The following is a 55,771-nucleotide window of genomic DNA, read 5'->3' as shown; positions in this document are numbered from 1 at the left end:
TATGGCTTATTTCGGCGACACCCTGTCCCATGCGGCCTTGCTCGGCGTGGCATTGGGCTTTGTGCTGGATATCAGCCCGGCGCTGGCGGTTACCGTCGGTTGCCTCCTGCTGGCGATCCTGTTGGTGACGCTGCAACAGCGCCAGGCGCTGGCATCGGACACGCTGCTGGGGATTCTCGCGCCCAGTACGTTGTCACTGGGGCTGGTAGTCCTCAGCTTCATGCACAACGTTCGTATTGACCTGATGGGTTATCTGTTTGGTGACCTGCTGGCGATCAGCCCCACCGATCTGGCCTGGATTATGGGCGGCAGCGCGGCGGTACTGACGCTGATCGTCGCCCTGTGGCGACCATTGCTGGCCATTACGGTGCATGAAGAACTGGCGACCGTCGAAGGCTTACCCGTCGCGGCCTTGCGCATGACATTGATGTTGCTGATCGCGATTGTGATTGCGGTGGCCATGAAAATCGTTGGTGTCCTGCTGATCACCTCGCTGCTGATCATTCCTGCAGCCGCCGCGCAACGCCACTCACGTTCCCCCGAGCAAATGGCTTTGGGCGCCAGTGCGCTTGGCGTGGTTGCAGTCTGTGGCGGGCTGGCCTTATCGTGGTTCAAAGACACCCCGGCTGGACCGTCTATAGTGGTATGCGCCGCCGCGTTGTTCTTGTTGAGTTTTGTCCTCCCCCGGCGAGCGGTGTAGACTTGCTCGTTTTTTGCGCAATTAGAGAATCGCAGGAATGAAGCTGTTCGCCTCCCGTTATCTGCTCCTTGCCGCATTTTCCATCCTGTTGGGCGCCTGCCAAAGTGCGCCGACAGTCGAAACGCCCGCGCCTGCCGCCGCGCCCACGGGCTTTGAGCAGCTTGAGCAAAGTATCGCCAGCAGCGAACTGGCCACCGCTGAAGACCAGTTGCAGGCTCTGCAAACGCAGATGCCAGACGACCCGCGCATCGAGCAGTACCAACACCAGTTGGCAGAGGCGTACTTGAAGCGCAGTCAAATCGTCCTGCAAAAGGGCGATGTGAACGCTGCGGCCACCGCATTGAGCCGCGCCCGAGCACTCATGCCCAAGGCCCCGGCGCTCACTAGCGGCGTGAATGGTGCAATTACCCAGGCACGCAAAGCCGAACTGGAAAAAGCCGAAGCCGAGCTGAAAGCTGCGGAAGCCAAACGTATCGCGAAGGTAATCGACCCCACCGTCGAAAGCACCACCATCGCACTTAAAATCGGCGATATGACGCAGTTACGTCGCCAGTTTGACGCGATTGCCGCAGATGTCACAGCTTTCGATTGCCAGGTGATCCTGCAAGTGCCACGCACTGATGATTACCCGTGGTTGGCAACCTTGTTGACCAAACGGGTCATCAAAATCAATCCTGACTTTGAATTACAGCTGGAGCGGCAGATCGATCGCAGCCAACCTGCGCATATCGTTCTCAAACCCGCGAAGCTGTAGCGTCCTCCACAGACTTATGTGCGACGAAAATCAACTGTAGGAGCGTGCTTGCCCGCGAAGCGGTCCCAAAAACGCTGACGGTTTATGCGATTTTGCAAGCGCGCTCCTGGAGTTACAGTCGACCGTGTGTCATCACGCCGGAACAGCCTTGGTTTTAGGCTCACGCGCCCACACCCGATGCTGGGCCATCGCCGCGAAAAACGCCTTGAACGCCTTGCTGTCATTACCGCCAACCAGCAAGCCTTCATCAGCTGACAGATGCAGCACGTCCAGCAATTGTTTGGCTTCCCCATTCAACGCAATAGCCTTGAGGTGCTTGTAGGCCTCGAGCACGAAATGCAATGCCACGCCATTGGCGCTCAGTGCTTTCACCGACTCGGCCCCGCCCGCCACAAACACCGCGTCGAAAGCGATCGACGGCATGCCTTCCATAGAAGCGTCCACCGCGAGGTGCTTGCCATCCGCCGTGGTGACTGGCGCCGAGGTAGGGCCTAGCAGCCTGGCGTGCGCACCTTCGACTTCCAGGGCCTTCTTCAGCGCAGCGATGGCAGCACCATCGACGCCGTTGGCTGCAAGGATGGCCACTTTGCGCGAAACAATAGTGCCAGACAGCAAGTTGACCTGGCTCAGCGCAGGGGATTGAGTCACCGCCGCCGCCTTTCCGGGCACGGTACCGGCAGTCGGCGCAGGCAAACCGAGGTTTTGCGCCACGCGCGCGGCCAGCTCCAGGTCGATATTGGCCAGAATCTCATTCACCTGACGCTCACGAATCCAAGTGCGCTCCACCTTGCCCAACTCAAAGCTGTAGGCCGCGATGATGTGTTCTTTCTCATGGTCACTCATGCTTTGGAAGAACAGGGTCGCTTGTGAAAAATGGTCGGCGAACGATTCACTACGACGACGAACCTTGTGCGCTTCGAGGCGCTCTGGATAGGTCTCGAAACCGCCATCCTGAGCCCCGGGCGGCGTCTCTTTCGGCCAGCCACCATCAATGGAGTTAGGCTCGTAAGAGGCGCGCCCCTTGTCGAGGGTAGTGCGATGTTGCGCGTCACGTTGCCCGTTGTGGTTGGGTGCGACAGGACGGTTGATCGGAATCTCGTGGAAGTTCGGTCCCCCCAGACGGCTGATCTGCGTGTCGGTGTAGGAAAACAGTCGACCTTGCAGCAGCGGATCATTGGAAAAGTCGATGCCCGGCACGATATGCCCAGGGCAGAACGCAACCTGCTCGGTCTCGGCGAAGAAGTTGTCCGGATTGCGGTTAAGCACCATTTTGCCCAACGGCGTCACCGGCACTAACTCCTCGGGGATGATCTTGGTTGGGTCGAGCAGGTCGAAATCGAATGTATGCTCATCCTCTTCCGCGACAATCTGCACACCGAATTCCCACTCGGGGTAATCGCCGGTTTCAATCGACTCCCACAAATCGCGACGATGAAAGTCGGTGTCCTTGCCTGCGAGTTTCTGCGCCTCATCCCAGAGCAGCGAACACACGCCAAACTTGGGCTTCCAGTGAAACTTGACGAAGCTCGATTTACCGTCGGCGTTGATCAAGCGAAAGGTGTGAATGCCAAACCCCTGCATGGTCCGCAGGCTTTTCGGGATGGCCCGGTCGGACATCGTCCACAGCACCATATGCGCCGATTCCGGCACCAGCGAAACGAAATCCCAGAACGTATCGTGAGCGGAACCGCCCGTGGGTATTTCATTATGAGGCTCGGGCTTTACCGCGTGAACGAAGTCCGGGAACTTGATCGCGTCCTGAATGAAGAACACCGGCATGTTGTTGCCGACCAGATCGAAGTTGCCTTCATCGGTGTAAAACTTCACCGCAAATCCGCGTACGTCACGCACGGTATCGCCCGAGCCACGCGGCCCTTGGACGGTGGAAAAGCGCACGAACACCGGGGTCTTTTTCCCCGGGTCCTGGAGGAAACCGGCCTTGGTCAGGGCTGCATGGTTTTCATAGGTCTGGAAGTAACCGTGCGCCGCAGTGCCCCGCGCATGAACGATGCGCTCGGGAATGCGTTCATGGTCAAAGTGGGTGATTTTTTCACGCATGATGAAATCTTCAAGCAAGGACGGACCGCGATCACCGACCTTGAGCGTGTTCTGGTTATTGGAAATTTTTACGCCCTGATTGGTGCGTAGCGCCTGCTCGGTGGCATCGGAACGGAACTGCTCCAGGCTGTCTAGCTTGGCGTTGGTATTGCCACGGTCCAGGGTGTCAGTGCCTGCCAGCTGGCTGTGGCTGACATTGGAACTGGCGCGGGTCGTGGCAGTGGTTGTGGTCTTCTTGGTAGCCATCAGACTAAAACTCCTCGGTTGCGGGTGGCCCTGGCGCGGGTTGAATCGCGGGGCCTGATCGGCAAAACCTCTCCTGGTACGGCACTCAGGAAAATCGAGACGCTTAATTACTGACTGAGACTTAAAACAGCCGTTCCGTGTTTTTCATGACCTTTGGTCTAACCAACAGGCAAACCACTCCGATCTGCCGCCACCGACCCCGTTATTGCCGTTTCGCAGGTTTGCCATCAAATAAATGCTAAGAACCTCTGGCCGGACAGGCTAAAATGCGCGCCCGGCTTATCCAGCCGGTGTCCGCTGGTAGTAAGAACGCCTGAGCATCCGGCCACTTCCACCACCCTTTCTTACCGCGCCCCCACAAGGTTCGCTACGTGATCGAGTTTCATAACGTCCATAAAACCTATCGGGTCGCAGATCGGGAAATTCCCGCCCTGCACCCCACCAGCCTGCGTGTCGAAGACGGTCAGGTCTTCGGTCTGATTGGTCATTCTGGCGCGGGCAAAAGCACGTTGCTGCGCCTGATCAATCGCCTGGAAACCCCGAGTGGTGGGCAGATCATCGTCGACGGTGAAGATGTCACCGCGTTCGATGCCAACGCTCTGCGAGGCTTCCGGCAACAGGTCGGGATGATATTCCAGCACTTCAATCTGCTGTCCTCCAAGACCGTTGCCGATAACGTTGCCATGCCGCTGACCCTGGCCGGTGATATGTCACGCAGCCAGATCGATCAGCGCGTGGCCGAACTGCTTGAACGCGTCGGCCTGTCCGATCAGGCGAAGAAATACCCGACCCAGTTATCTGGCGGCCAAAAGCAGCGGGTGGGCATTGCCCGTGCGCTGGCGACCAAACCGAAAATCCTGCTGTGCGATGAAGCCACCAGCGCCCTTGACCCGCAAACCACGGCATCGGTCCTGCAATTGCTGGCCGAGATCAATCGCGAGCTTAATCTGACCATTGTCCTGATCACCCACGAGATGGACGTGATCCGCCGCGTCTGCGACCACGTTGCCGTCATGGACGCCGGGAGGATCGTCGAGCAGGGCAGCGTGACGGATGTGTTCCTGCATCCCAAGCACCCGACCACCAAGCGTTTCGTGCAAGAAGACGAGCAAATCGACGAAGGTGAACTGCGCGATGATTTCGCCCATGTGCAAGGCCGCATCGTGCGCCTGACGTTCCAGGGTGATGCCACCTACGCACCGCTACTGGGCACTGTCGCCCGGGAGACCGGGGTTGATTACAGCATCCTCGCCGGGCGCATCGACCGGATCAAAGACACCCCCTATGGGCAGTTGACCCTGGCCATTACCGGTGGCGACATGGACGCGGCCTTCGCCCGCTTCACCGCTGCGGATGTTCACATGGAGGTGCTGCGTTGATGGATGCCCTGACCCACCTGTTTTCCAACGTCGACTGGTACGAAATCTGGATCGCCACGGGCGACACCCTGGTGATGCTCGGCGTGTCCCTGGCCTTTACTGTGCTCCTTGGGCTGCCGCTGGGCGTGTTGATGTTCCTGACCTCGCCGCGCCAGTTACTGGAGAACGACCGTCTGTATTCCGGCGTGGCATTGATCGTCAACCTGCTGCGGGCGTTGCCGTTCATCATTTTGCTGATCGTGATGATGCCACTGACCGAAATTATCACCGGCACATCGCTCGGGGTCCTCGGCACCTTGCCGCCACTGGTGGCGGGCGCCACGCCCTTCTTCGCTCGCCTGGTCGAGACCGCATTGAGGGAAGTGGATCGCGGCATCATCGAAGCGACCCAGGCCATGGGTGCCACCACTCGGCAAATCATCATCAAGGCACTGTTGCCAGAAGCGCGGCCCGGCATTCTGGCGGCCATAACCGTCACGGCTATCGCACTGGTGTCGTTCACCGCGATGGCCGGTGCAGTCGGTGCCGGAGGTCTGGGCGACCTGGCTATTCGCTATGGTTATCAACGCTTCCAGAACGATGTGATGTTTGTCACGGTCGTATTGTTATTGGTGCTGGTACAGATCCTGCAAACCATCGGCGACAAGCTGGTGACGCACTTCACCCACCGATAACAGCAATCGCTAAACACAATGGCGGGTCGCCGATCCGCCAAGGCCCGACCGGCCAGAGCCGCCCCGTCAGCAGGCGGCCGTTTCAACGGAGTTAGTGCATGAAAAAGCTACTCGCCGCATTGGCTGCAGTTGTTGCTCTGGGCGCGCACGCCGATGAAACTTTGACCGTCGGCGCCTCGGCTGTGCCCCATGCGGAGGTTCTTGAGTTCATCAAGCCGATGCTGGCCAAGGAAGGGATCGACCTGCAAATCAAGGTATTCAGCGACTACATCCAGCCCAATGCGCTGCTCGCGGATAAAAGCCTCGACGCGAACTTCTTCCAGCATCAGCCGGCCCTGAATGAGTTCAACAAAAGCAACGGCACCGACCTGATTGCCGTGACCAAGGTTCACGTCGAGCCCATGGGCGCTTACTCGAACGGCCTACTAAAAAAGATCGACGACCTGCCCGATGGCGCCAACATCGCCTTGCCCAACGAACCCGCCAACGAAGGTCGAGCCTTGCTGTTACTGACCAAAGCCGGGCTGATCACGCTTAAAGATCCGGGCAACATCTTGTCAAAGCCTCAAGACATCGCCGAGAACCCGAAAAACCTGAAATTCCGCGAGCTGGAAGCGGCCACACTGCCGCGCGTGGTTACCCAGGTTGACCTGACACTGCTCAACACCAACTACGCGATGAGCGTCAAACTGGACCCTGCCAAAGACGCGTTGCTCATCGAAGGCAGCGACTCGCCTTACGTGAACATCCTCGTAGCACGTCCGGAAAACAGAGACTCGATTGCCATGCAAAAACTGGTCGTCGCCTTGCACAGCCCGGAACTGAAGCAATTCATGCTGGAAAAATATCAGGGTGCAATCGTTCCGGCATTCTGATCAAACACCCTCACGCGCCATTAGCCTAGACTCAGGACACTTTCACTCCCTGAACGAGGATGCTTGTCATGGCGCTGCCCCCCTTCCACTTGGCGGTACCGGTCTATGACCTGGCGGCTGCCCGGCATTTCTACGGCGATGTATTCGGTTGCAGCGAAGGCCGCAGCAGCGAGCATTGGGTCGACTTCAATTTCTTCGGCCACCAGTTGGTGATTCACCACCAAGCAAAAAGCACGTCGCAGGAGCAAGCCCTGAGCAATCCGGTGGACGGCCATGATGTGCCCGTGCCGCATTTCGGCGTGGTGCTGGAATGGGATCAATGGGAAGCGCTGGCCGATCGACTCCAATCCCGGGAAACCGCATTCGTTATCGAGCCATACATTCGCTTCAAGGGCCAGATGGGCGAGCAGGCGACCATGTTCCTGCTCGACCCGTGTGGCAATGCGCTGGAGTTCAAAGCCTTCAAAGACATTGGCCAGTTGTTTGCCAAGTGATGTCGCCTTCATTCGCGAAACGGCCATCAGCGTCCGGTTACTCCCGGACCAACAACCCCGGCAATTGCGCGATCATTTTCTGGTTATTCAGCGGCGACCGGATAAACCCGCGCTGGGTGCCGTCCGGACCAAGCAGGGCGAGGTTGCCGCTGTGGTCGACGGTGTAGTTGGGCTTACTGGTGTCGGCAGGGATGAATGGAATGCTCACGGCGTTGGCGAGTTTCTGGATGTCGTCGACGGGCGCGGTCACGCCCTGGAACTCGGGGTCGAAGTAGCCCAGGTATTGCTTGAGCTGCTGCGGTGTATCGCGATTGGGGTCGACGCTGACCAATACGATTTGCAGCTTGCCCACAACGTCCTTGGGTAATTCGCTTTTGATCTGGCGCAGCTGGGCGAGCGTGGTTGGGCAGATATCCGGGCAAAAGGTATAGCCGAAAAACAGCATCGTCCATTTACCCTTCAACTCATTCATGACGACCGGCTTGCCATCCTGATTGGTCATCTTCACGTCAGGCAGACTGCGGCTGGTAGGTAGCAGGATGATGCCTGCATCAATCAGCGCCGTCGGATCGCCCTGTCCTCTGCCAGACAGCACCTTGTTGACGGTAAGGCCCAGGACCAACGCCACCAGGGCGACCAGAATAAAAACGGTTTTCTGAACTCGAGTCATAGATTCAACAATAAGTAGTGGTCGACAAGCAGCGCGATAAACAGCAGGAACAAGTAGTAAATAGAGTACTTGAAGGTGTTGATCGCCGCGTGCGGCTTACTGCCACGGTACAGCACCCAGGCCCATTGCAGAAAGCGCGCACCCAGCCCCAGGGCACACAGCAGGTACAGCATGCCGCTCATGTGAATCACGTAGGGCATGAGGCTGACCGCGAGCAGGACGAAGGTGTACAGCAGAATATGCACCTTGGTGTAATGCTCGCCGTGGGTGACGGGCAGCATCGGGATGTCTGCCTTGGCATATTCCTCTTTGCGATGGATCGCCAGCGCCCAGAAGTGCGGCGGGGTCCAGGCGAAGATGATCAGCACCAGCAGCAGCGGTTCGGCGCTGACATGCCCGGTGATGGCAACCCAACCCAGCAGCGGCGGCGCGGCCCCGGCCAGGCCGCCGATCACAATATTCTGCGGTGTGGCGCGCTTCAAAAAGCCGGTGTAAATCACTGCATAGCCGAGCAACGAGGCCAGCGTCAGCCACGCCGTGAGCGGGTTGGTGAACGCCAACAGCAAGGCTTGCCCGGCCACCACCAGCAGCAAGGCAAAGGTCATGGCCGACGCAGGTGACACGCGTCCTTCAGCGATTGGTCGCTTGTGGGTGCGTGCCATCACGGCATCAATGCGTCGATCCACCACGTGATTGACCACCGCCGCGCCGCCCGCGCAAAAAGCGATCCCCATGTTGCCAAACACCAGTACCGTCCAAGGCACTCCAGCGCGTGTGGCGAGGAACATGCCGACCAGTGAGGTGATCAGCATCAGCACCAACACTTTGGGCTTGGTCAGTTCGAGGTAGTCACGCCAAATGGCCTGGCTGTGTCGCTCGCTGATTAGAGTAGCCATGGCGTCTCTCCTTCTCGTTATTATTCTGTGCCAGGTTATTTGCCGGGTTGAAGCTGCCCGTGAGCCGATCCTTGCACTTCAAAGCGGTGTCGGCGTTTCGTCTTGGTCGCCCAACCAAGGGCTGAGCGTGTGCGGTAATTCACCAGGGTCAGGGTCAACATCAAGGCCGCACCACCAGCGTTATGGGCCACGGCAATCGGCAGCGGCAGATGAAAAATCACGTTGCTGATACCCAATCCCACCTGAGCCGCCAGGGCCAGCAAAACCAGAGAAGCCATGCCTTTGAGCCCGGCTCGCTGCAGTTGCCAGGCCAGCGCCAGCAGTACCAAGGTCACCACGACTGCGCCGACGCGATGCGTCAGGTGGATCGCGGTGCGGGCATCACTGTCCAGTTGCCCCCCCAGATAGTTCGGGCCTATGTGCTGCGTGAGGTGAAAGCCATTGGCGAAGTCTGCTTTGGGCCACCATTCGCCATGACAGGTGGGCAAGTCGATACAGGCCACTGCGGCATAGTTGGAGCTGACCCAGCCGCCGAGGGCGATTTGCCCAATCACCAGCACCAACCCCAACGCCGCCAGAAGGCGTAATCGAGAAGGTAGCTGCGGCAAGGGTGCAAAGGCCCCGGACAAACGCAGCGTCAGCAAAAACAGCAGGCTCAAGGTCGCGACGCCGCCGAGTAAATGCGCCGTAACCACCTGCGGCCATAGCTTGAGGGTCACCGTCCACATGCCAAACGCGGCCTGAGCGATGACCACGCAGAGCATCAGCAGCGGCAATTTCAGCGGCTGCCCACCGTTATGGCGACGACGCACGGCCTGGGCCGCCAGCGCCATGATCATCAGCGCCAGCGTGCCCGCGAAGTAACGGTGGACCATCTCGTTCCAGCCCTTGCGGGCTTCTACCGGTGCCTCGGGAAAGTGCAATTCGGCATGCGCCAGTTGCGTCTCGCCGTTGGGCACACTGATAAAACCGTAACAGCCAGGCCAGTCCGGACATCCCAACCCTGCGTGGGTCAGCCGGGTGTAGGCACCGAGCAACACCACAACCAGCGCAAGCAGCGTGGCAAACAAAGCGAGGCGAAATCCAGGTCTGGCCATGACGATGCCCTATCCGATGTTCGACAGTTTCAACAGTTGGCGTAGATCGTTGAGCAGGTCCTTGCCGTCGACCTTGGCGTCGTAACGCAGCACCAGGTTGCCGTGGGGATCGACGATCCAGAGGTGTGGCGCTTCAACGCCGGGTGCAAGGGTGTTGTACCGCAATAGATCCAGCGGATAGCGCTGCAACTGCGGGTATTCGCGCGTCAGCTTCGCCGAGTAATTGGCCTCCAGCGGTTGTGCGGTAGCCAGCGCATGGCTGGCGCGAGTCGCATCACGGCCAAGACCGATCTGGACCTGCCGCGCCAGATAGACCAGCTGTTGGCAATCTGCCGCACAGCCCTGCGGCGCACTGACCAGCAGTTGCCAACGGGGCTCGTCGGCCGGCACCCCGAGGTCGGCGCGACCTTGCCCGTTACCGATCAGCTCGCCGTGGTAGCTGCGGCCGTCCGGCACCCAGAACTGCAACTTGTACATGCCGGTCGCCAGAAGGATCGGGCCGAGGGCCACCAGCAACACCAGAATCAGTTGCAAACGTCCCTTGCGGCGACCCTGCGGCGCGCGTGTTTCAGACATGTTGAGTGGATTCATGGCCGCTCCCATGGTTTTTCTCCTTGGCGTTGTGTAATCCGAGGTACAGATAAAGGCCGAACAGCGCCGCCGCCATGGCGAACCACTGAACGGCGTAACCGAGGTGTTTTTCCGGGCCCATCGCCACCACCGGCCAATCGAGTTGATACGCGGCAACGCCCGGCTCAAGCCGCAATTCATCGGCATACCCCTGGCGTCCCAGTTCGGGCCAGAGCGTTGTCGGATCCACCGCCGTGACCAACCGCGGCCATGGGGCACCCACAGGGTCGGGCGCTAATTGGAAGGTGGCGCCAGACGGCACATACACCCAGGCGTTGAGGTTCAAGACTTGGCTGGGGGTGTTGAATACCGGCGGCGTGCGACGTTCCGGCCAAGGCAGCCAGCCACGATTGACCAGCAGCCACAACCCGCTGGCCTGATCGTGAAACGGTTGGATCAACTCGACACCGGGCCTGCCGCCACGGGTGCTGTTGTCCAGGAGCAGGGTGTGTTCGGCGTCGAACTGGCCGCGCAACTGCACGCGACGATAGGCGGGGTCGACTGTTTGTTCGAGGTGGGTGCCCGGCATCGGTTCAGCCGCGCGGCGCTCGGCGTAATGGGTCAGCAATACGCGTTTTTCCTCGCCTCGATCAAGCTGCCAGAAGCCGAGAAAAATCAGCAGCGGCAGTAACAGAAACACCACCACTGTCGGTGCCCGGCCAGGTTGGAAGCGCTTCATGACATGCCCCCATTGTGGGTAGCTATACTGCAATACATCGCCTATACCTCCCCCAACGTCATGGAGTTTCATCATGCTCAAAGCGGCGATTGTTCTACTGCTTATTGCCACGATGATCAGTCTATTCAGCGGCCTGTTCTTTCTAGTCAAAGACGACAGCGGTTCCACCCGAGTGGTAAGGGCCCTGACCGTGCGTGTCAGCCTGACCGCCATCACCGTCATCCTGATTGCGTGGGGCTTCTACAGTGGTCAATTGGTCTCTCACGTCAGCTGGTAAGCCTTGCCTCTACAAGACGTAGACAAAGACAAACAGGCCGATCCACACCACGTCGACAAAGTGCCAATACCAACTCGCCGCCTCGAAGCCGAATTGATGCTCGGCATCAAAGTGCCCGCGCATCACCCGCATCAACATCACAAACAGAATGATCGTGCCAATGGTGACGTGGGCCCCGTGAAACCCGGTGAGCATGAAGAAGGTTGCGCCATAAATGCCTGAGCCGAGGGTCAGCCCCAGCTCGTGATAGGCCTCGATGTATTCGGTAGCCTGCAACGCCAGAAAACCCAGCCCCAACAAGACCGTCAGTGCCAGCCAGATTTTCAGGGCGCCGCGATGGCCTTTTTTCAACGCATGGTGAGCGATGGTGACCGTGACACTGGAGCTGACCAGCAAAAGGGTGTTGATCAGCGGCAAATGCCACGGATTGATGATCTCTTTAGGACCCGGGAAAAGTTTTGGATCAGGGGTATTCATCAGCGGCCAGGCGTACTGGAAATTAGGCCAGAGCATGTGTGAGATGCCCTTGGAGCCCTCACCGCCCAGCCAGGGACCCGACAGGTTGCGCACGTAAAACAGGGCACCAAAGAAGGCGATAAAGAACATCACTTCAGAAAAAATGAACCAGCTCATACCCCAGCGGAACGAGCGATCCATCTGCGCACTGTACAGACCGCTGCGGCCTTCCTTGATCACGGCACCGAACCAGCCAAACAGCATGTAGGCCAGTAGCAGGCCGCCGACGAAAAAGATCAGTGGCCCGTGGGAATCAGGCCGTCCTGCCTTCATGTCGTTGAACCAAGTGCCCAGGCCGAACATCGTGACGAACATGCCAACCGTGGCGATGATCGGCCATTTGCTTTGCGCGGGAACGTAGTAATGCTCGTAAATTGCCATCTTATTGTTCTCCTTATCGGGCGCCCTGGATGAATCCAGGTCCTAACCGCCATTGCTTGCCACTTTTGCAGCCGGTGGTTGGCGAGCGGTGATATCGAACAGCGTGTAAGCGAGCGTCAGTTCTTTCTGGCTCTTGGGCAGGTCGCGATCAACGATGAATCGCACCGGCATTTCAATGCGTTCCCCCGGCTGCAGCACTTGCTGGGTGAAGCAAAAGCATTCGGTCTTGTGGAAGTAAACCGCGACGTCGCCCGGCGAAATGCTGGGGACAGCCTGCGCCGTCATCGGCTTGTTGGTCGGGTTATGGGCCACGAACAGCATCTCGTTGACCGCACCGGGATGCACAATCAGTTCCTCCGCCTTGGGGTAGAAGTCCCAAACCATGTCGACGTTGTTGCTCGAGACAAACTGCACCCGCACCTGACGATTCAGATCAACGACCTGCGACCCTTCATATTTATCGCCGGTCTTGCCGTTGATACCGAGCGTTTTGCACATCACGTCGTACAGCGGCACCAAAGCAAAACCGAAGGCGAACATCACGACCACCAGCAATAACAGGCGGATCACCAGGCGTTTGATCGAGCGCGCTTCGCTCATGTCATTTCACTTCCGGAGGTGTCGTGAAGGTGTGATAGGGCGCAGGCGAAGGAATACTCCACTCCAGGCCCTCAGCGCCGTCCCACGGTTTGGCCGGTGCTGGCGGACCACCACGAATGGTTTTGATCACGATGAACAGGAAGAAAAGCTGCGTCGCGCCAAAGGTGAAGGCACCGATGGACGACACCATGTTGAAGTTGGCGAACTGCAGGTTGTAATCCGGAATCCGGCGCGGCATGCCCGCCAAACCAAGGAAGTGCATCGGGAAGAAGGCCATGTTCATGCCCACGAACGACAACCAGAAATGCAGCTTGCCGAGGGTTTCGTCATACATGTGCCCGGTCCATTTCGGCAGCCAGTAATAGGCCGACGCGAAGATCCCGAAGATCGCACCCGGCACCAGTACATAGTGGAAATGCGCGACCACGAAGTAGGTGTCCTGATACTGGAAGTCCGCCGGGGCTATCGCCAGCATGAGCCCGGAGAAACCGCCAATGGTAAATAGGATCACGAACGCCACCGCGAACAGCATCGGTGTCTCGAAGGTCAGCGACCCCTGCCACATGGTACTGACCCAGTTGAACACCTTGACCCCGGTGGGCACGGCGATCAGCAGGGTGGCATACATGAAGAACAACTCGCCCACCAGCGGGATACCGACCACGAACATGTGGTGGGCCCAGACGATGAACGACAGGAAGGCGATACTCGCCGTGGCATACACCATCGACGTGTAGCCAAACAGCGGTTTGCGCGAGAAGGTCGGGATGATCGAGCTGACCGCGCCGAATGCCGGCAGGATCATGATGTACACCTCAGGGTGCCCGAAGAACCAGAACACGTGCTGGAACAACACCGGGTCACCGCCGCCCGCCGCACTGAAGAAGCTGGTGCCGAAGTGGATGTCCATCAACATCATGGTCACGCAACCTGCCAGCACCGGCATCACCGCAATCAACAGGAAGGCCGTGATCAGCCAGGTCCAGACGAACAGCGGCATTTTCATCAAGGTCATGCCGGGCGCACGCAGGTTGAGAATGGTCGCGATCACGTTGATCGCGCCCATGATCGAGCTGATGCCCATCAAGTGGATGGCGAAGATGAAGAAGGTCACGCTTTCCGGCGCGTAGGTGGTCGACAGCGGGGCGTAGAAGGTCCAGCCGAAGTTCGGCCCACCACCCGGCATGAACAGCGTCGACACCAGCAACAGGAACGCAGCCGGGAGCAACCAGAAACTGAAGTTGTTCATCCTCGGCAGGGCCATGTCCGGTGCGCCGATCATCAACGGGACCATCCAGTTGGCGAGGCCGACGAACGCGGGCATCACTGCACCGAACACCATCACCAGCCCGTGCATGGTGGTCATCTGGTTGAAGAAGGCCGGCTCGACGATTTGCAGACCCGGCTGGAACAGCTCGGCACGAATCACCATGGCGAAAGAGCCGCCCAGTAAAAACATGCAGAAGCTGAACCACAGGTACAGCGTGCCAATGTCTTTGTGGTTAGTCGTCAGCACCCAACGCATCAGGCCTTTTGCGGGGCCGTGAGCGTGGTCATCATGGCCGGCGTGGCCATGGTCATCGATCACTGCACTCATGTCCTGTCTCCTGCAAAACGGGGAGCGAAGCACGCCAGGGCGAAACGAGAGGAATAGGCAATTGAAGGGATCATTTGCTGTCCGCCTGTTTCAGAGCCAGCACGTCTTTGGGGGTGACCATGTCGCCTTTGCTGTTACCCCATGCATTACGCTCGTAGGTCACCACCGCCGCGATATCGACCTCGGAAAGCTGTTTGCCGAACGCCGCCATGGCCGTGCCTGGCCGACCATGGAAGACCGTGCTCAAGTGGTCTGCCTTAGGCCCGGTGGCCACCTTCGAGCCTTTCAGCGCCGGGAACATCGGTGGCAAACCCTGACCCTCGGCCTGGTGACACGCCACGCAGGTGGTGTGGTAGACCTTGTCGCCGCGGGCGACCAGCTCATCCAGTGTCCAGTCTTTGCTGGTCAGTTCTTTTAGTTTGACCGTCTCGGCTTTGCGTCCCGCCAGCCAGGTATCAAAATCGGCCTGGGACTTGGCCTCGACCACAATGGGCATGAAACCGTGGTCCTTGCCGCACAGTTCAGAGCACTGACCGCGATAGATGCCAGGCGTATCGACGCGGGTCCAGGCTTCGTTGACGAACCCCGGAATGGCATCGCGTTTAACCGCAAAGGCCGGCACCCACCAGGAGTGGATAACATCGGCTGCGGTCACCAAAAAGCGTATTTTCACACCCACCGGGACCACCAACGGTTCGTCGACTTCCAGCAGGTAATTTTCGCCCTTGGCTTCTTTGTTATGAATCTGAGCCGCCGGGGTCGCCAGGTTGCTGAAGAACTCGACGTCTTGCCCCAGGTATTTGTAATGCCATTTCCACTGATAACCGGTGATCTGAATATCAAGCGCCGACTCACTGGTGTCGTACATCTTGATCAGGGTTCTGGTCGCCGGAATGGCCATTACGATAAGGATCAGGAGGGGCACAATCGTCCAGAGAATTTCGACGGTCGTGCTCTCATGAAACTTGGCTGCCACCTGACCGGTGGAGCGACGGTGGACGATCATCGACCAGAACATGGCGCCAAATACCACAACGCCGATCACCACACAGATCCAGAAGATGGTCATGTGCAGGTCGAATACTTCGTGACTGACTACAGTCGCTCCCGGCGCCATATTCGTGGTCCAGGCGGCTTGTGCCTGGCTGAATACCGACCACAACAGGAGGCCCATCCAGACATGTGGATGTCGCATCATTGCGGGTTCCCCTTATCGTTCTTGTTATCCCGCCGGCTTTCACCTGCGGCCAAGGGAGCGACGGCCAAGAATGGGGACTTGGCGGTCGGGGCCAGGGCTGCAAATGCAGTCGGGCGTCACCAGCTAATCTTCCTTCAGCCCCGAGTATAGACAGCGACTCAGACCTCGCAATGCGATGTGGCGAAACTAGTTAGCTGGCTAAATTGTCGATTCGGGGCTATATCGGGCGCGAAATGTGTAACGCAATTGGACACGCCTTAGATCTCATTCACATAAATGTGAATTTGTTATGACAAATACGTCTTATAAAATTTTATAAGCACGCTACCGTATGACTTCGTTTTCTTTTCAATCCTGCTTCACTGCTTTCAGGAGCCTTCATGAACACCGCCGCTTTGCGCGAGCAGATTCAACGTGCACATCAACACGAGGCCGAAACCGGCCAATTGTCACGTCAGCTGGAAACTCAATTGCCACACCTTCACCCTGCCATTCACCTGCCTGAACTGGACGCAAAGGGTGTTCTGACACGTTTTGTTGCAGCTTATATCGAGTTGGTTCCGGACTTGCTCGACGCCGCCCACGAGGTCGCGCTCGAAGCCGGTATCGAGGATCAAATCAAACCCGTATTGAAGATCGCCGAACACTTTTTTCTTCAGCCGCCGACAATCATGGACGGCCACGAGGGTCTGGACAGCCTGCTGGATGAAGCCTATCTGGCCCATCGTCTGGTCGAAGAAGTGAATGACCTCTACATCAAGCACTTCGGCCAACCGCTGATTCCATCGAATACCACCGTGGCCAGCGTGATTGCCCACCAGTTGATTGGCGAAGCGTTCGCCAATCAACTGGACGAAGCGGTCCATCATGCCGTAGACGAAATGCTCGACGATGAAAGCTTCGCGCTCGATTCCGTCGAAGCCTATCGCGACCGCCTGATCAGCCCGGACACCGAAGCCGCATGGAAGCGCTGGCCGTGTCTGTCGCGCCAGCTGGGCGTCGGGCTTGATCTAGAGCAAACCCGCGCCGTCTGACACCACGGCTTGCAGCGCACCACCACACCGCGCACGACTCAGGCCGAACCAAGGCCTGCCGTTGTGCGCAATCTCCCCTCCAGTCGACGCTTAAGGCCACGAGGCTCGATGATCAACCGCGAGCCTGTGGCCGCATTGGCGCGTCCCCACTCTTCAAGCAGCTCAAGACACGAGTGGTCGATATAACTCAGGTTATTGAGCGGCACATGCACCGTGCTGCCGTGCGGAACGGTCCCCAGAATCCGGGTCAACATCGGGACTTTGAGGAAGGTCGCAGCGCCCATCAATCGCAACTCCATTTCCCCCTCGGCTTCGAGATCAACCAGACTGACCTTCAAACGCGATGCTTTCCAGGCCAGTTTGGCCAAGGTCATACCGAAACCGATCAATACTCCGGTCAACAGATCCGTAAAGATGATCGCCACTGCAGTTGCGGCGTAGGTGAACATCGGCATCCGGCCATAGCGACCCAGCCCGCGAAAGGCCTTGAGGTCGACCAGTTTCAACCCGGTATAGACCAGAACGCCCGCCAGGCTGGCGACCGGAATGCTTTGCAGCACACTGGACAGCAGCAACACGAAGGCCAATAACCAGACGCCGTGAAAAACCGCTGACAGCCGTGTACGAGCACCGGCCTGGACGTTGGCCGAGCTGCGCACAATGACCCCGGTCATCGGCAGGGCACCGAGCAAACCGCAGAGCATGTTGCCCACTCCTTGGGCGGTCAGTTCCCGGTCGAAATCCGAACGCGGGCCATTGTGCATGCGATCCACCGCAGCGGCGGACAACAACGTCTCGGCACTGGCGATAAATGCCACCGCGAAGGCCGCGATCAAAATACCCGGATCCGCCAGACTCAGCAGGTCGGCGGGGCGCAACCAGTCGATGGCTTCAGCAAGATTGGCCGGCACCTCGACGCGCTTGATTTGCAGGGCGAACGCCAGGCTGACAACGGTGGCAAGACCGACACCCAGCAACGCGCCCGGTACAAAGCGCAACGCCGTTGGTCGCCATTTGTCCCACAGCCACATCACCACAATCGTACCCAGCCCAAGCATCCCGGCCTGTAAGCCGGTGCCCGGCCCGATAGCCTGGATCAGTGTCGCGGGGAACCCGATCAGGTTATCCAGCCCGGACGGTTTGGGTCCGCCATCAAACATCACATGCACTTGAGACAGGACGATCAGCACGCCAATCCCGGCGAGCATGCCGTAGACCACCGCAGGCGCGGTGACCCGAAACCAGCAGCCAAGCTTGAAGCGCCCCGCCAAAACCTGCAGCAGACCCGCCAGAAGCAGGATCGGCCCCAACATCGCCATCCCGTGTTCGCGCACCACTTCAAAGACCAAGACAGCCAAACCGGCGGCCGGACCGCTGACCTGCAACGGCGAGCCGGCCAGCCAACCCACCACCAGACCACCGATAATGCCCGTGATCAGCCCTTTGGCAGGCGGCATGCCCGAGGCAATGGCAATACCCATGCACAAGGGCAGGGCGACGAGGAACACCACCACGGAAGCCAATAGCTCCCGAGGCAAAACGGATTTCAGTTCTGCAGTACCCATGACGACTCTCCGGGATTCTTCAGACGTAACAAGGCCCGCCAGCGCATAGAAAGCACTGCCGTTAAAGGCCCAAGAAGGATTTTATGAAAGTCAGCTGTGAATCAGACGCGAGCGTCTAAAACCGCGCTCTGGGTGTTGCCACCGGTATCGGATGGGTGCCGTCGAGCGGCAGAAACCGGTCTTGCGAGGCATCGTAAGCCAGGATTTCGCTGGTCTCGATGCTGTAGACCCAACCGTGGATGAACAAGTGACCACTGGCCATCTTCGACGCTACCGAAGGGTGCGTGCGCAAATGCTGCAACTGGGCGATGACGTTTTCCTGGGTCAACACGTGCATGCTTTCCTGTTCATTGGCGCAATGACAGTTGTCTTCGACCACCGTCTTGGCGACTTCGGCATGCCGCAGCCATGCCTTGACCGTGGGCATTTTCTCCAGAGTTTGAGGGTTGAGGACGGCGCGCATGGCGCCGCAATCGGAATGCCCGCAAATGATGATGTGCTGCACGCCCAAGGCGATGACCGCGTATTCAATGGCGGTGGAAACGCCGCCATTCATCTGACCGTAAGGCGGCACGACATTCCCGACGTTACGGGTAACGAACAGGTCGCCGGGGGCGCTTTGGGTGATCAGCTCGGGAACGATGCGTGAATCGGCGCAGGCGATGAACATGGCCCGAGGACGCTGAGCCGTGGCGAGCTTCTTGAAGAGTTCTTCCTGCTGCGGGAAGATCTCATGACGAAAATGCAAAAAACCGTCAACGATATGCTGAAGCGCTGCCTCGGCATTTTCCGTCTCTGGCGAGGCGCTGGCCGACGCAGCCGGAGGCTGTTTATCCATGTCACTCATGTCTGGTTCTCTCTGACGGATTGATGTGGATTTTCCTGCTGCTCCTGGAGCGCGACTGATCAGTCACTCCAGGGTCGACAGTAGCCGTCCAAGCTTAATTGAAACTTAATAAAACGCCCTAGGCCGAGGTTCCCGGGGCCAATGGGGACTGCCTCACTACAACAACGACATCTGCCCCCCTGGCGGACAAAACGCGTCGCAATCCAGATCAAAGCCTTCGCGCCGGTTCAGGCCCAACCGCTTGATCGCCACACTGTAACGCCGGGCCAGCAAATCGGCGAATGGTCCTTCACCGCGCATCCGTACGCCAAAACGACTGTCATACACCTCGCCGCCGCGACTCTGCCGAATCAGGCTCATGACATGCGCTGCCCGCTGTGGATAGTGCGCCTGAAGCCACTCCTCGAACAACGGGGCGACCTCCAGCGGTAAACGCAGCATCACGTAGCTTGCGCTCAATGCACCGGCCGCCTTGGCTTCAGCCAGCAAGCTTTCCAGCTCACTGTCGTTGATCATCGGGATCATGGGCGCGCACAACACGCCAACGGGAATACCCGCCTCACGCATCACCCGAATCGCCCTCAGCCGCGCCTTGGGCGCCGCCGCACGAGGCTCAAGGATACGTTTGAGCTCATCATCAAGGGTCGTCAGGCTGATAAACACCGACACCAGCCGCTGCTTTGCCAACTCGGCGAGCAGATCAAGGTCACGCAGAATCAACGACCCCTTGGTGATGATCGTCACCGGATGACGATAGCGCAACAACACGTCCAGGGTCGCGCGGGTGATTTTGTATTCACGCTCAATCGGCTGATAAGGATCGGTATTGGACCCCAACGTGATCGGCGCGCATCGGTAGCCCGGCTTGGACAGTTGCTGCTCCAACACCGCAGCAGCGTTGGTCTTGGCGATCAGCTTGGTCTCGAAATCCAGCCCAGGCGACATGTCCCAATAGGCGTGGCTGGGCCGCGCATAACAATAAATGCAACCGTGCTCACAGCCGCGATAAGGATTGATGGAGCGGTCGAAAGGAATGTCCGGCGAGGTGTTGCGCGTAATAATGGTTTTCGCCGTCTCGCTACGCACCTCGGTGCCTTGGGTCCGCGGTACTTCCTGATACCAGCCGTCATCCTCCGCGACCGAACGGTTGGGCGCGAAGCGATTGTGTGGATTACTCGCGGTTCCGCGTCCGCGCGGGGGCAGAGCAGTGGGCATTAGGGTTCTCCGGATACTGTCTATGCATACAGTATCCGCGATCAACCCTTTTGCCTAGCGTCACCGGGCGAGCGGTCCCTCACACATTAATCAACCGGCCTTGCGGATGCTTGCGACATCCCCAGCCTTCACCGTTCCCGCCTGATTCCCCCAACTGCTGCGGATGAAGTTGACCACATCAGCCACTTCCTGATCCGACAGACGCCAGGCGTAGGCGGGCATGGTGAAGGTCGACGGCGCGGTATGGGTCGCCGCCAGCGTGCCGCCTTTGAGGACGATGTGAATCAACGAGGTCGCGTCTTCGGACTGCAACACCGGGTTGCCTGCCAGTGCCGGGAACACGCGGGTATAGCCGTGGCCATCGGTGCGGTGGCAGGCGGCGCAGTTATCGATGTAGACCGCAGCGCCGGCTTTGCTGTCATCGCCTTTCCACAGCGCTTTGGCGACCTGCTCATCGTATTGATGGGGCTGATCGTCGAGGTTGTTGGCAGGCAGAGTTTTCAGGTAACGGGCGATGGCGGTCAAATCTTCATCGCTCATGTATTGCATGCTGTGCACGATCACGTCGGTCATACCACCGAACACTGCGCTGCGGTCGCTGCGGCCGGTTTTGAGGAACTGAACCAGCTGCGCCTCGGACCAGCTCCCCAGGCCATCTTTATGATCGCCACGCAGGCTTTTGGCGATCCAGCCTTCAAGCGGTGCGCTGCCGGACAGGAATACGCTGCCTTCATTCGCGCTCAAGGCTTTTTCCTGCATGCTGATGGCCCGCGGTGTGTGGCACGCGCCGCAATGGCCAAGGCCTTCAACCAGGTACGCGCCACGACTGACCACTGCATCTTGCGCGACTGGTGCCCGATAGGCCTCGACCTTCGGCGCGAACATCCAGCGCCAGCCCGTCAACGGCCAGCGCATGCTCAATGGCCAGGGGATGTCGACGGCCTTGTTGTCCTGAACGACGGGCTCTACACCTTTCATGAAGTACGCGTACAACGCCTGCATGTCGGCTTCGGTCACTCGCGCATACGATGGATAGGGCATGGCGGGGTACAAGGTGCTGCCGCTTTTGGCGACACCCTGACGCACAGCGTTGTCAAAGTCCTCGAAGCTGTAGGCGGCTATGCCGGTCTTGTCCGGGGTGATGTTGGTCGAGTAAATCGTGCCAATGGGCGTTTCCATAGGCAGCCCACCGGCGAATGGCTTGCCATCCTTCGCGGTGTGGCAGGCCACGCAGTCACCGGCACGCGCCAGGTATTCGCCCTGTTTGATTAACCCCGAGTCCGGGTTATCAACAGCGAAAGCAGGGGCACCAAAACACAGGGCCAAGGTCGCGATAAGCAGATTTTTCATGATCATCGCTCCTTATGCCTGAACCAGCGGGCCTGGGTTTTTCAGGTACTGCTCGCGAATTGCCTTGGCCGACCAGTAGGTCAGCGCAGCCACCAGACCTGTCGGGTTATAACCAAGACCTTGTGGGAAAGCTGACGCCCCCGGGACGAAAACGTTATGCACGTCCCAGCTCTGCAGGTAGCGATTGATCACACTGGTTTTCGGGTCGGTGCCCATGATCGCGCCGCCGTTCAGGTGGGTGGTCTGGTAGGCAGCTGTGTTGAAGTGCTCGCCCACTTTTTTGCCCAACACGGCGATGGCTTTGGGGTTCATGGCTTCGGCAATTTTGCTCAGTTTCGAGACCATGAACTGGTTCATCTTGATGTCGTTTTCCTGCCAGTCGAAGGTCATGCGCAATAAAGGCTGGCCGTAGGCATCGTGGTAGGTCGGATCGAGATCCAGGTAGTTACCCCGGTAGGACTGATGCGCGCCGTGGGCGTCCATCGACACTTGGTGCGAATAAAAATCGGCGGTGGTGCGCTTCCAGGCACTGCCCCAGGCTGGCGTACCCGGCGGGTTCGACGTACCGGCAATCGGCCGGCTGCCCGCCTGGTTGACCCACATCGGTGAGCCCCCGACGAAACCGTGCGGCCCGTGATCGAAGTTGTCCGCGTTGAAGTCATCAATCGCAACGCCCGCGCCACCCGCACCGATGAAGTTGTTGGTGTACACGTCTTTGTCGAAGAACGCCTTGATGGTTGCCATGTTCTGGTAGGCGAAGTTTTTGCCGACCACACCCTCTCCGGTTTTCGGGTCGTAAGGCTTGCCGATCCCGGAAAGCAGGAGCATGCGCACGTTATTGAACTGAAACGCACCGAGGATCACCAGATCCGCCGGCTGCTCGATTTCCCGGCCCTGCGCATCGACGTAAGTCACGCCGGTGGCCTTGGTTTTGCTGCTGTCGAGGTTGATTCGCAGTACATGGGAATTGGGCCGTAGCTCGAACGTCGGGGTCTGTTTGAGCGCCGGCAGAATATTCACGTTGGGTGAGGCTTTGGAATACATGTAGCACACGTACCCGCTGCAAAATCCGCAGAAATTGCACGGCCCCATCTGCGCGCCATAAGGGTTGGTGTAAGGCCCTGAGGTATTGGCCGAGGGCAGGTCATACGGCTTGTAGCCCGCGACGCCGGCAGCTGTATGAAACAGCTGCGCGGAGTAGGTTCTTTTCTGCGGCACCAGGGGGAAATGATCGGAGCGATCGGGCGCATATGGATTGCCACCTTTGCCCTGGCCGACATTCTCGCCCTTGACCGTCCACGCCTGACCGGAGGTGCCGAAGACTTTCTCGGCGAAGTCGAAGTGCGGCTCCAGCTCTTCATAGCTGACGCCGAAATCCTGAATGGTCATGTCCTTGGGGATAAAGCTTTTGCCATAGCGCTCTTCGTAATGACTGCGCATGCGAAGCTCGATTGGGTCGACCCGAAAATGCACGCCGGACCAATGCAAACCCGCGCCGCCCACACCATTGCCGGGCAGAAACGCACCGAGTTGGCGGTTAGGCAGGGCCACGTCATTGACGCTGTGACGGATGGTCACGGTTTCCTTGGAGATGTCCTGAAACAGCTTTTTGCGCACGCTGTAGGTCAGTTCGTCGATTACCTGAGGATAGTTACCGTCCGGGTAGGTGTCTTGCATCGGTCCGCGTTCAAGGGCGAGCACATTGAGCCCGGCCTCGGTGAGTTCCTTGGCCATGATTGCGCCGGTCCAACCAAAGCCGATGATCACTGCATCGACCTTCTTCATGATGGTTGCCATGCTCAAGCCCTCTCGCCGCGAATAGACACTGCCGGGAACGGGTAGGGCTCGTTGCGTTCGACCCAATCCATGAAATCGGCGCGAGCGCCTGGGAAACCGACCATGGTCCAGCCAACCAGGCCCTTATTGCCACCGTGGATCGGGTCGCAGAAAAAACCCTCCTTGGTGTTTTGCAGCAACAGATTGAAAAACAGACTCGGCGGCACGCTGTCGAACGTCGCCTTGCCTGCTTCCAGCTGCTTGAGTGCCTCGTCCTGCGCAGACGGGCTCAACTCGGCGAAGACCTTGCCGTATTGCTGTTTGCACCAGATGTCGCAGTCAGCGATGCCCAGACGGTAGATGTCCTTGGGCACCAGCTTGCTCTGCCAACCCATTTCCTTCGGCGCGTCGGCCACGAAAGGCCCTTGCATGAACCACAGTGCACCGCTGGCATACGGCGTGTTCATCTGCCGATCAATGTATTCCGGCGCACCGGCTTCCAGGGCGCCAGGACCTTGTTCGTCATCCGGAATCAGGCGCGCGACCGCCGCGTTGATGAAGGCCCATTCTTCAGCCGTGAAATAATTCGGCTCGTACACCCCATGACTGGCAGGGGCTTCGGGTGGCGGTGTGGCGGTGGTCACGACCGGTGGTTGGGCCAACACGACGCTACTGCCCAGACCGAAACCAGCACTGGCAACCGTCACCACGGGGATCAACGTCAGGGTTTTGCGCAGAAACTCACGCCGCGGATTGTCTTGCTCAGACATGGGAGACCTCATCTTGCGATCACGGTTAAGGAGCCGCTCTTGGACGGCCCGTCTTTTCGGGGCTGTTGGGTCGCACAGACAAGGTGTCACGACTTTGATTACAGAACACGCCGGCAAGCTTTAGTTACAAATGGTAGCAGGCTAACAATAAGAAAAATCGTTTCAGCATCAAAAATCAGATCATTCCGACAAATGAAATCGGTATCAGATTCGAAATAACCGTTCGTTTAGGCGAAAAAAGACCATTCCCGTCTCTGGCGAGCGGTTATGTTTTGGAGGGGATATCGGGGAAATACCTGCAGGAGGCCCCGCCCCGTCGTCGATAGCGCGGCGTCGACGATGGGATGGCATCTCCTGCAGGGGGAAACCAGCGATCTAGCTTGGATCAACCGGCTTTTTCAGCTTGGGATTAGGGAAAAACTGCACGCCCTGCACCTTTGGATCGGCCGCTTTTACCACTGGTTTGTTGACCCGCGTGCCGAGTTCTTTGGGCACGGACAGCCCCTGCTCGTTGAGGGTGTCGGAGTAACCGCAGCCCACACATTCGCGATGAGGGACGTCGTTCTCGCTCCACATCATCAACTTGTCAGGCTCGCTGCACGCCGGGCAGACAGCCCCGGCAATAAAGCGTCTTTTGGTGATCGTTACCGGTGCCTCAGTCATAGTGCCGCTCCCTCACTCAAGCCTGAATGGCGCAAGAGTGCGTCAATCGTCGGCTCACGTCCGCGGAAGTCGACGAACAGCACCATCGGCTCCTGTGAGCCGCCGCGCGCCAGAATCGCTTCGCGGAACGCGCGACCGGTGTCGGAGTTGAACACCCCTTCTTCCTCGAACTTCGAGAACGCATCGGCCGACAACACTTCAGCCCACTTATAGCTGTAGTAACCCGCCGCGTAACCGCCGGCAAAGATGTGCGCGAAGCTGTTGGGGAAGCGGTTATAGGCCGGCGGACGCATCACCGACACTTCATCGCGAATGCCCTCAAGCACTTGCAGCACACTGCGACCGTCGCCATGGGTGGCGTGCAGTTCGAAGTCGAACAGCGAGAATTCCAGCTGGCGAACCATCATCAGTCCGGACTGAAAGTTCTTCGCGGCGAGCATTTTTTCCAGCAAGTCCTGCGGCAGCGCATCGCCGGTTTCGTAATGCGCTGAAATCAGCGCCAGGCCTTCAGGCTCCCAGCACCAGTTCTCCATGAACTGGCTCGGCAACTCGACCGCGTCCCACGCCACGCCGTTGATACCCGACACGCCCGCGTGTTCGACGCGGGTCAGCAGGTGATGCAGGCCATGACCGAATTCGTGGAACAGGGTGGTCACTTCATCGTGGGTCAGCAGCGCAGGCTTGCCGCTTACCGCAGGGGTGAAGTTGCACACCAGGTTCGCCACCGGATTTTGCAGCAGACCTTTAGCCGTACGACGACGATCCCGTGCGCCGTCCATCCAGGCGCCGCCACGTTTGTTGGCGCGAGCATAGAGGTCGAAGAAGAAGCGTCCGACGTGTTGGCCGTTTTCTGTGATTTCGAACAGACGAACATCCGGGTGCCAGGTGTCAAAACCTGTTTGCTCGGCGATTTCAATGCCATACAGGCGCTGCACGATAGCAAACAGGCCGGTCAGCACTTTATCGATGGGGAAGTAAGCGCGCAGGGTTTCCTGGGAGACGCTGTAGCGTTGCTCACGGAGCTTTTCCCCGTAGAAACCGCTGTCCCAGCTTTGCAGGTCGGCGCAGCCTTGCTCGGCGGCATAGGCCTTGAGCTGTTGCAGGTCTTGAACGGCGAACGGCTTGCTGCGTTTGGCCAGATCGCGCAGGAAACTCAACACGTGATCGCTGGTCTCAGCCATTTTGGTCGCCAGGCTCAACTCGGAGAAGCTGGCAAAACCGAGCAGCTGGGCCAATTCACGGCGCAGGTCGAGGATGTCTTCCATGACCGGACCGTTGTCATTCTGACCGGCATTCGGGCCCTGATCGGAAGCTCGGGTGCAGTAGGCCGCGTAAATTTCTTCACGCAGGGCGCGGTCTTCGGCGTAAGTCATTACCGCGTAGTAGCTCGGGAATTCCAGGCTGATCAACCAGCCGTCGAGGTCCTTGGCCTTGGCTGCGGCGGCCATCTGCGCTTTGGCCGAGTCCGTCAGGCCGGCGAGGGCGGCTTCGTCGGTAACGTGCTTGGTCCACGCCTGCGTCGCATCGAGCAGTTGGTTGGAGAAGCGGCTGCCCAGCTCAGACAATTTGCTCTGCACCTCGGCATAACGCTGTTGCTGTGCAGGCGGCAAGTCGATACCCGACAGGCGGAAATCACGCAGCGAGTGTTCGAGAATGGTTTTCTGCGCCACGTCGAAGCCGGCGGCTTCCGGGCTGTTGGCCAATGCCTCGAAAGCCTGGAACAGTTCGCGGTTCTGGCCCATCTCGGTAGAGTAGGCACTCAACGCTGGCAGGCAAGACTCATAGGCCTCGCGCAATTCGGCGCTGTTGCACACGGCATTCAGGTGGCTGACCGGGCTCCAGGCCGCGCCCAGGCGGTCATTGAGCTCGTCCATGGCCAGGATCAGACCGGCCCAGGTCGGCTGTTTGCTCTGGGTCACAAGGATCTCGGCAATCGCGCTACGGTTGTCGGCAAGGATCTGGTCAATCGCCGGTTTGACGTGCTCAGCGCGGATCGCCGAGAAGGGTGGCAAGTCATACGACTGTAAAAGAGGGTTGTTCGCGCTCACGGTTTAGCACCTTGGCTGGAAGAATCACTGGCACATCTTAATTACAATCGACGCTGACCGCAGCACTCAGACCCATCTATAAGTCTCAGAGAAGGAACCTATCGTGGCTATTCGCAAATATCAGCACCACATTCCAGTGCTCGCCGAGCGCGCATTTGTCGACTATTCGGCGGTGGTGATCGGCGATGTAGAGATTGGCGCCGACAGTTCGATCTGGCCGTTGACCGTGATTCGCGGCGACATGCACCACATCCGCATCGGCGCGCGCACCAGTGTCCAGGACGGCTGCGTGCTGCACATTACCCATGCGGGCCCGTTCAACCCGGACGGCTTTCCCCTGCTGATTGGCGATGAAGTGACCATCGCCCATAAAGTCATGCTGCATGGCTGCACGGTCGGTAATCGCATCTTGATCGGCATGGGCAGCATCGTCATGGACGGTGCGGTGGTCGAGGACGAGGTGATCATCGGCGCTGGCAGCCTGGTACCGCCGGGCAAGCGATTGGAGAGCGGCTTTCTGTACGTTGGCAGCCCGGTGAAACAGGTGCGGGCGCTGACAGACAAAGAGCGCGCATTCTTCAGCTACAGCGCCAGCAACTACGTGAAGCTCAAGGATCAACACCTGGCCGAAGGTTACAATCAGCCGCTGTGAGCTGATCCCCTGTAGGAGCTGACTTGTCTGCGAATAAGCCCGGCACGGGCTTCCGACGGGTTTGGGTTTGGGTTTGACCCTGCCGCCATGATCGGGATCAAGGGGCAGCCGGTGGGCCGCGTTGAATGGTCTTCGCAGCTCCTACAGTCATGTGTCTGATCCCGCCAGCCTCCGCAACGCCGCCTTGCGCTGTTCCATCGGCAGCGCTCCCAGCTTTTCCACTGCGCCGTAGAACGCGGGCCAGTCACCGTTGACCTGCTTGAACAGCGCGGCAAATGCCGGCACCCACTGGTCGTAGAGTCCAAAGGGCAGCAGTTTGGCGTTGTTCATCGGCGCATTGATCCAGGGATCGAAGCGTTTATCGCCTGCCCACTGCGTATCGCGCATCTGCCGATAATCACGGCGCAACCGCTCGAACTCCGCCGCTTTGCGCTCACGCATCATCTCGGCCGCGAGTGGCTGATCGTACAGTGCCTTCAAGCGTTCCCGAGTATCCAGAACCAACTGAATAAACTGATCATTCTGTTTCGAGGCCGCCAGGCTTTGCGGGGCCAACCCTCGTGCCGCCCGCCATTGGCGGGCGCCTTCCTGCTCGACGAAGTTGGCATAGGACTCGTTGAACTCAGTGTCGTCCTTCACATAAAAACGCTGATGCGCCAGCTCGTGAAAAATCAACGCGGCCATGCGCTCATCACCCCGACTGAGCATCGAGCTAAGAATGGGATCGTCGAACCAGCCCAGCGTGGAATATGTTTCTACCCCACTGACGTAGACATCCATGCCTGCCTGACGCTGCAACGCGGCCTCGCCTCTGGCTGCGCCCTGGCTGTAATAACCGCGATACGCGACGCACCCGGCGACTGGAAAGCAATGGGTGACCGGGTCCAGCGAGAACGCCCCTGTCGCGAACACATTCCACACCACATAAGGTCGGCCGATATCGACATACAGGCGGTAGCTGGGGTTATCCGGCAGGTGCAGTTGATGGCTGGCGAAAGCCCGAGCCTGCTGCGATTTGATCAGATGCTCGCGCAATGCCGGGGCGCTATTGGGGTCGGCGATGACCTCGGCCACCGGTTCACGGGCATGCAGCAAGCGCCATTGACCGCTGGCCAGTTGGCTGTAGTAATCGATGCTGGAGCAGCCGCCAAGCAAGAACAACGTCAGTAGCGCAAAACCACGGCTGAGAAACAGCCTGTCGTGTCGAATCATGCTCCGGCCTTAATCTCTTATTGAATAAGCGTTATGCCGGACAGTCCGCCCCTGACGCAACTATCATTAACACGTGTTCGATCACGGAGCCTGCCATGCGCCAGCCATTATTGATATCTGCCCTGATTGCCCTCGCCGGGTGCGCCAGCCCTATGCCGCCTGCTGACCCGCAGCAGGCGTGGGTCGAGATGTTCACCTACACCGGGAACCTGGTGATGGCCGACAAGCTCGACGGTAAGCGACTGGACGACGGGCGTTACTTTCAGGTGCCGCCCGGCAGCCACGAGTTGCAGATGCGGTATGACTACGAGATCTACGGCGGCGGGTTTGGCGGAATGTTCGAGAGCTCGCAACGGACGTGTTACATCGTCCTGCGTTATGACCACTTCGCCCCAGGGCAACGTTATCGTCTCGAAGGACGCTCGGCTGGCATCACCATCAGCGGCCGTTTGTATGACGCCCAGCGCCAGATGGTCGCCGAAGACCGCGAGGTCACCTGTCTGTGATCACTTGTCGTTCTTTTGGTAGATGATTTTTTTGCTGCCGCCCTCGCATGTGCCGACGACCATGTTCTGGTCATGCACTTCGTCATTGCTGACGATTTCCAGGGTGTAGGAACTCACATTATTGGCCTGGATTCGGGACTCGATCTCGGCCTTGAGTTCTTCGCAGGGTTTGACTGCCGCCAACACGCTGGTGGCCGATACGGTACAGATAACAGCTAAAACGAAACGTTTCATACTCGACTCCTTCGATACGGCGCACAGAGTACTGCGCTAACGCTGCAACGATCCATTCGACTTTCATTACGTCGGCCACGTGTGACGTCAATAGCGGCTGAATACGGAGGGCAGAGCGAGTGAACAGCCCGCACAGGCTGAGCTGTGCGGGCCTAGTCGTGGCAACGAGGTCGATTAGCTGACCAGCGTTGCGTCCAGGGTGATTTTCGCGTTCAGCACTTTGGACACCGGGCAGCCTTCTTTGGCTTTCCTGGTCAGTTCGTCGAACTGCTGCTGCGTGGCGCCCGGGATCTTCGCTTTAAGGATCAGGTGCACGGCAGTGATGGAAAAACCTTCAGCCAATTGCTCCAGGGTCACTTGGGCTTCAGTATCGATGCTGTCGGCTTTCAGATTGGCTTCGCCGAGAATCATCGACAGCGCCATAGAGAAACAGCCCGCATGAGCCGCGCCAATCAGCTCCTCCGGATTGGTGCCCTTGCCGCCTTCGAAGCGCGCCTTGAAGCCGTAGGGTGCTTTGTTAAGGACATTGGTTTCGGTGGAGAGGCTACCAATACCGCTCTTCAGATCGCCTTCCCAATGTGCCGATGCTTTCTTGATAATGCTCATGGTCTCTCCTCATGACAGTGTGCGAGGGGGTTCGCACAGGGACTAAGGTTCTGAGGATGGCCGTCTCGATAAAGTTCAACTGCCGGTAAAACCTAGTAATTTAGTAGGACTTTTCCGGCCCAGCCATTGAATCTCAGATATCTGCCCACATTCTTTATAAATCAGGGTAGGTTTTGGTCATCCTCAGGCGTCATAGGCCAAGCCTGCACAACGCACTCTAGAGGCTATTTAGCGGCTTATGAAACGTTTAGCGGATATCAAAATCTCAACCCTCGATCTGGTGCCCGTACGCCAGGATGCCGGCCCGGCGCAGTCTCTGCGTAATTCGCTGGATCTGGCGCAGCATGTTGAAAAACTCGGTTACAACCGTTTCTGGGTCGCCGAGCACCACAACATGGACGGCATCGCCAGCTCCGCGACAGCGGTGTTGCTCGGCTATCTGGCCGGTGGCACCTCGACGATTCGGGTCGGGGCGGGCGGGGTCATGCTGCCCAACCATGCACCGCTGATAATCGCAGAACAGTTCGGCACCCTCGCCAGCCTGTACCCGGGGCGGATCGACCTGGGCCTGGGCCGCGCACCAGGCTCCGATCAAATGACCGCTCGCGCCCTGCGTCGTGAGCGATCCGGCAGCGCCGACGATTTTCCTGAAGACGTCACCGAGCTTCTGCGCTATCTCGGACCGCGCACACCTGATCAAAAAGTGATCGCTGTGCCGGGTTCGGGCACTAACGTTCCGGTCTGGTTGCTGGGTTCCAGCTTGTTCAGCGCGCAACTGGCAGGGGAGCGCGGTCTGCCATATGCCTTTGCCTCACACTTTGCGCCGCGTTACATGCACGAAGCCATTCGCGTCTACCGCAATCATTTCAAGCCCTCGACCTATTTGGAAAAGCCGTACGTCATGCTCGGCGTGCCATTGGTGGCTGCCGATACCGACGAACATGCGGATTACCTGGCAACCTCGGTCTATCAGCGGATTCTGGCGTTGATGCGCGGCCAAAGCCTGATGCAGCGTCCACCGGTCGACACCATGGACGCCCTATGGTTACCCCATGAGCGCGAAGCGGTCGCGAGTTTCCTCGGCCTGGCGATGGTCGGCGGCCCGCAGAAAATCCGCGCCAAACTGGATGTGCTGCTGGAACAGACCCAAGCCGATGAGTTGATCTTCACCTGCGACCTGTATGAACACACGGATCGACTGCGCTCGTATGAGATTCTGGCGCAAACCGTGCTGGGCTGAGGCTCACCCAAAAAAAGAGTGGCGAAAACCCCGTCACTGGACATAAAAAACCGACGCCATGTGCGTCGGTTTTTTATGAAACAGCGATAAGTCAGCCGCGTTTGTACACGATTTCCTTGGTACCGCGTTCACAGGTACCGACTACTTTCCCGTCGGCCGCACTGCCTTTGGCGACGACTTCCAACGTGTAGGTCGAGGCGCCCTTTGCCTTGATCTTCGCGTCGATTTCCGACTTCAAATCATCACAGGACTTGCCAGCTGCCATCGCAGTTCCCGCAATGCTTAACAAACCAACTGCCAGTAGAATTTTCTTCATTGGTCACACTCCCTCGTTAAATTAACCAGGTTGAAAAACAACCCAAGTCCTTGACCGCGCCAACCGTTTCTAGACAGCGGGTTCTCTTGTGTGTAGCGGAAATTATGGCAATCGGCCAGTGCGAAAGTTCAGCGCAGTCAGCTATTCTCAATCCGGAAGCCGACGTTCAGGGTGACCTGATAGTGTGCAACCTTGCCCTCTCTGATGTGCCCTCGGGTTTCCAGCACTTCGAACCACTCCATGTGCTTGATGCTCTTATTGGCTTCAGCGATTGCATTATTGATGGCGTCTTCAATCGTTGTGGACGATGAGCCGACTAACTCGACTTTCTTGTAGGTATGGTGATCAGTCATGACGGTTCTCCTGAAGGTGTCGATAAGAGCGTAGCAGTGAAATTGCACCTTACTCCCTGAGCGAAAATCATCTGAAACGTTAATACGCACCGCACTTTCCTCAAACCCCGCAGTCGGAAAGAACACACGCCTCTCATCAATGCAGGAGATCCACCATGGCCAACACTTCTTTACGTAAAGCCTCGTTGCAAAGCATGGAAGCCGAGATCGAAAGCCTTCTCAAGTCCCTTGAGAGCCTTAAGTCCGACGCCTCGGAAGAGTCGCACAAAACCCTGAAAGCCTTGAAAGCCAACGCCGAAAGCGCACTGAGCCATTCACGCCACCTGCTCAGTGATGTGTATGAAGACGTCAAGGAAAAGACCCGCGAAACCGGTGTCGCTACCCGTGATTACGCTCAAGAACACCCGTGGACCACCGCAGGTGTGGCCGTAGGCGCTGTCGGTCTGCTGGCAGCTTACCTATTGTGCAAACGCACTCACTGATCAGCCGCTGGCAGCACGCTCAAGCTCAGTCTTGAGCCACTGCGCCAACTGCTGAGCACGCCCGTCTGCGGCGCGTTTAGGTACCCATAACGCCAGCTGCGCCGGGGTTTCACTGAAACCCCAAGGCGCAGCCAGGCGTCCGGCGCGCAAATCATCGGCGACCAGGGGTTCCGGGGCAATGGCGATGCCCAGCCCGGCGACGGCTGCCTCCAGCAAATAATACAAATGCTCGAAACCCTGCCCGTAATGCAAGGCAGCAGGCTCGATGCCGTTTTGTTGTGCCCAAAGAGGCCAGGCTTGCGGACGCGACGTCGTTTGCAGCAATGCCTCACTCAGCAGCGCTTGAGCTGGTGCCTGGCGCAGGTGCTCGAAACGCGCAAACCGTGGGCTGAGGACCGGGCCGATACGCTCGCTGGCCAGTTCATAGACCTGCATGTCCACAGGCCATGGTGGCTCGGCGAAGATCAGCAACGCGTCCAGACCCGGTCGACGCGGGTCTAGATCGCCTTCGCCCGCCGACAAGTGCAGACGAAGATCCGGCAGTTCGGCATTCAGTCGGCCCAGGCGCGGGATAAACCAGCGTGCCAGCAGGCTGCCCGAACAGCCGAGAACGAAAGGCGCATCAGCCTTATCGTGGGTCAGCTCCGCACACACGGTACGCAACCGCTCAAACGCCTCGGCACTGGCATCACGCAAACGAATGCCGGCATCTGTGAGTTTAAGGCCGCGCCCATCCTTGACGAACAAGGCCAGCCCCAGATGCTCTTCAAGCACTTTAAGCTGGCGACTGACCGCCCCGTGGGTGACGTGCAGCTGCTCGGCAGCCTGACTGACGCTGTTCAAGCGCGCCGCCGCTTCGAAAGCGCGCAGGGCGTTGAGGGGAGGGAGATCGCGGCTCATGGTATCTGTGAGTTTTCCTGACAGGTTGCGTTGATCTTATCGGTTTTCATTGATGCTCGTGCTGGTTAAAGTGAGCTCATTGCCTGATTGGCTAATCCTTTTCTTCAAACCACCTGGAGGTCCCATGACCCAGACTAACTTCAGCAGCGGCCCTGATGCCAATGGCCTGTTTGGCTCATTCGGCGGCCGCTACGTGGCTGAAACCTTGATGCCACTGGTACTCGACCTGAACCGCGAGTACGAAGCCGCCAAGATTGATCCTGAATTCATCGAGCAACTGGCCTATTTCCAGCGCGACTACATCGGCCGTCCAAACCCGCTGTATTTCGCGGAACGCCTGACCGAGTATTGCGGCGGCGCGAAAATCTACTTCAAGCGCGAAGAGCTGAACCACACCGGCGCGCACAAGATCAACAACTGTATTGGTCAGGTGTTGCTGGCCAAGCGCATGGGCAAGAAACGCCTGATCGCTGAAACCGGTGCTGGCATGCATGGCGTGGCTACCGCCACCGTCGCTGCCCGCTTCGGTCTGCCGTGCGTGATCTATATGGGCGCCACCGACATCGAGCGTCAACAGGCCAACGTGTTCCGCATGAGGCTGTTGGGCGCGGAAATCGTCCCGGTCACCTCCGGCACCGGCACCCTGAAAGACGCCATGAACGAAGCCCTTCGCGACTGGGTGACCAATGTCGACGACACCTTCTACATGATCGGTACCGTGGCTGGTCCACACCCGTACCCGGCGATGGTGCGCGACTTTCAGTCGATCATCGGCAAAGAAACCAAAGTACAACTGCAGGAAAAAGAGGGCCGCCTGCCAGACAGCCTTATCGCATGTGTCGGTGGCGGTTCCAACGCCATGGGCCTGTTCCACTCGTTCCTCAATGATGCCAGCGTCAAACTCATCGGCGTCGAAGCCGGTGGTCACGGGGTTCATACCGGCAAGCACGCCGCCAGCCTGAACGGCGGTGTTCCCGGCGTATTGCACGGCAATCGCACCTATCTGCTCCAGGATGCCGACGGCCAGATCACCGACGCGCACTCGATTTCAGCTGGCCTGGATTACCCTGGCATTGGCCCTGAGCACGCTTACCTGCATGAAGTGAAGCGCGTTGAGTACGTCAGCATCACGGATGACGAAGCCCTCGAAGCCTTCCACCACTGCTGCCTCCTGGAGGGCATCATCCCCGCTCTGGAGACCGCGCACGCCTTGGCCGAAGCCATGAAACGTGCAAGCAACCTGCGCGATGACCACTTGATGGTGGTCTGCCTCTCGGGCCGTGGCGATAAAGACATGCAAACCGTGATGGACCATATGGCCGCCGATGCCAAGACTCAGGAGAAACTGGTATGAGCCGCCTGGAACAACGCTTTGCCGAGCTGAAAACCGAAGGCCGTGCGGCACTGGTGACCTTCGTCACCGCCGGCGACCCTGGCTACGATGCATCGCTTGCCATTCTTAAAGGCCTGCCAGCAGCGGGTGCCGATGTGATTGAGTTGGGCATGCCGTTCACCGATCCAATGGCCGACGGCGTGGCGATCCAGCTGGCGACCCTGCGCGCACTGGACGCTGGGCAGACACTGGCGAAAACCCTGAAAATGGTTGGCGAATTCCGCGTCAATGACCAGACCACCCCGATCGTGCTGATGGGTTACTACAACCCGATCCACCGCTTTGGCGTCGAAGCGTTCGTCGCTCAAGCCAAAGAAGTCGGGGTCGACGGTTTGATCATCGTCGACCTGCCACCAGAGCATGACACCGAACTGGCAACCCCGGCCCAGGCCGCAGGCATCGATTTCATTCGCCTGACCACACCGACCACCGATGACGCGCGCCTGCCACGCGTGCTGGAACGCAGCTCCGGCTTCGTTTACTACGTGTCGGTCGCGGGTGTCACCGGGGCCGGTTCCGCGACCTCGGATCAAGTTAAAACCGCCATCGAACGTCTGCGTCGCCACACCGATCTGCCAATCAGCGTCGGTTTCGGTATCCGTACTCCAGAGCAGGCGGCCGCGATTGCCAGACTGGCTGACGGCGTTGTAGTGGGTTCGGCACTGGTGGACAAGATCGCCACCGCCGCGTCACCGAAGCAGGCAATCGACGACGTGTTGAGCCTGTGCTCGGCCTTGGCCGAAGGCGTGCGCAAGGCCCGTGTCAAGTAAGAGTAAAGATTGGGTGAGCGAGGAATTTAAACCTCGGCAGACACACCAAGTAACAAGCGAAAGGGGTTTAGAGCCGATGGCTTAAACCCCTTTTTGCTGACCGAATTTCGAGGAACGAGAAATGAAACTGCCAACCCGTTTGATTGCAGGCCTAGGTATCTTGATGATCAGTGCCAGCCCGTTGTTGCATGCTGATGAACGCGATCAGCGTGGCGGCCAGGATGGCGGCCGTCAGGGCGAAAATCACCAAGGCAATGGCAACCAGGAAAATCGCGGCCACGATGAGCGCCATGATCGTCGTGACGATCATGGCCCACGTCGCCCGCCAGAAAATTTTGACGAGGCGCGACGGTCCTTTCATGATCACCGCGAATTCATCGGTCGTGGCCAACCTCTGCCTCCAGGCTTCCGTATTGAGCGCGGCCGTCCACTGCCCTACGGCTACGGCGAGCGCCTGGACCCGCGCGCGATTGAGCAATTGCCGCGTTACGACGGTTACGAATGGCGTCGAGTGGGCCCCGACATAGTGTTGATCGCGCTGACCACCGGGGTGATCTACACCATCCTTGAGGGCGTGCTGAACTGATTGATTCTCTGCAGGAGCCAACCCGACTGCGCGTCCCGGTTTCTCCTGCAGATTCGTCACGCTGACTAACCCTCTTACCGCTTGAACATCGAAACGTCCAGATCCCGAACCGCCCCCATCCAGATCGCATGCTCCGTGTGGTCCGCCAGGTCATCGCCCGTCAGCGGGTGCAGCAACACCACCAACCCCTTGCGATTAAGCGCCAGCCAGAGCACCACATCCGCCAACTGGGCGTGATCAAACGCCAGCTGGCAGCTCCAGTTCGGGTGCGGACCTACCGGTTTTTCATGCATCCGCCCCATCTTTACCCCAAAACGCCGCGCAACCTCTTCGCACAATGCACGGGCCTGATCGATGGTCTGCTCGTCGAAATAAACGTGGGCGTGGTAGCCCTCAACACCGTGCATTGCTCAATCTCCAAATAACCGCTGCGCGGACGCGAACTGCTGCGGGATAAAAAGGGTCAGAACCTTAGAGAGACGTTATCCACAGACAAGGATTACTCGCTATGAAAAATGCCGAAACTCCGGTTCTGAAACTGGTTTTGTACGGTGCCATCAGCAGTTTTGGCAGCGCCTTGATGGCAGAATTCCTGCGGCGCCAGCATGAAGTCATCGCCATTCTCGATGATTTGAACGCCTTGGCGCCGCGTCCGGGATTGCGCACCAAAGTCGGCAACCTGTTCGACGCCGAGCGCGTCAGTCAAAGCGTAGCTGGCTGCTCGGCGGTCATTTGCCTGCTGGACGCCCACGTATTGCCCGTGGGCAGCGGTGAAACGCGACCCGCGATAACGCCGGGGCCAGTAGATCAAATCAGCGCCACCCAGAACTTGATCCAAGGCATGCAACGCATGGGTATCAAGCGACTGGTGCTGGCGGGCAACTTCGCCGTGCTTGACGAGGCGCCTGAAACTGACGAGCAACAGCGAAACGCGGCGGAAACCATCGTCGAGTTATTGCGCGACAGTGACCTGGACTGGACGTTGGTCAACGCTCCCCAAGGCGTACTCGGGCTGAGCATCGAGCACTTTAGCCAGATCAGCGACACCCTTGAACCGGGCCTGGCCGAACCCCTGGAGCGGCTGGCTCGAGTGGCCGCAGGCATCGCGGATGAATTGCTCTTGAACCTGCATGTGCGAGAGCACGTGAATTTTGTGTGCTAAATGAAATGTGTAGACGACTGCCGGATCACACCGCAATCGAGGGCAACGGCCTGCCCGCCAGCAAGTCCCCACTCTGCGCCTGCTCGGTCGCCAGCCAGTCGACGAATTGCTGCACCAGTTGCACTCGCCGTTTTCGCTGGGGCAGTACGACGTAATAACCGTGGGCCGAGATGGCGGTGGCGGCGATGGGGCGACAGAGCAGCCCTTGCTCCAGCAGCGCATCGACCAGATGCCGCCAACCGATGGCCACGCCCTGACCGGCAATTGCAGCCTGGATCAGCAGGGTGTAATTGTCGAAGCGCAATTGGCCGGGGGCAGGTGCCTGCTGAATATTCAGCGCACGAAACACGCCGCTCCAGTCGAACCAATTGCTGCTGCCTTCGCCCCGCAAGTGCAGCAGTGGAAGCTCCAGCAGCGCATCAGTGGGCAAGGGCAGGGAACGCCCGGCCAGCAATTGCGGGCTGCACACCGGGAACACTTCTTCGCTGAACAACCAACGGCTTTCACCCTGCTTGAAACGCCCATCGCCGAACAGCACCGCGACGTCGACATCGGCGCGCAACATGTTGTAACTACGCTCACTGGTGACCAAGCTGACGTCCACATCCGGATTGGCCTGGTGAAACCGATGCAGACGCGGCATCAACCAATAGGCGGCAAACGCAAAGTCCGTGGCGACCTGCAGCACCTCATGTTGGCGCTGGGCGGTGACGGCATTTAGCCCGCCCTCGATGGACTGCAACCCGGCTTGCACATAACCGAACAGCACCTCGCCCGCCTCTGTCAGCTCGATGCCCCGATAGATGCGGTCGAACAACCGTGTAGCAAGCTGTTCTTCCAGGCGTTTTATTTGCTGGCTGACGGCAGGCTGCGTGGTGCCCAGCTCAACAGCCGCCGCGGTAAAGCTGCGCTGTCTCGCGGCGGCCTCAAAAGCACGCAGCAGATCCAGTGAAAGATCACCAAGAGCTTCATACATAAGCTGAGCTTATCCTAGGTATTGTTTTGCATGGGCTTTACCACTAAACCTGTGGGTCGCATCCTCAAGCGCAGCACTCTCGCATAAATATCCACTATGGAATGCCGCGAATACATGAAGCGCAAGAACATTCTTTTCATCATGGCCGATCAAATGGCCGCGCCGATGTTGCCGTTTTACGCCTCATCTCCTATCAAAATGCCCAATCTGAGCCACCTCGCCGCCGAAGGCGTGGTATTCGATGCTGCCTATTGCAACAGTCCGCTGTGCGCGCCCTCGCGTTTCACCCTGGTCAGCGGCCAACTGCCGAGCAAGATCGGCGCCTATGACAACGCCGCTGATTTCCCGGCCGATGTACCGACCTATGCCCATTACCTGCGTCGCCTCGGCTATAAGACCGCGCTGTCCGGCAAGATGCACTTTTGCGGGCCGGACCAGTTACACGGCTATGAAGAACGCCTGACCAGCGACATTTACCCGGCTGACTATGGCTGGTCAGTGAACTGGGACGAGCCGGATGTGCGGCCAAGCTGGTATCACAACATGTCGTCGGTGCTGCAAGCCGGTCCCTGCGTGCGCACCAATCAGCTGGATTTCGACGAAGAGGTGGTGTTCAAGGCCCAGCAATATTTGTTCGATCACATCCGCGAAGAGGGTGATCAGCCGTTCTGCCTGACCGTGTCCATGACCCACCCTCACGACCCGTACACCATCCCGAAAACCTTCTGGGACATGTACCGCGACGAAGACATCCCGCTGCCGCGACCGCATGCCGATCAAGCCGGGCAAGACCCGCACTCGCAACGTCTGCTCAAGGTCTACGACCTGTGGGACAAGCCGATGCCTGTGGATAAGATTCGCGATGCGCGCCGCGCCTATTTCGGGGCGTGCAGTTACATCGATAGCAATGTCGGCAAGCTCCTGCAAACCCTCGAAGACACCGGTCTGGCCGACGACACCATTATCGTGTTCTCGGGCGACCACGGCGACATGCTGGGCGAGCGCGGCCTCTGGTACAAAATGCACTGGTTCGAGATGTCAGCCCGCGTACCACTGCTGGTCTACGCGCCGGGGCAGTTCACGGCGGGTCGGGTCAGCGCTGCGGTGTCCACCGCCGACTTACTGCCAACCTTCGTTGCGCTGGCCGAGGGCGAACTGGAAGCCGGCCTGCCGTTAGACGGTCGCTCACTGGTCCCCCATTTGCGGGGTGAGCCGGGGCATGACGAAGTGTTTGGCGAATACATGGCCGAAGGCACGATCGGTCCGTTGATGATGATTCGACGTGGCGCCTATAAATTCATCTATTCGGAACAGGACCCTTGCCTGCTGTTTGATGTGAACAATGATCCGCAAGAACGCGAAGAGCTGAGCCAGTCACCGGCGCATCAGCAACTGTTCGCTGATTTTCTGGCCGAAGCACGGGCCAAGTGGGACATACCGGCGATCCACCAACAAGTGCTCGCCAGTCAACGTCGGCGGCGCTTTGTCGCGCAGTCGTTGGCCATCGGCAAGCTGAAGAGCTGGGATCACCAGCCGCTGGTAGACGCCAGTCAGCAATACATGCGTAACCACATCGACCTTGATGACTTGGAACGCAAAGCACGTTATCCACAACCCTAACCCTGCCAAGACTAAAAAAACCAAAGGGGCACACTCATGATGAAGTTATCCACAACACTTGCGGTCGGTTTCATGGCATTGGGCAGCGTTTCCGCTTATGCCGAGCAGAGTTGCAGCACGGTAAAAATGGCGGATCCGGGCTGGAGCGATATCGCCGCGACCAACGCCATCGCCAGCGTCTTGCTGGACGGCATGGGTTACAAGGCCAAGGTCGACACGCTCGCGGTACCGATTGCATACGGTGGGCTCAAGGATGGCCAGGTGGATGTCTTCCTCGGCAACTGGATGCCTGCGCAACAAGGCTTTTACGACAAGTTCGTGGCCAATGGCGATGTCACACAGTTGGCCAAGAACCTGGACGGCACCGAATTCACCCTCGCCGTGCCGGACTATGTCTGGGACGCGGGTGTGCATAACTTTGCCGACCTGAACAAGTTTGCCGACAAGTTCGGCAAGAAGCTGTATGGCATCGGCTCCGGCGCACCGGCCAACCTGTCGCTGCAATCGATCATCAAAAAGAACGAATTCGACCTGGGCCAGTGGAAACTGGTTGAGTCCAGTGAGCAGGCGATGTTGGCTGAAGTCAGTCGCAACGTGAAGAAACAAAGCTTCGTGGTGTTCCTCGGCTGGACCCCGCACCCGATGAACGTGCAGCTGAAAATGCACTACCTCAAAGGTGGCGAGGCTTATTTCGGTGACACCGGCAGCGTTTATACCCTGACCCGCAAGGGCTACAGCCAGGCCTGTCCGAACGTAGGCAAGTTGCTGACCAACCTGAGCTTCACCCAGGAAATGGAGAACAGCATCATGGCCGAGGTGGTTAACAAGAAAATCACCAACACTGAAGCGGCCAAGGCCTGGATCAAAGCCAACCCGGCAGTCCTGGATAAATGGCTCGACGGGGTGAAAACCCTCGACGAGAAGGATGCACTGACGGCGGTAAAAGCCACGCTTTAAAGCCCTTTGGGCTTATCGCGGGCAAGCGCGCTTCTACAGTAGATCGCATTTCCCTGTAGAAGCGCGCAGCGGTCACCTTCACTTGCGCCCACATCGCTAAAACCTCACCCTTACGCCTCTGCAAAATTACCGAGAGTTTCATGGGTTGGCTCAATCGCCACAAATTTTTGCCGTTCCTCGAATGGCTGCCCCGGCAGACCCGCGCCAGCGTCGGTCGTGATGCCGTGGTGGGGCTGAGCGGAGCGATTCTGGCGCTGCCGCAATCCATAGCTTACGCCCTGATCGCTGGCTTGCCGCCGGAGTACGGCCTGTACGCGGCCATCGTTCCGGTACTGATTGCCTGCCTGTGGGGCTCGTCGTGGCACTTGATCTGCGGCCCCACCGCGGCGATCTCTATCGTGCTGTACGCCAGCATCAGTCCCATGGCGGCTCCGGGCAGTCAGGACTACATCACCCTGATCCTGTTGCTAACCTTTCTCGCCGGGATCTTTCAATGGCTGCTGGGGCTGCTGCGCTTTGGCGCTGTGGTGAACTTCGTTTCACATTCGGTGGTGCTGGGCTTTACCTTGGGCGCCGCCGTGGTGATTGCGTTGGGGCAACTGCCTAATTTGTTCGGCCTGGAACTCAGTGGCCAGACCACCGCGCTTCGAAGCCTGATGACGCTGCTTGAGCATCGGGGCGAGATCGACCATCCCTCGTTGATGCTAGGCGTCATAACTCTGGGCCTGGGCGCGTTTCTGAAATACCTGGTGCCCCGTTGGCCGACGCTGCTGATCACCCTGGTGGCCGGGAGTGTATTGGTCTGGCTGTGGCCCGCGATGTTCGGCCACGTTAAGTTGGTCAGCGCCTTCGTTGGGCATTTGCCGCCGTTCAGTGCATTACCACTGGACCTGGAGCTGGCTCTGAAACTCCTGCCCAGTGCCGTGGCAGTAGGCATGCTCGGGCTGGTCACCAGCTTGTCGATTGCCCGCTCGCTGTCCGCACGCTCGCAACAATTGCTCAACGCCAATCAAGAACTTCGCGCCCAAGGCCTGTCCAACATGGTGGGCGCCTTGTTCTCGGGCTATCTGTCCTCCGGCTCCTTTACTCGATCAGGCCTGAGTTACGAAGGCGGCGCTCGCTCGCCATTGGCCGGGGTATTTTCGGCGCTGTGGGTGGCGTTGTTCGCGGTGGCCGGGGCGTCGTTGATCGCACACATCCCGATCCCGAGCATGGCAGCATCGATCCTGTTGATCTGCTGGGGATTGGTCGACCATCGCGGCATTCGCTCGCTGTTCCGCGTCAGTCATCCAGAGTTCCTGGTGATGGCACTGACCTGCCTGGCGACCCTGTTGCTGGAGCTGCAAACGGCGATTTACGCGGGCGTGCTGGCGTCGCTGTTCTTCTACCTCAAGCGCACCTCACAACCACGGGTCCAGCAGTGGCGCGATGGCGACGACGATATCCTGCGGGTCGGCGGCTCGATCTTTTTCGGCGCCAGCCATTACCTGCAAGTCATTCTGCAACGCAGTAAGGGGCCGCGCGTGGTGATCGATGCGCAACACATCAACTTCATCGATTATTCAGGCGTTGAAATGCTCCATCAAGAAGCCCGCCGCCTGCGTGCCCATGGCCGCAGCCTGACCCTCAGGCGCGCCCGGCCCCAAGTGATCGAGGAACTGCGCAAGCTCGAAGGGCCAGAGAAATGCCCGATTCTGTTCGAGGATTAACGGTGACCGGGCGGGCGCCCAGGCATCAGGCGCTGGCCAACTGCCGTCGTAACTCAGCCAGCACAGGCCCCGTATCCGGGCGAACGCCGCGCCATAGATAGAACGCTTCCGCAGCCTGCTCTGCGAGCATGCCCAGACCGTCCAGCACGTGGGCCGCGCCGTGCTCGGTGGCCCAGCGGCAGAATGACGTCGGCTCTTTGCCGTACATCATGTCGTAGCAGACGGTATGACCCGGCAGAATAAGGCTTGGCGAAATCGGCGGCAGCTCACCCGCGAGGCTGGCGGAAGTGGCATTGATGATCAGGTCTACCGGCTCTGCCAGCCAACTGAAACCAGCGGCGGACACCGGCCCCAGGTCGGCGAATTGATGGGCCAGCAACTCGGCTTTTTCCACGGTGCGATTGGCGATCACCACCGCCAGCGGTTTTTCAGCCAGCAGCGGCTCCAGCGCACCCCGTACCGCACCACCCGCGCCGAGCAGAAGGATGCGTTTGCCCTGCAAGCTGACGCCGGCATTTACCTTCAAATCCCGCACCAACCCCGCGCCATCGGTGTTATCGCCGAGCAGTCGACCATCGGCCCCCTTACGCAACGTGTTCACGGCACCCGCACGCTGTGCGCGCTCGGTCAGGCTGTCGGCCAAGCGAAAGGCCTGCTCCTTGAACGGCACGGTGACGTTGGCGCCCTGGCCGTGCTCAAAGAACGCCTGAGCGCAGCCGATGAAATCGTCCAGCGGCGCCAGCAAGGTGCTGTAATCGAGCTGCTGACCGGTCTGCTCGGCGAACAGACGATGGATCAACGGCGATTTGCTGTGGCCGATGGGGTTACCGAAAACGACGTAGCGGTCCATGGGGATTCCTGAATTTTGACCCGGTATCAGGCCTGCGCCAACCAATCGCGATCCTGCAAGAAATACTCGGTCAGACGGGCTTCTTCGGTGCCGGGCTCGGCTTTCCAGTCATAGCCCCAGCGCACGTGCGGCGGCAGTGACATCAGGATCGACTCGGTACGCCCACCTGATTGCAGGCCGAACAGTGTGCCACGGTCATAGACCAGATTGAACTCGACGTAACGGCCGCGACGAAACTCCTGAAACTCCCGCTGTTGCGCGGTATACGCCGTGGCCTTGCGGCGCTGAACGATCGGCAGATAGGCCTCGATGTAGGCATCGCCAATCGCGCGCAGGAAGGCGAAGCTGGTGTCGAAATCCCACTCGTTCAGGTCATCGAAAAACAAGCCGCCAATACCGCGTGGTTCGTTGCGATGTTTGATGTGGAAGTAGGTGTCGCACCATGCCTTGTAACGCGGATAGACATCGGCCCCAAACGGCGCACAGGCCTGCTCGGCGACACGGTGCCAATGCACACAGTCTTCTTCTACCCCGTAATACGGCGTCAGGTCGAAACCGCCGCCGAACCACCAGACCGGCTCTTCGCCTTCTTTTTCGGCGATGAAAAAACGCACGTTGGCGTGTGAAGTCGGTACATGCGGGTTGTGTGGGTGGATCACCAGCGACACGCCCAACGCCTCAAAACCTCGCCCGGCCAGCTCGGGCCGATGGGCGCTGGCTGACGGTGGCAGGCCGGTGCCGAATACGTGGGAGAAGTTAACCCCGCCTTTTTCGATCACTCCGCCATTCTCGATGACTCGGGTACGCCCACCGCCGCCAGCCGGGCGAGTCCAGGCATCTTCGACGAAGCGGGCGCTGCCATCTTCGGCTTCCAATGCGTTGCAAATCCGGTCTTGCAGGTCAAGCAGGTAGGCTTTAACGGCCTCGGTGCGGGTAGTCATCGGGTCACCTTGAAACATCACTGAGCCACCGGGGTTACGGGGGGTGGCAAATTGGCGCGTAGCATACCACCGGCGTTATGGCCGCCGCAGTTGACGAAGATCAAGGGAGAGCGTTCGATGGCCCTTTTCGTAGTAGTCTTTTTCCGTATTTTTTGTTTCCACTCATCACCGGAGATGAACAGATGGCAAAGCGTATCCAATTCAGCACCGTGGGTGGCCCTGAAGTCCTTGAGTATGTGGACTTCGAACCTGCCGAACCGGGCCCACAGCAGGTCTGCGTGCGCAACAAGGCGATTGGCCTCAATTTCATCGACACCTATTTCCGCAGCGGGCTGTATCCGGCGCCATCCATGCCGTCAGGCCTGGGGACCGAAGGGGCGGGTGTGGTTGAAGCGGTCGGCAGCGAAGTCAGCCAGTTCAAGGTCGGCGACCGCGTGGCATACGGCGTTGGTCCACTGGGTGCATACAGTGACATCCACGTGATTCCCGCCGCGAATCTGGTGAAGTTGCCGGAGTCAATCAGCTTCGAAGACGCTGCAGCGGTGATGCTTAAAGGCCTGACCGTGCAATATCTGCTGCGTCAGACGTATGCGGTGAAGAGTGGTGAAACGGTGCTATTCCATGCCGCTGCTGGCGGCGTCGGTTCGCTGGCTTGCCAATGGGCCAAGGCCCTGGGTGTGAAGCTGATCGGGACTGTCAGTTCGCCGGAAAAAGCCGCTCATGCCAAGGCACTCGGTGCATGGGCGACCATCGATTACAGCAAAGAAGACGTGGTCAAACGGGTTCTGGAATTAACCGACGGCAAGAAATGCCCGGTGGTATACGACGGTGTGGGGCAAGACACGTGGCTGACGTCGCTCGATTGCGTGGCGCCGCGCGGTTTGTTGGTCAGCTTCGGCAATGCATCAGGGCCCGTGGCCGGGGTTAACCTGGGAATTCTCGCGCAGAAAGGCTCGCTGTACGTCACTCGCCCGACACTGGCTACTTACGCCAACCCCGAAAACCTGCAACGCATGGCCGACGAACTGTTCGCGATGCTTACCAGCGGCAAGGTCAAGGTGGGTGACGTCCAGCGCTACGCCTTGAAAGACGCAGCCAAGGCGCAAACCGAGCTCAGCGCCCGGCGCACCACAGGCTCAACGATTCTGATTCCATAAGCCCAAAACCCTAGCCTGGACGAACAACCTCGCCGGTCGCCAGGTCACGGATCAGACTGGGGTGCTTGCGCCCACCCAGCAGGCCGCCGAGCACCCAGTCGATGTCCCCACGGAAATACTGCTCAACCCGAATACGCGTCCGGGCAGCCGGACGCCCGAGCGGGTTGGCGGATGTCGAGATCAGCGGTCCGACCAGCGAACACAGTTCACGCACCTGCGGGTGATCGCTGACGCGCAATGCCACCGTGTCGTGAATACCAGTGATCCATTCGGGCAGCAGGTTCTGATGCGGCACCAGCCAGGTATTGGGGCCTGGCCAAGTGCTGGCCATACGATCGATCCAGACTTCAGGAAAGTCCTCCATGAGAAAGTCGAACTGGCGGATGTTGTCGGCCACCAGAATCAGGCCTTTGTCCACAGGACGGGATTTGATTGCCAGCAACCGATACACCGCCTCTTCATTCCAGGGATCACAGCCCAGCCCCCATACCGCCTCGGTTGGGTAGGCAATCACCGCACCGGCTCGAATCTCTCGTGCGGCTTGCTGCACACGCCAACTGCTGACCATTGTTCTCTCTCCGGGTAAACGCTACGGGCAGTTTAACCTCAGCGCGCACGGCCAAACCATCGTCCTGCCTCACTGCTGATGCGCCCATCCAGTTCCAGCTCGGTCAACGCTGCTAATACTTTTGGCAACGGCCAGCCGCTCGACAGTGCCAACCCTTCGCTGGTGTGTGGCGCAGCATGCAACAAATCAAGCAGGGGATGTCTGGCAGCGGTTGTTGACGGCAAGGGCGCGATAGAGGCGGCCGCAGGGCTGGCAATGTTCTGCCAACCGCGCAGGGTTTCAAGAATGTGTTCGACGGTTTCGACCAGCACCGCACCGTCACGAATCAGTTGATGACACCCGCGGGCACCGGGGTGATGAATCGAGCCTGGAATCGCGTACACCTCGCGGCCCTGTTCCGCTGCCAGCCGTGCGGTGATCAACGAACCGCTGGCGACGCTGGCCTCGACCACCAACACACCCAGCGACAATCCACTGATGATTCGATTGCGGCGTGGGAAGTTGCTCGCCTGCGGCCCGGCGTCCAGAGGGAACTCGGAAACCACGGCACTGCCTTGGGCACTCATGGTCGCTGCCAACTGACGATGGCGCTGTGGATAAAAATTTTCGATGCCCGTGCCCAAGACGCCAATTGTCTGCCCACCAACGTCCAAAGCACCTTGATGCGCGGCACCATCGATACCCAGCGCGAGGCCGCTGGTGATGACAAAACCGGCGCCCGCCAGGCTTCGGGCAAAGGCTGTGGCCGTATCCAGTCCAGGCTTGGAAGCGCGTCGACTGCCGACCATTCCCAACTGCGGACGCTCAAGAATGCTCGGGTCACCGGCCACAAACAGCAACGGCGGTGCATCGGCAATTTCAGCCAGCAGTGCAGGGTAGGTGGGGTCGTCCCACATCAGTAAATGCTGACCGGGACGCTCAAGCCAAGCCAAAGCAGCACTGGCGCCATCGCGGACTTGTGGGCTGCGCCGGGCTTCGGCGCTGGCGCTTGGCAAGCCCAAGGCACGCCAGGCGCTGGCAGGAGCGCTGAGTGCGGCCGACGCCGAACCAAAGGCATTGATTAGCTTATGAAAGCGTTTTGGCCCCACCTCAGGCAGACGATGCACACGTAAGCGCGCTTCAAGTTCGGCAGGTGAGGACGCAGCAGTATCGAACAGCGGCATAGATCTTCCTTGATCTGTAGCGCCCCGTTAACAGCCGGACAACCTGTGGATAACTCTGTTAGTAACTATTTGATAAGTTCATGTCCGGTGGACAGACATGACCCTATTTCGACACATAGCTTTACGGGTTCCACACCTTGTCCATGACCGCTAAAGAACGCGTGGCATTGAGTACCAAACCATAGCTGAGCTTTTCATAAGTGCGAAAAACCATCACCAATCCCGCGCGCTCATCCGGGACCTTCACTTGCTCACCCGTCACCCGATCACGAACGACTTCGCCGGTCTTGTAAATAGCCAGCACATTGCCTTCGGCCAGCCCATCGCTCTTACCCCGATCCAGCGTCACCACATCGAGTTCACCGATCTGGGTCACTCCGCGCGGCACATCGATGATCAGGCCGTTAACTTCGGTCTGAGGTGAGCTGGGCATGAAAGTCGAGTTGATTGGCCGCTCTTCGCTGATGAATAGCCGGTCGCCGAGACGCACTTCCTGGGTCGAACGCTGCAACACCAGGGTCGCGACATCGCCTTCGTGGGCAACGATTTCACCGCTGCCGATGTCATCGGCGTTAATCCCGAGAAACTGCCCGGTCAACGGGTCCGTGTAGGTTTTGCCCTGACGGAAGAGGTTATAGGCGGTGTGCTCAGGGTCTAATTTGCCCCGCGCGTAGATCCGGTCACCCATGCCGCTGAGCACGCGTTCGGCGTTACCGGCGACGATGTACGGGGCTTTCTGGAAATCGGCGGGGTCATCGATGATGCGGTTGTTGAGCAGAAAACTATTGATCGCGGCCAGCGGAATGCTTGGGATCGCTTCGGCCATCGGCGTGGTACGAATCCGGGGCGACAGCTTGATGGTGCCACGTGAAGCACCACGGTTGAGTACCATCCGCGGCTGGCCATCGACATACACCAGGGACAATAAGTCGCCCGGGTAGATCAGGTCAGGGTTGGCGATCTGCGGATTGGCCTTCCATATCTCCTTCCACTTCCATGGCTCGCGCAAAAATTTGCCGGAAATGTCCCAAAGCGTGTCACCTTGGACGACGGTGTAATTCTGTGGATGTCCTTCCCTGAGCTGCACTTGCGCCTGACAAAGGCCGGTAGAGGCCAACAGCAGCAGGGCGAGTAGTGATTTCCTCATGCGGTGAATCCCTTTATCATATGGCTTCGCGTGAAACACTAAGAGCCCCAGAGGCTCAGGTTTTGCAAGGTTGCCAGCTCTAACCGGCGAAACCCGGCAGCCGATTTTGGACTTTACCCTACAAGTGCAGCTCTAACGTATATGGCTATTTTAAACATCCTCGAATTTCCCGATTCGCGCCTGCGCACCATCGCCAAACCTGTGGCAGTGGTAGACGACGGCATTCGCCAGTTGGTCGACGACATGTTTGAAACCATGTACGAAGCGCCAGGCATTGGTTTGGCTGCAACTCAGGTCAACGTGCACAAGCGTGTCGTGGTCATGGACCTTAGCGAAGATCGTAGCGATCCACGGGTGTTCATCAACCCCGAGTTCGACATCCTGACCGACGAGGTGGAGCAGTATCAAGAAGGCTGCCTCTCAGTGCCAGGCTTCTATGAAAACGTCGACCGCCCACAGAAAGTCAAAATCAGGGCTCTAGGCCGGGACGGTCAGCCCTATGAGCTGATCGCAGAGGGTTTGCTGGCGGTGTGTGTCCAGCATGAATGCGATCACCTGAACGGCAAGTTATTTGTCGATTACCTGTCCACCCTCAAGCGCGACAGGATCAAGAAGAAGCTGGAAAAGCTGCACAAGCAGAACGCCTGACCCGACTCAAATCCTTCAACCTGTAGGCGCTGACTTGTCTGCGAACCAGGCAACATGGTCCACATCAGGCACACCGGGTTGCGGCCTTCGCGGGCAAGCCCGCTCCTACACGTCTGTGTATTTCCTTTATCGAGAAGCCCATGACTGAGCCACTGCGCATCGTCTTCGCCGGCACCCCGGAATTTGCCGCCGAACACCTCAAGGCTTTGCTCGCCAGCCCCCATCAAGTGATTGCGGTCTACACCCAGCCTGATCGCCCGGCTGGCCGTGGGCAAAAGCTGATGCCGAGCCCGGTCAAACAGCTGGCTGAGCAGCACGGTATCGCCGTATTGCAACCGCCAACCCTGCGTGATGCTGACGCTCAAGCTGAGCTGGCCGCGCTCAAGCCCGACTTGCTGGTGGTGGTCGCCTATGGCCTGATCCTGCCGCAAGTGGTGCTCGATATTCCCCGCCTGGGCTGCATCAACAGCCACGCTTCGCTGCTGCCACGCTGGCGCGGTGCCGCACCGATTCAGCGTGCGGTAGAAGCCGGCGATGCCGAGAGCGGCGTGACGGTAATGCGTATGGAAGCAGGCCTGGACACCGGGCCAATGCTGCTCAAAGTCACGACCCCGATCACTGCCGAGGACACCGGTGGCAGCCTGCATGACCGGCTCGCCGAGCTCGGCCCGCCCGCAGTGATTCAAGCCATCGCCGGGCTGGCCGATGGCACGTTGCAGGGTGAAGTCCAAGACGACACCCTGGCGACCTACGCTCACAAGCTGAACAAAGACGAAGCGCGCGTCGACTGGAGCCGTCCGGCTATTGAGCTGGAGCGTCTGGTGCGGGCGTTCAATCCTTGGCCGATCTGCCACAGCACACTCAATGGCGAAGCCCTGAAAGTGCTGGCAGCCAGTCTCGACGACGGGCAGGGCGCACCGGGTGAAATCCTCGGCGCCAGCAAGGACGGCTTGATTGTCGCCTGCGGCCAACAGGCCTTGCGCCTGACGCGCCTGCAATTGCCGGGGGGCAAAGCGCTGAACTTCGCGGACCTGTTCAACAGCCGTCGTGAGAAATTCGCTGTTGGCACGGTGCTGGGTGTCATTGCGCCCGAGCAGACGGTGCACGGCCAATGAACCCGCGTCTCGCTGCCGCCAAAGCATTGGCCGCCGTCCTCAATGGCAAAGCCTCGCTGAACAGTTCACTGCCCACCCAGCTGGACAAAGTCGAGGCCCGTGATCGCGGTTTGACTCAAGACCTGGCCTTCGGTACTGCTCGCTGGCAGCCACGACTGTCCGCACTGGCGGCAAAACTCCTGCAAAAGCCCTTCAAAAGCGTCGATGCCGATGTCGAGGCATTGTTGTTGGTCGGCCTCTATCAGTTGCTCTACACTCGCATCCCGGCCCACGCCGCCATCGGTGAAACAGTCGGGTGCGCCGACAAGCTGAAAAAGCCTTGGGCCAAGGCGTTGCTGAATGCCGTACTGCGTCGCGCCCAACGGGAAAGCGAAGCACTTCTGGCCGAGCTGGAACATGACCCCGTGGTCCGCACTGCGCACCCACGCTGGCTACAAAAAGCGTTGAAGGCGTATTGGCCAGAGCAGTGGGAAGCGATCTGCGCGGCCAACAATGCCCATCCGCCGATGATCCTGCGGGTCAATCGCCGTCACCACAGCCGCGATACGTACCTGCAGATGCTGCAAAACGTCGGGATCGAAGCCCACGCCTGCGTCTTCAGCCAGGACGGTATTGTGCTGAACGAACCGTGCGATGTGCGCACCCTGCCTGGCTTCGCCGAAGGCTGGATCAGCGTGCAGGACGAAGCCGCGCAATTGGCTGCCGACCTGCTGCAATTGGTCCCCGGCCAACGCGTACTCGACGCGTGCTGCGCCCCTGGCGGCAAAACCTGCCATCTGCTGGAAGTACAGCCATTGCTCGCAGGTGTGGTCGCGGTGGATCTGGAGGCCAAACGCCTGGCCCGCGTCCGGGAAAACCTTGATCGCCTGGGCCTGAACGCCGAGCTGATCGCTGCCGATGCCCGTGACACAGGCCAATGGTGGGACCGTAAACCGTTCCAACGCATCCTGCTCGATGCGCCGTGTTCGGCGACGGGCGTGATCCGTCGCCACCCGGATATCAAGCTCACGCGTCAGGCTGACGACATTCCCGCGCTCGCCACGCTCCAGGGCGAATTGCTCGACGCGCTTTGGCCGACGCTGGAAGTCGGCGGCATCCTGCTGTACGCCACCTGCTCGACGCTGCCGATGGAAAACACCGAAGTAATCGAGGCGTTCCTGGCTCGCACACCCGGCGCGCGCGAACTGGACATCGCCGGTCAGCTCGGGCAACAGCCGCCCGGCCTGAAACAACCGCACGGTCGCCAGCTGCTTGCCCAGGAAGGCGGCCACGATGGCTTCTACTATGCCAAGCTGATCAAGATCGCGGCTGTGTAATGCCGGACCCTGTAGGAGCTGGCTTGCCTGCGATAAGGTCGGCACGACCTTCCTCCGGTGGTGAATCCAATATTTTCCCGACTGCTACGCATACGCAGCCGATCACGGCGGGGGCGCGTAGCTGCAAGCGCGCTCCTGCATCGGGTTTGCCGTGCTAACTCGTTTCAAGGAGTGAACGATGAAAATCATCATCCTCGGCGCAGGACAGGTCGGCGGTACGCTGGCTGAACATTTGGCCGGTGAAGCGAATGACATCACCGTGGTCGACACCGACGCCGATCGCTTGCGTGATCTGGGCGATCGCCTTGATATCCGTACCGTTCAGGGCCGCGGTTCGTTCCCCACGGTGCTGCGTCAGGCCGGCGCGGATGATGCCGATATGTTGGTGGCGGTGACCAACAGCGACGAGACCAACATGCTCGCCTGTCAGGTTGCTTACACCCTGTTCAAGACCCCGACCAAAATCGCCCGCGTGCGCGAAGCGGCCTACCTGACCCGTGCCGGTCTGTTCAATAACGACGCGATCCCCGTGGACGTGCTGATCAGTCCGGAACAGGTGGTGACCAACTACATCAAGCGCCTGATCGAATACCCCGGCGCGCTGCAAGTGATCGATTTTGCTGGCGGCAAGGCCCAGTTGGTGGCGGTCAAGGCGTACTACGGCGGGCCGCTGGTCGGCCAACAGCTGCGTCAGTTGCGCGAACACATGCCTAACGTCGACACCCGGGTCGCCGCGATTTTCCGCCGTGACCGGCCGATAGCCCCCCAAGGCGATACCGTCATTGAAGTGGATGACGAGGTGTTTTTCATCGCGGCCAAAGCAAACATCCGCGCCGTCATGAGCGAGATGCGCCGCCTGGATGAAAGCTACAAACGCATCGTCATCGCGGGCGGCGGGCATATCGGTGAACGGCTGGCCGAAGCCATCGAAAGTCGCTATCAGGTCAAGATCATCGAGATGAACCCGGCCCGCTGTCGTCACCTTTCGGAAACACTGGATAACACCGTGGTCCTGCTGGGCAGCGCGTCGGACCGGGATTTACTGCTGGAAGAAAACATCGCCGAAGTCGATCTGTTCCTGGCGCTGACCAACGATGACGAGGCCAATATCATGTCCTCGCTGTTGGCCAAACGCCTCGGCGCACGCAAAGTGATGACCATCATCAACAACCCGGCGTATGTGGATCTGGTACAGGGCGGCGAGATCGATATCGCGATCAGCCCGCAACTGGCGACTATCGGCACCTTGCTGACTCACGTTCGCCGTGGCGACATTGTCAGCGTGCATTCATTGCGTCGTGGTGCAGCCGAAGCCATTGAAGCCGTCGCCCATGGTGATGCCAGGTCGAGCAAGGTCATCGGTCGCGCCATCCGTGACATCACACTGCCGCCAGGCACTACCATCGGCGCAATCATTCGCGCCGAAGAAGTGCTGATCGCCCACGACATCACGGTGATCAAGTCCGGCGACCACGTGATTCTGTTCCTTGTGGATAAAAAATATATCCGCGACGTAGAGCGGCTGTTTCAGGTCGGCTTGAGCTTTTTTTAATCAGCGGCACCGATCAATTGGAAAGGCCGGTACGGGACAATCCCATGATCGAATCACTGGAAAGTGGTTGCCAAGACTGTGGATAACTTCAATTGCAGCAGTTATCCACAGCTGGCAGCCTTCAATACCAGCGCTTTTCGCCCGGTGGACGCTTTTTGAAACGCTTCATCGTCCACATGTACTGGCTGGGGTAAGCCCGCACGTACTTCTCGACAACCTGACTCATGGCCGCCGCGGACGTTTGCGTGTCAGTGCTGTACATCGCCTCGGGGGCCGCTTCGAGGATCACCTTGTAACCGGAACCATCGGCCAGACGGATCGCATGCAGAAAAACGCCCACTGCTTTACCTCCGGCCAACATGTTGGGCACGAACTTGCTGGTCAACGCCTGGGTCGCGCAGAAGGGCACGAACACACCTGCAGACTCAGCGGGCTCGGGATCGGCCGGAATACCCACTGAACCGCCTTTGCGCACTTCCTTGATAACGCTGAGGATGCCTTCTTTGGTCGAGGCCGCCACGCGATTGCCCAGTTGCACACGCTGTTTGCGCAGCAGATCGTCCACCGCCTTGAGTTTCGGTGGCCGGTAAAAAATGATCGGTTTGCACTGGCTGCAATAGAAGTGGTTAAGCACTTCCCAGTTGCCCAAGTGGCTGGTGATGCCAACCACGCCCTTGCCTGAGGCCAGCGCGGCTTCCAGCACTTCAAGCCCTTCGACTTCACGCACCAGATCGATTGATTTCTGAGCGGGCCAGATCCAGGCGCAGGCGCTTTCGGTGAACGTCTTGCCGATGTCCATGAGACTGCGGCCAACCAGACTCTCACGTTCGCCGGCGTCCAGCTCAGGGAAACACTTGGACAGGTTGATACGCGCTATTTCGCGCGAACGGTTGGGCAGTTTCCACATCAACCAGCCGATGGACGTACCGACCCACTGCACCACTCGCCATGGCAACAGGGCAAATAGCCGCAAAAGCCCGACCAAAAGGGCGCCTTTGAACTTATCCACAGATCACTCCCGAATTCGCAAGGCCGCTATTGTAACCATCAGCGGCTCAAGACGGCGTATCGATCACACTCAAGGGTGTGATCCATGACCATGCCTGCGGCCTGCATGAAGGCGTAGCAAATCGTGGGTCCGACAAACGTGAAGCCAGCTTTTTTCAGGGCTTTGCTCATCGCTTCAGCTTCAGGAGTGACGGCCGGAACCTGGCTGCGACCCTCGAAGTGATTGATTTTTGGCTGCCCGTCCACAAACGACCAAAGCCATTCCACCGGGTCTTCCAGGGCTTGCCAGGCCTGCGCGTTACGCCGGGCGGCATTGAGTTTGAGGCGGTTGCGAATGATGCCGGGGTCGAGCATCAGCGCTTCGATTTCAGCGTCGCTCATCTGCGCCACGCGCTGCACATCGAAGCCGAACAAGACTTCACGATAGCGTGCGCGTTTCTTTAAAATCGTGATCCAGGAAAGACCGGCCTGGAACCCTTCGAGCAATAGCAACTCGAAGAGTTTCTGCGCATCGCGCAACGGCACGCCCCACTCTTGATCGTGATAAGCGATGTATAGCGGATCTTCGTTGCACCAAAAGCAGCGTGGCATAAGGCTCCAAGGGTGGAGGTGCGGCCGAATCGGGTATACTCCCGCTCTTTAAATCGCAGTCCCAGCACAGGTGAATTTCGTGAGCCAGCCTACGCCAGCCGTGCGTACCTTCCAAGACTTGATCCTCGCCCTTCAACAATACTGGGCCGAGCAAGGTTGTGTGGTGCTTCAGCCCTACGATATGGAAGTCGGCGCCGGCACATTCCATACCGCTACGTTTCTGCGCGCCATCGGCCCGGAAACCTGGAACGCCGCTTATGTGCAGCCCAGCCGACGCCCGACTGATGGCCGCTACGGCGAAAACCCGAACCGCTTGCAGCATTACTACCAATTCCAGGTGGTATTGAAGCCTAACCCGGACAACTTCCAGGAGCTGTACCTCGGCTCCCTGAAGCACGTTGGCCTTGATCCACTCGTGCATGACATTCGTTTCGTCGAAGACAACTGGGAATCGCCAACGCTTGGCGCCTGGGGTCTGGGATGGGAAGTCTGGCTCAATGGCATGGAAGTCACCCAGTTCACCTACTTCCAGCAAGCAGGCGGCATTGAGTGCTACCCGGTGACCGGTGAAATCACCTACGGTCTGGAACGCCTGGCCATGTACCTGCAAGGTGTGGATTCGGTCTATGACCTGGTCTGGACCGACGGCCCGTTCGGCAAAGTGACCTACGGCGATGTGTTCCACCAGAACGAGGTCGAGCAATCGACTTACAACTTCGAACACGCCAACGTTGAGAAACTGTTTGAACTGTTTGATTTCTATGAGAGCGAAGCCAGTCGCCTGATTGAGCTCCAGCTGCCATTACCAAGCTACGAAATGGTCCTCAAGGCCTCGCACACCTTCAACCTGCTGGATGCACGTCGGGCGATTTCGGTCACCGCGCGTCAGCAGTACATCCTGCGGGTACGGACGTTGGCCCGTTCGGTAGCGCAGAGCTATCTGCAAGCCCGAGCCAAGCTGGGCTTCCCGATGGCCCCCCCCGATTTACGTGATGAAGTGTTGGCTAAGCTGGAGGCTGCACAATGAGTGCTCGAGATTTCCTGGTTGAATT

General features: G+C 59.0%; 58 protein-coding genes and 1 pseudogene (2 of these 59 only partly in view). 26 read left to right on the top strand and 33 right to left on the bottom strand.

The features are described from left to right. Together znuB and QN399_RS17080 are read left to right on the top strand one after the other, a co-directional pair. Nucleotides 1-700 carry the 3' portion of a zinc ABC transporter permease subunit ZnuB gene (gene znuB / locus QN399_RS17085; RefSeq protein ID WP_322177179.1) on the top strand. 89 nt of this gene lie to the left of the window's left edge, so 700 of the gene's 789 nt are visible here — the last part of the coding sequence; its start codon lies beyond the left edge, outside the window; its stop codon occupies nt 698-700. A 37-nt stretch (nt 701-737) separates the two neighbouring features. Next, nucleotides 738-1,454, top strand: coding sequence for a PA5502 family lipoprotein (locus QN399_RS17080; RefSeq protein ID WP_322218751.1), 717 nt, complete (start codon nt 738-740; stop codon nt 1,452-1,454). Between the two features lie 132 nt (nt 1,455-1,586). Here the strand turns inward: QN399_RS17080 and katE are convergent, their stop codons facing one another. After that, nucleotides 1,587-3,866: a catalase HPII gene (gene katE, locus QN399_RS17075; protein ID WP_330201309.1), complete on the bottom strand. Its 2,280-nt coding sequence runs from the start codon at nt 3,864-3,866 to the stop codon at nt 1,587-1,589. Between the two features lie 263 nt (nt 3,867-4,129). Here katE and QN399_RS17070 point away from each other — a divergent pair, with 263 nt between their 5' ends. The 4 genes from QN399_RS17070 (at nt 4,130) to QN399_RS17055 (ending at nt 7,180) form a co-directional block, all read left to right on the top strand. Beyond that, complete coding sequence (locus QN399_RS17070) at nt 4,130-5,137, top strand: methionine ABC transporter ATP-binding protein (protein WP_330201302.1); 1,008 nt, start codon at nt 4,130-4,132, stop codon at nt 5,135-5,137. Beyond that, nucleotides 5,137-5,811 carry a methionine ABC transporter permease gene (locus QN399_RS17065; protein ID WP_322177176.1) on the top strand — a complete coding sequence of 225 codons (675 nt, stop codon included), beginning with the start codon at nt 5,137-5,139 and terminating at the stop codon, nt 5,809-5,811. Before QN399_RS17070 ends, QN399_RS17065 begins: the two co-directional genes overlap by 1 nt. Before the next feature lie 98 nt (nt 5,812-5,909). Next, nucleotides 5,910-6,686, top strand: a complete 777-nt coding sequence (locus QN399_RS17060) for a MetQ/NlpA family ABC transporter substrate-binding protein (RefSeq protein ID WP_322218746.1) — start codon at nt 5,910-5,912, stop codon at nt 6,684-6,686. A 68-nt stretch (nt 6,687-6,754) separates the two neighbouring features. Beyond that, nucleotides 6,755-7,180: a VOC family protein gene (locus QN399_RS17055; protein ID WP_330201301.1), complete on the top strand. Its 426-nt coding sequence runs from the start codon at nt 6,755-6,757 to the stop codon at nt 7,178-7,180. Between the two features lie 37 nt (nt 7,181-7,217). On the opposite strand, the gene QN399_RS17050 is transcribed toward QN399_RS17055, so the two are convergent. The 5 genes and pseudogenes from QN399_RS17050 to QN399_RS17030 all read right to left on the bottom strand — a co-directional run bounded on the left by QN399_RS17050 (nt 7,218) and on the right by QN399_RS17030 (nt 11,152). Next, nucleotides 7,218-7,850, bottom strand: a complete 633-nt coding sequence (locus QN399_RS17050; protein ID WP_322177173.1) for an SCO family protein — start codon at nt 7,848-7,850, stop codon at nt 7,218-7,220. Continuing rightward, nucleotides 7,847-8,746 carry a heme o synthase gene (gene cyoE / locus QN399_RS17045; RefSeq protein ID WP_330201300.1) on the bottom strand — a complete coding sequence of 300 codons (900 nt, stop codon included), beginning with the start codon at nt 8,744-8,746 and terminating at the stop codon, nt 7,847-7,849. The genes QN399_RS17050 and cyoE overlap by 4 nt, the downstream gene beginning before the upstream one ends. A gap of 125 nt (nt 8,747-8,871) precedes the next feature. Continuing rightward, a pseudogene (locus QN399_RS17040) lies at nt 8,872-9,843 on the bottom strand (heme A synthase); the annotation flags it as partial. Between the two features lie 9 nt (nt 9,844-9,852). Further along, nucleotides 9,853-10,446 (bottom strand): hypothetical protein, encoded by a 594-nt coding sequence (locus QN399_RS17035; RefSeq protein ID WP_330201299.1) that lies wholly within the window; start codon nt 10,444-10,446, stop codon nt 9,853-9,855. Then, entirely contained in the window at nt 10,412-11,152 is a 741-nt protein-coding gene (locus QN399_RS17030; protein WP_322177170.1) for an SURF1 family protein, read from the bottom strand. Before QN399_RS17030 ends, QN399_RS17035 begins: the two co-directional genes overlap by 35 nt. Before the next feature lie 73 nt (nt 11,153-11,225). Between QN399_RS17030 and QN399_RS17025 the strand changes: the two genes are divergently transcribed. After that, nucleotides 11,226-11,429 (top strand): twin transmembrane helix small protein, encoded by a 204-nt coding sequence (locus QN399_RS17025; RefSeq protein WP_322177169.1) that lies wholly within the window; start codon nt 11,226-11,228, stop codon nt 11,427-11,429. A gap of 9 nt (nt 11,430-11,438) precedes the next feature. On the opposite strand, the gene QN399_RS17020 is transcribed toward QN399_RS17025, so the two are convergent. The 4 genes from QN399_RS17020 to coxB form a co-directional block, all read right to left on the bottom strand. Then, a complete protein-coding gene (locus QN399_RS17020) occupies nt 11,439-12,326 on the bottom strand; it encodes a cytochrome c oxidase subunit 3 (RefSeq protein ID WP_322177168.1) in 888 nt (295 codons plus the stop codon). 42 nt (nt 12,327-12,368) lie between these two features. After that, nucleotides 12,369-12,926, bottom strand: a complete 558-nt coding sequence (locus QN399_RS17015; protein WP_322177167.1) for a cytochrome c oxidase assembly protein — start codon at nt 12,924-12,926, stop codon at nt 12,369-12,371. Nucleotide 12,927: 1 nt separating this feature from the next. Next, nucleotides 12,928-14,523: a cytochrome c oxidase subunit I gene (gene ctaD, locus QN399_RS17010; protein ID WP_322177166.1), complete on the bottom strand. Its 1,596-nt coding sequence runs from the start codon at nt 14,521-14,523 to the stop codon at nt 12,928-12,930. Nucleotides 14,524-14,593: 70 nt separating this feature from the next. Continuing rightward, nucleotides 14,594-15,721, bottom strand: coding sequence for a cytochrome c oxidase subunit II (gene coxB, locus QN399_RS17005; RefSeq protein ID WP_322177165.1), 1,128 nt, complete (start codon nt 15,719-15,721; stop codon nt 14,594-14,596). A gap of 380 nt (nt 15,722-16,101) precedes the next feature. Between coxB and QN399_RS17000 the strand changes: the two genes are divergently transcribed. Continuing rightward, on the top strand, nt 16,102-16,755 hold the full coding sequence (locus QN399_RS17000) for a hypothetical protein (RefSeq protein WP_322177164.1): 654 nt from the start codon (nt 16,102-16,104) through the stop codon (nt 16,753-16,755). A gap of 38 nt (nt 16,756-16,793) precedes the next feature. On the opposite strand, the gene QN399_RS16995 is transcribed toward QN399_RS17000, so the two are convergent. The 8 genes from QN399_RS16995 to prlC all read right to left on the bottom strand — a co-directional run bounded on the left by QN399_RS16995 (nt 16,794) and on the right by prlC (nt 26,989). Continuing rightward, nucleotides 16,794-18,320, bottom strand: coding sequence for a SulP family inorganic anion transporter (locus tag QN399_RS16995; RefSeq protein WP_330201298.1), 1,527 nt, complete (start codon nt 18,318-18,320; stop codon nt 16,794-16,796). A gap of 115 nt (nt 18,321-18,435) precedes the next feature. Further along, nucleotides 18,436-19,167, bottom strand: coding sequence for a carbonic anhydrase (locus tag QN399_RS16990; RefSeq protein WP_322177162.1), 732 nt, complete (start codon nt 19,165-19,167; stop codon nt 18,436-18,438). 156 nt (nt 19,168-19,323) lie between these two features. Beyond that, nucleotides 19,324-20,382, bottom strand: a complete 1,059-nt coding sequence (locus tag QN399_RS16985) for a PA0069 family radical SAM protein (protein ID WP_322218737.1) — start codon at nt 20,380-20,382, stop codon at nt 19,324-19,326. Nucleotides 20,383-20,472: 90 nt separating this feature from the next. Further along, nucleotides 20,473-21,732: a cytochrome c gene (locus tag QN399_RS16980; RefSeq protein WP_322177160.1), complete on the bottom strand. Its 1,260-nt coding sequence runs from the start codon at nt 21,730-21,732 to the stop codon at nt 20,473-20,475. Nucleotides 21,733-21,744: 12 nt separating this feature from the next. Further along, a complete protein-coding gene (locus tag QN399_RS16975; protein ID WP_322177159.1) occupies nt 21,745-23,529 on the bottom strand; it encodes a GMC family oxidoreductase in 1,785 nt (594 codons plus the stop codon). Between the two features lie 2 nt (nt 23,530-23,531). Beyond that, nucleotides 23,532-24,278 carry a gluconate 2-dehydrogenase subunit 3 family protein gene (locus tag QN399_RS16970; RefSeq protein ID WP_322177158.1) on the bottom strand — a complete coding sequence of 249 codons (747 nt, stop codon included), beginning with the start codon at nt 24,276-24,278 and terminating at the stop codon, nt 23,532-23,534. Between the two features lie 375 nt (nt 24,279-24,653). Further along, a complete protein-coding gene (locus QN399_RS16965) occupies nt 24,654-24,941 on the bottom strand; it encodes a YheV family putative zinc ribbon protein (RefSeq protein ID WP_322177157.1) in 288 nt (95 codons plus the stop codon). Continuing rightward, the gene (gene prlC, locus QN399_RS16960; RefSeq protein ID WP_330201297.1) at nt 24,938-26,989 is read right to left on the bottom strand and encodes an oligopeptidase A; all 2,052 of its coding nucleotides are present in this window, start codon (nt 26,987-26,989) and stop codon (nt 24,938-24,940) included. Before prlC ends, QN399_RS16965 begins: the two co-directional genes overlap by 4 nt. Before the next feature lie 103 nt (nt 26,990-27,092). Between prlC and QN399_RS16955 the strand changes: the two genes are divergently transcribed. Continuing rightward, a complete protein-coding gene (locus QN399_RS16955; RefSeq protein WP_330201296.1) occupies nt 27,093-27,641 on the top strand; it encodes a gamma carbonic anhydrase family protein in 549 nt (182 codons plus the stop codon). 147 nt (nt 27,642-27,788) lie between these two features. Here the strand turns inward: QN399_RS16955 and QN399_RS16950 are convergent, their stop codons facing one another. Beyond that, nucleotides 27,789-28,853 (bottom strand): aminopeptidase, encoded by a 1,065-nt coding sequence (locus tag QN399_RS16950; RefSeq protein ID WP_322177154.1) that lies wholly within the window; start codon nt 28,851-28,853, stop codon nt 27,789-27,791. 95 nt (nt 28,854-28,948) lie between these two features. Between QN399_RS16950 and QN399_RS16945 the strand changes: the two genes are divergently transcribed. Beyond that, nucleotides 28,949-29,359 carry a hypothetical protein gene (locus tag QN399_RS16945; RefSeq protein WP_322177153.1) on the top strand — a complete coding sequence of 137 codons (411 nt, stop codon included), beginning with the start codon at nt 28,949-28,951 and terminating at the stop codon, nt 29,357-29,359. Here the strand turns inward: QN399_RS16945 and QN399_RS16940 are convergent, their stop codons facing one another. Beyond that, a complete protein-coding gene (locus QN399_RS16940) occupies nt 29,360-29,593 on the bottom strand; it encodes a DUF1161 domain-containing protein (protein ID WP_219063326.1) in 234 nt (77 codons plus the stop codon). Between the two features lie 174 nt (nt 29,594-29,767). Next, nucleotides 29,768-30,199, bottom strand: a complete 432-nt coding sequence (locus QN399_RS16935) for an OsmC family protein (protein WP_322177152.1) — start codon at nt 30,197-30,199, stop codon at nt 29,768-29,770. A gap of 238 nt (nt 30,200-30,437) precedes the next feature. On the opposite strand from QN399_RS16935, the gene QN399_RS16930 reads away from it, so the two are divergent. Continuing rightward, nucleotides 30,438-31,439 (top strand): LLM class flavin-dependent oxidoreductase, encoded by a 1,002-nt coding sequence (locus tag QN399_RS16930; protein WP_322177151.1) that lies wholly within the window; start codon nt 30,438-30,440, stop codon nt 31,437-31,439. Nucleotides 31,440-31,530: 91 nt separating this feature from the next. Here QN399_RS16930 and QN399_RS16925 read toward each other — a convergent pair whose 3' ends face one another. Then, nucleotides 31,531-31,755 carry a DUF1161 domain-containing protein gene (locus QN399_RS16925; RefSeq protein ID WP_322177150.1) on the bottom strand — a complete coding sequence of 75 codons (225 nt, stop codon included), beginning with the start codon at nt 31,753-31,755 and terminating at the stop codon, nt 31,531-31,533. Nucleotides 31,756-31,892: 137 nt separating this feature from the next. After that, the gene (locus tag QN399_RS16920) at nt 31,893-32,108 is read right to left on the bottom strand and encodes a dodecin (protein WP_322177149.1); all 216 of its coding nucleotides are present in this window, start codon (nt 32,106-32,108) and stop codon (nt 31,893-31,895) included. A gap of 155 nt (nt 32,109-32,263) precedes the next feature. On the opposite strand from QN399_RS16920, the gene QN399_RS16915 reads away from it, so the two are divergent. Next, nucleotides 32,264-32,590 (top strand): DUF883 family protein, encoded by a 327-nt coding sequence (locus tag QN399_RS16915; RefSeq protein ID WP_322177148.1) that lies wholly within the window; start codon nt 32,264-32,266, stop codon nt 32,588-32,590. On the opposite strand, the gene QN399_RS16910 is transcribed toward QN399_RS16915, so the two are convergent. Then, a complete protein-coding gene (locus tag QN399_RS16910) occupies nt 32,591-33,490 on the bottom strand; it encodes a LysR family transcriptional regulator (RefSeq protein ID WP_330201295.1) in 900 nt (299 codons plus the stop codon). A 124-nt stretch (nt 33,491-33,614) separates the two neighbouring features. Between QN399_RS16910 and trpB the strand changes: the two genes are divergently transcribed. The 3 genes from trpB to QN399_RS16895 all read left to right on the top strand — a co-directional run bounded on the left by trpB (nt 33,615) and on the right by QN399_RS16895 (nt 36,239). Further along, nucleotides 33,615-34,844, top strand: coding sequence for a tryptophan synthase subunit beta (gene trpB / locus QN399_RS16905; protein ID WP_322177147.1), 1,230 nt, complete (start codon nt 33,615-33,617; stop codon nt 34,842-34,844). Further along, on the top strand, nt 34,841-35,653 hold the full coding sequence (gene trpA, locus QN399_RS16900; protein ID WP_322177146.1) for a tryptophan synthase subunit alpha: 813 nt from the start codon (nt 34,841-34,843) through the stop codon (nt 35,651-35,653). The genes trpB and trpA overlap by 4 nt, the downstream gene beginning before the upstream one ends. Before the next feature lie 121 nt (nt 35,654-35,774). Further along, the gene (locus QN399_RS16895; protein ID WP_330201294.1) at nt 35,775-36,239 is read left to right on the top strand and encodes an anti-virulence regulator CigR family protein; all 465 of its coding nucleotides are present in this window, start codon (nt 35,775-35,777) and stop codon (nt 36,237-36,239) included. 74 nt (nt 36,240-36,313) lie between these two features. On the opposite strand, the gene QN399_RS16890 is transcribed toward QN399_RS16895, so the two are convergent. Then, entirely contained in the window at nt 36,314-36,646 is a 333-nt protein-coding gene (locus QN399_RS16890; RefSeq protein ID WP_322177144.1) for a DOPA 4,5-dioxygenase family protein, read from the bottom strand. A gap of 101 nt (nt 36,647-36,747) precedes the next feature. Between QN399_RS16890 and QN399_RS16885 the strand changes: the two genes are divergently transcribed. Beyond that, nucleotides 36,748-37,401 (top strand): NAD(P)-binding oxidoreductase, encoded by a 654-nt coding sequence (locus QN399_RS16885; protein WP_322177143.1) that lies wholly within the window; start codon nt 36,748-36,750, stop codon nt 37,399-37,401. Nucleotides 37,402-37,426: 25 nt separating this feature from the next. On the opposite strand, the gene QN399_RS16880 is transcribed toward QN399_RS16885, so the two are convergent. Next, complete coding sequence (locus tag QN399_RS16880; protein WP_322177142.1) at nt 37,427-38,377, bottom strand: LysR family transcriptional regulator; 951 nt, start codon at nt 38,375-38,377, stop codon at nt 37,427-37,429. Nucleotides 38,378-38,491: 114 nt separating this feature from the next. Here QN399_RS16880 and betC point away from each other — a divergent pair, with 114 nt between their 5' ends. From betC to QN399_RS16865, 3 genes are all read left to right on the top strand, one after another. Continuing rightward, nucleotides 38,492-39,997: a choline-sulfatase gene (gene betC / locus QN399_RS16875; RefSeq protein WP_322177141.1), complete on the top strand. Its 1,506-nt coding sequence runs from the start codon at nt 38,492-38,494 to the stop codon at nt 39,995-39,997. Nucleotides 39,998-40,033: 36 nt separating this feature from the next. After that, complete coding sequence (choX, locus tag QN399_RS16870; protein WP_322177140.1) at nt 40,034-40,954, top strand: choline ABC transporter substrate-binding protein; 921 nt, start codon at nt 40,034-40,036, stop codon at nt 40,952-40,954. Between the two features lie 140 nt (nt 40,955-41,094). Next, the gene (locus QN399_RS16865; RefSeq protein WP_330201293.1) at nt 41,095-42,663 is read left to right on the top strand and encodes a SulP family inorganic anion transporter; all 1,569 of its coding nucleotides are present in this window, start codon (nt 41,095-41,097) and stop codon (nt 42,661-42,663) included. A gap of 25 nt (nt 42,664-42,688) precedes the next feature. Here the strand turns inward: QN399_RS16865 and aroE are convergent, their stop codons facing one another. After that, nucleotides 42,689-43,513 carry a shikimate dehydrogenase gene (gene aroE, locus QN399_RS16860; RefSeq protein WP_330201292.1) on the bottom strand — a complete coding sequence of 275 codons (825 nt, stop codon included), beginning with the start codon at nt 43,511-43,513 and terminating at the stop codon, nt 42,689-42,691. 26 nt (nt 43,514-43,539) lie between these two features. Beyond that, nucleotides 43,540-44,454 (bottom strand): oxygen-dependent coproporphyrinogen oxidase, encoded by a 915-nt coding sequence (gene hemF, locus QN399_RS16855; RefSeq protein WP_330201291.1) that lies wholly within the window; start codon nt 44,452-44,454, stop codon nt 43,540-43,542. 182 nt (nt 44,455-44,636) lie between these two features. Here hemF and QN399_RS16850 point away from each other — a divergent pair, with 182 nt between their 5' ends. Continuing rightward, the gene (locus tag QN399_RS16850; protein WP_322177136.1) at nt 44,637-45,611 is read left to right on the top strand and encodes an NADPH:quinone reductase; all 975 of its coding nucleotides are present in this window, start codon (nt 44,637-44,639) and stop codon (nt 45,609-45,611) included. Between the two features lie 10 nt (nt 45,612-45,621). Here QN399_RS16850 and QN399_RS16845 read toward each other — a convergent pair whose 3' ends face one another. The 3 genes from QN399_RS16845 to QN399_RS16835 form a co-directional block, all read right to left on the bottom strand. After that, entirely contained in the window at nt 45,622-46,179 is a 558-nt protein-coding gene (locus tag QN399_RS16845; RefSeq protein ID WP_330201290.1) for a Sua5/YciO/YrdC/YwlC family protein, read from the bottom strand. Between the two features lie 38 nt (nt 46,180-46,217). Then, complete coding sequence (gene dprA / locus QN399_RS16840; protein ID WP_322177134.1) at nt 46,218-47,342, bottom strand: DNA-processing protein DprA; 1,125 nt, start codon at nt 47,340-47,342, stop codon at nt 46,218-46,220. Between the two features lie 121 nt (nt 47,343-47,463). Next, entirely contained in the window at nt 47,464-48,489 is a 1,026-nt protein-coding gene (locus tag QN399_RS16835; RefSeq protein ID WP_330201289.1) for a LysM domain-containing protein, read from the bottom strand. A gap of 141 nt (nt 48,490-48,630) precedes the next feature. On the opposite strand from QN399_RS16835, the gene def reads away from it, so the two are divergent. The 4 genes from def to trkA all read left to right on the top strand — a co-directional run bounded on the left by def (nt 48,631) and on the right by trkA (nt 53,120). Beyond that, on the top strand, nt 48,631-49,137 hold the full coding sequence (def, locus tag QN399_RS16830; RefSeq protein WP_322177132.1) for a peptide deformylase: 507 nt from the start codon (nt 48,631-48,633) through the stop codon (nt 49,135-49,137). Nucleotides 49,138-49,277: 140 nt separating this feature from the next. Then, nucleotides 49,278-50,252 (top strand): methionyl-tRNA formyltransferase, encoded by a 975-nt coding sequence (gene fmt, locus QN399_RS16825; protein ID WP_330201288.1) that lies wholly within the window; start codon nt 49,278-49,280, stop codon nt 50,250-50,252. Beyond that, nucleotides 50,249-51,568: a 16S rRNA (cytosine(967)-C(5))-methyltransferase RsmB gene (rsmB, locus tag QN399_RS16820; protein ID WP_330201287.1), complete on the top strand. Its 1,320-nt coding sequence runs from the start codon at nt 50,249-50,251 to the stop codon at nt 51,566-51,568. The genes fmt and rsmB overlap by 4 nt, the downstream gene beginning before the upstream one ends. A 178-nt stretch (nt 51,569-51,746) precedes the next feature. Continuing rightward, a complete protein-coding gene (trkA, locus tag QN399_RS16815; protein WP_322177129.1) occupies nt 51,747-53,120 on the top strand; it encodes a Trk system potassium transporter TrkA in 1,374 nt (457 codons plus the stop codon). Between the two features lie 121 nt (nt 53,121-53,241). Here the strand turns inward: trkA and QN399_RS16810 are convergent, their stop codons facing one another. Continuing rightward, on the bottom strand, nt 53,242-54,129 hold the full coding sequence (locus QN399_RS16810; protein ID WP_322218715.1) for a lysophospholipid acyltransferase: 888 nt from the start codon (nt 54,127-54,129) through the stop codon (nt 53,242-53,244). A gap of 38 nt (nt 54,130-54,167) precedes the next feature. Further along, a complete protein-coding gene (locus tag QN399_RS16805) occupies nt 54,168-54,719 on the bottom strand; it encodes a DNA-3-methyladenine glycosylase I (RefSeq protein ID WP_322177127.1) in 552 nt (183 codons plus the stop codon). Between the two features lie 79 nt (nt 54,720-54,798). On the opposite strand from QN399_RS16805, the gene glyQ reads away from it, so the two are divergent. Together glyQ and glyS are read left to right on the top strand one after the other, a co-directional pair. Continuing rightward, nucleotides 54,799-55,746, top strand: a complete 948-nt coding sequence (glyQ, locus tag QN399_RS16800) for a glycine--tRNA ligase subunit alpha (protein WP_219063354.1) — start codon at nt 54,799-54,801, stop codon at nt 55,744-55,746. Further along, a protein-coding gene (gene glyS / locus QN399_RS16795; RefSeq protein ID WP_330201286.1) for a glycine--tRNA ligase subunit beta crosses the window boundary here: on the top strand, nt 55,743-55,771 show its 5' end (the start). The gene runs 2,026 nt beyond the window's last position; the window shows 29 of its 2,055 coding nt (coding positions 1-29); the start codon lies at nt 55,743-55,745; its stop codon lies beyond the right edge, outside the window. The genes glyQ and glyS overlap by 4 nt, the downstream gene beginning before the upstream one ends.

It is taken from the genome of Pseudomonas sp. 10C3 (assembly GCF_036346185.1).
GTDB lineage: Bacteria > Pseudomonadota > Gammaproteobacteria > Pseudomonadales > Pseudomonadaceae > Aquipseudomonas.
Note: the sequence above shows the minus strand (reverse complement) of the source record. Positions and strands in the feature narration are given on the sequence as shown.

Bases quoted from the DNA above. Each gene is read 5' to 3' on its own strand.
- QN399_RS17030 (WP_322177170.1), bottom strand. From the start codon at position 11,152: ATGAAGCGCTTCCAACCTGGCCGGGCACCGACAGTGGTGGTGTTTCTG.
- ctaD (WP_322177166.1), bottom strand. From the start codon at position 14,523: ATGAGTGCAGTGATCGATGACCATGGCCACGCCGGCCATGATGACCAC.
- QN399_RS16940 (WP_219063326.1), bottom strand. From the start codon at position 29,593: ATGAAACGTTTCGTTTTAGCTGTTATCTGTACCGTATCGGCCACCAGC.
- QN399_RS16970 (WP_322177158.1), bottom strand. From the start codon at position 24,278: ATGTCTGAGCAAGACAATCCGCGGCGTGAGTTTCTGCGCAAAACCCTG.
- QN399_RS16930 (WP_322177151.1), top strand. From the start codon at position 30,438: ATGAAACGTTTAGCGGATATCAAAATCTCAACCCTCGATCTGGTGCCC.
- QN399_RS16995 (WP_330201298.1), bottom strand. From the start codon at position 18,320: ATGGGTACTGCAGAACTGAAATCCGTTTTGCCTCGGGAGCTATTGGCT.
- QN399_RS17060 (WP_322218746.1), top strand. From the start codon at position 5,910: ATGAAAAAGCTACTCGCCGCATTGGCTGCAGTTGTTGCTCTGGGCGCG.
- choX (WP_322177140.1), top strand. From the start codon at position 40,034: ATGATGAAGTTATCCACAACACTTGCGGTCGGTTTCATGGCATTGGGC.
- trpB (WP_322177147.1), top strand. From the start codon at position 33,615: ATGACCCAGACTAACTTCAGCAGCGGCCCTGATGCCAATGGCCTGTTT.
- trpA (WP_322177146.1), top strand. From the start codon at position 34,841: ATGAGCCGCCTGGAACAACGCTTTGCCGAGCTGAAAACCGAAGGCCGT.
- QN399_RS16865 (WP_330201293.1), top strand. From the start codon at position 41,095: ATGGGTTGGCTCAATCGCCACAAATTTTTGCCGTTCCTCGAATGGCTG.
- fmt (WP_330201288.1), top strand. From the start codon at position 49,278: ATGACTGAGCCACTGCGCATCGTCTTCGCCGGCACCCCGGAATTTGCC.
- def (WP_322177132.1), top strand. From the start codon at position 48,631: ATGGCTATTTTAAACATCCTCGAATTTCCCGATTCGCGCCTGCGCACC.
- QN399_RS16880 (WP_322177142.1), bottom strand. From the start codon at position 38,377: ATGTATGAAGCTCTTGGTGATCTTTCACTGGATCTGCTGCGTGCTTTT.
- QN399_RS16885 (WP_322177143.1), top strand. From the start codon at position 36,748: ATGAAAAATGCCGAAACTCCGGTTCTGAAACTGGTTTTGTACGGTGCC.
- QN399_RS17050 (WP_322177173.1), bottom strand. From the start codon at position 7,850: ATGACTCGAGTTCAGAAAACCGTTTTTATTCTGGTCGCCCTGGTGGCG.
- QN399_RS16920 (WP_322177149.1), bottom strand. From the start codon at position 32,108: ATGACTGATCACCATACCTACAAGAAAGTCGAGTTAGTCGGCTCATCG.
- QN399_RS16895 (WP_330201294.1), top strand. From the start codon at position 35,775: ATGAAACTGCCAACCCGTTTGATTGCAGGCCTAGGTATCTTGATGATC.
- QN399_RS16935 (WP_322177152.1), bottom strand. From the start codon at position 30,199: ATGAGCATTATCAAGAAAGCATCGGCACATTGGGAAGGCGATCTGAAG.
- coxB (WP_322177165.1), bottom strand. From the start codon at position 15,721: ATGATGCGACATCCACATGTCTGGATGGGCCTCCTGTTGTGGTCGGTA.
- trkA (WP_322177129.1), top strand. From the start codon at position 51,747: ATGAAAATCATCATCCTCGGCGCAGGACAGGTCGGCGGTACGCTGGCT.
- QN399_RS17080 (WP_322218751.1), top strand. From the start codon at position 738: ATGAAGCTGTTCGCCTCCCGTTATCTGCTCCTTGCCGCATTTTCCATC.
- QN399_RS17025 (WP_322177169.1), top strand. From the start codon at position 11,226: ATGCTCAAAGCGGCGATTGTTCTACTGCTTATTGCCACGATGATCAGT.
- dprA (WP_322177134.1), bottom strand. From the start codon at position 47,342: ATGCCGCTGTTCGATACTGCTGCGTCCTCACCTGCCGAACTTGAAGCG.
- QN399_RS16925 (WP_322177150.1), bottom strand. From the start codon at position 31,755: ATGAAGAAAATTCTACTGGCAGTTGGTTTGTTAAGCATTGCGGGAACT.
- QN399_RS16975 (WP_322177159.1), bottom strand. From the start codon at position 23,529: ATGGCAACCATCATGAAGAAGGTCGATGCAGTGATCATCGGCTTTGGT.
- cyoE (WP_330201300.1), bottom strand. From the start codon at position 8,746: ATGGCTACTCTAATCAGCGAGCGACACAGCCAGGCCATTTGGCGTGAC.
- QN399_RS16890 (WP_322177144.1), bottom strand. From the start codon at position 36,646: ATGCACGGTGTTGAGGGCTACCACGCCCACGTTTATTTCGACGAGCAG.
- QN399_RS17065 (WP_322177176.1), top strand. From the start codon at position 5,137: ATGGATGCCCTGACCCACCTGTTTTCCAACGTCGACTGGTACGAAATC.
- QN399_RS16990 (WP_322177162.1), bottom strand. From the start codon at position 19,167: ATGAGTGACATGGATAAACAGCCTCCGGCTGCGTCGGCCAGCGCCTCG.
- aroE (WP_330201292.1), bottom strand. From the start codon at position 43,513: ATGGACCGCTACGTCGTTTTCGGTAACCCCATCGGCCACAGCAAATCG.
- QN399_RS16845 (WP_330201290.1), bottom strand. From the start codon at position 46,179: ATGGTCAGCAGTTGGCGTGTGCAGCAAGCCGCACGAGAGATTCGAGCC.
- QN399_RS16915 (WP_322177148.1), top strand. From the start codon at position 32,264: ATGGCCAACACTTCTTTACGTAAAGCCTCGTTGCAAAGCATGGAAGCC.
- QN399_RS17035 (WP_330201299.1), bottom strand. From the start codon at position 10,446: ATGGGAGCGGCCATGAATCCACTCAACATGTCTGAAACACGCGCGCCG.
- betC (WP_322177141.1), top strand. From the start codon at position 38,492: ATGAAGCGCAAGAACATTCTTTTCATCATGGCCGATCAAATGGCCGCG.
- QN399_RS16945 (WP_322177153.1), top strand. From the start codon at position 28,949: ATGCGCCAGCCATTATTGATATCTGCCCTGATTGCCCTCGCCGGGTGC.
- rsmB (WP_330201287.1), top strand. From the start codon at position 50,249: ATGAACCCGCGTCTCGCTGCCGCCAAAGCATTGGCCGCCGTCCTCAAT.
- hemF (WP_330201291.1), bottom strand. From the start codon at position 44,454: ATGACTACCCGCACCGAGGCCGTTAAAGCCTACCTGCTTGACCTGCAA.
- QN399_RS17000 (WP_322177164.1), top strand. From the start codon at position 16,102: ATGAACACCGCCGCTTTGCGCGAGCAGATTCAACGTGCACATCAACAC.
- QN399_RS16985 (WP_322218737.1), bottom strand. From the start codon at position 20,382: ATGCCCACTGCTCTGCCCCCGCGCGGACGCGGAACCGCGAGTAATCCA.
- QN399_RS17020 (WP_322177168.1), bottom strand. From the start codon at position 12,326: ATGGCAATTTACGAGCATTACTACGTTCCCGCGCAAAGCAAATGGCCG.
- QN399_RS16850 (WP_322177136.1), top strand. From the start codon at position 44,637: ATGGCAAAGCGTATCCAATTCAGCACCGTGGGTGGCCCTGAAGTCCTT.
- QN399_RS17015 (WP_322177167.1), bottom strand. From the start codon at position 12,926: ATGAGCGAAGCGCGCTCGATCAAACGCCTGGTGATCCGCCTGTTATTG.
- QN399_RS17055 (WP_330201301.1), top strand. From the start codon at position 6,755: ATGGCGCTGCCCCCCTTCCACTTGGCGGTACCGGTCTATGACCTGGCG.
- QN399_RS16950 (WP_322177154.1), bottom strand. From the start codon at position 28,853: ATGATTCGACACGACAGGCTGTTTCTCAGCCGTGGTTTTGCGCTACTG.
- QN399_RS16805 (WP_322177127.1), bottom strand. From the start codon at position 54,719: ATGCCACGCTGCTTTTGGTGCAACGAAGATCCGCTATACATCGCTTAT.
- QN399_RS16910 (WP_330201295.1), bottom strand. From the start codon at position 33,490: ATGAGCCGCGATCTCCCTCCCCTCAACGCCCTGCGCGCTTTCGAAGCG.
- QN399_RS16835 (WP_330201289.1), bottom strand. From the start codon at position 48,489: ATGAGGAAATCACTACTCGCCCTGCTGCTGTTGGCCTCTACCGGCCTT.
- QN399_RS16980 (WP_322177160.1), bottom strand. From the start codon at position 21,732: ATGAAAAATCTGCTTATCGCGACCTTGGCCCTGTGTTTTGGTGCCCCT.
- QN399_RS16965 (WP_322177157.1), bottom strand. From the start codon at position 24,941: ATGACTGAGGCACCGGTAACGATCACCAAAAGACGCTTTATTGCCGGG.